The organism is Vulcaniibacterium thermophilum (genome assembly GCF_007923255.1).
GTDB lineage: Bacteria > Pseudomonadota > Gammaproteobacteria > Xanthomonadales > Xanthomonadaceae > Lysobacter_F > Lysobacter_F thermophilum.
In genome coordinates, this window is the sequence record NZ_VOHJ01000017.1 from 1 (window position 1) to 55,225 (window position 55,225).

Sequence of the window (55,225 nt, forward strand, 5' to 3'; positions counted from 1 at the left end):
CGCGGCGCCCGCGGTGGCGCCGCGACCGCGCGCGGCGGTGCCGGCTGCCGTCCCGGCCTCGCCCGCTTCGCGGGCACGCAGGCGGCGCAGCGCGCCGTTGCGGTCCGCCATCTTCTGGGCGGGCGTGCGCGGCGGCGCGGCCGTGCGGGTCGCGGCCTTCTTCGCGGCCGTCTTCTTCACGGCGCTCTTCTTCACCGCGCTCTTCTTCACCGCGGTCTTCTTCGTCGCCGTCTTCGCGGCTGCGCTCTTGCGGGCCGGCGCGGCCTTCCTGGCGGCCTTGCGCGCGGTGCCGGCGCCGCGGGTCGCGCTGGTCTTCTTGGCCGCGCTGCGGGCAGCGGTCGATTTGCGCGCGGCGGTCGAACGGGTGGCGGTCTTCTTCGCCGCCGCGCCGCCGCGGGCGGTGCCGGCGGACTTCCGGGCGGCGCCGCGGCCGGCGCCGGTCGAGGCGGTGCCGGCACGCTTCCGCGCCGTCGTGCTGGCGGATTTGCTTGCCGACTTGGCGGCGGTCTTGCCGGCGCGGCCGGCGGTCTTGCGCGCACGCGTGGTGGCCATGGACTCGGTTCTCCCATCGAGACGGATGCGAGCGCGATGCGCCTCGCATCGCGGCGGTTCGCCGCGACGCCGTCCTCGATACCACCGGGGGTATCTATACCAGGTGAGCGCACGCCGGCATCGACGCGCGCCGGCCTCCGCGCCGCCCGGCTAGAACCGCGGCGAGAGCAGCGCCTCCAGGAACAGCCCGGCCACCCTCGGCTCCATGGTCAGCATGAACAGCACGCCGTAGATCGCGCCCGACAGATGCGCGCTGTGGTTGATGTTGTCCCCGCCGCGGCGGTCCATGTAGAACGAGTACGCCACGTAGGCCACCGCGTACAGGATCGCCGGGACCGGCACGAAGAACACGAAGATCAGCGTCCAGGGTTGCAGCAGGATGTAGGCGAACAGCACCGCCGACACCGCGCCCGAGGCGCCGAGACTCCGGTAGCGCGGATCGTGACGGTGGCGGAGGTAGCTGGGCAGCATCGCCACCACGATCGCCGACAGGTAGAACAGCACGAACCCGAGCGGCCCGATCAGCCGCGACATCACCTGCTCGATGACACGGCCGAAGAAATACAGCGTGATCATGTTGAACAGCAGGTGCATCCAGTCGGCATGCACGAAGCCGTGCGTGACCAGCCGGTCCCACTGCCGCTGGCGGTCGATCGCCGGCGGCCACAGCAGCAGGCGGTCCAGCAGCCGCGGGCGCTCGAAGGCCAGCCACGACACCAGCACGGTGACGGCGATGATGGCGAACGTCAGCATCGGTCACGCGCTCCGGTAGTGGTCCTGCATCGGATAGCGCCGCGCGTAGGCGGCGAACGCGGCCGCGCACAGCAGCGCGAAGGCGGCGAAGAAGAACATCAGGAAGGCGTTCTCGCTGAGCCCGGTCTGCGCGATCTGGCGCATCACCGCCTCGTTGCGCACGGCCGCGTTGGTCAGCAACACCCACAGATTGCCGAACGTCACCGACAGGTACCACAGCGCCATGATCACGCCCTTCATCGCCAGCGTGGCCTGGCTGTAGGCGAACTCCAGCGCGGTCGCCGACACCAGCACCTCGCCGAAGGTGAGCAGCAGGTACGGCAGCGTCTGCCAGGCCAGCGAGGTCGATGCGCCGCTGTCGATCTGCAACTGGATCAGCCCGGCCACCACCCAGGCCAGGCCGGCGAAAGCGATGCCCCACCCCATCCGCTGCAGCGCGGTGACCGCGAAGCCCATCCGTCGCAGCACCGGATACAGCACGAGGTTGTTGAAGGGGATGATCAGCATCACCAGCAGCGGGTTGAGCGCCTGCATCTGCGCCGGCTCGGTCACCAGCCAGCTCGGCCACCACCAGGCCTCGTGCGGCACGCGCATGGCGTTGCCCTGCAGCACCCAGGTGGACGCCTTCTGGTCGAACAGCGACCAGAACGGCGTGATCAATCCGAACACGATCAGGATGCGCAGCACCGCGCGCGCGCTGTCCACCGCGGCGTCGGAATGCCGCCCGCGCGCGCGGTCGAGCTGCATCCAGATGCCGATCCCGCCGAACACGATCAGCAGCAGCAGCGCCACGCAGGCGCTCTTCACGAAATCGAAGGATTCCGGCCACCAGGGCGCCTCGCCGCCCGTCGCCCGCACCACCGCCTGCGCGGTCCACGCCAGCAGGATGAGCGCGAACAGCGCCGCGCCCAGCATCGCCACCCACCAGCCGGGGCGGCCACGCCCCGGCGCGGACGCGGTCAGCGCGGTGCGCGCGACGTTGCCGAACGTGTCCGGATCGCGCCCGTGCGTCGGCGGCACGCGCACGTAACGGCCGCGTCCCATCCAGAAGATCAGCGTGGCGAGGAACATCAGCGCGCCCGGCACGCCGAAGGCGACCGCCGGCCCCAGCTCGCGCAGCAGCCGCGGCGCCAGCAGCGAGGCGAAGAAGCTGCCGAAGTTGATCGTCCAGTAGAACGCGTCGAAGACGACCTTCGCCTTGTCCTTGTTGGTCTTGTCGAACTGGTCGCCGACGAAGGACACCACCAGCGGCTTGATGCCGCCGGAGCCGAGCGCGATCAGGAACAGGCCGGTGTAGAAACCGGCGCGGTTGTCCTCGAACAGCGCCAGGCACGCGTGGCCGGCGCAGTAGATCAGCGAGAACCAGAGGATGGTGTCGTACTTGCCGAAGAAGCGGTCCGACAGCCAGCCGCCCAGCAGCGGGAAGAAGTACACGCCGATGACGAAGCTGTGGAAGACGTCCTTCGCCATCCCCTCGCGCTCGGCTTCCGGCAGGTATCCGAGCAGCACGCTGCTGACCAGGAACGGCACCAGGATGTTGCGCATCCCGTAGAAGCTGAAGCGCTCGCAGGCTTCGTTGCCGATGATGTACGGGATCTGCCGCGGCATGCGGCCCGCGGCGGGGGCGGTCGTGGTGACGGTGCTCATTCGCAGTGGCGTCGATACGGCGGAAACCGGCAAGCCTACCGGACGGGGCCGGGTTTGGCGCGTGCGCCGCCGCGCCCGGCGGCCCCCGCCCCGGCGGTCGGCCGAGAGCAGGCACGCGTTCCGCCCGCTGTCGCGGGCGGCGGCTTCCTATGCGGCGCTCACGCCCACTCGGTCAGTCCCTCGCGTTCGTAGAGGACGGCGAACGACGGGCGCGCCTTCATGCGCCGCGCCAGTTCGCCCAGATGCGGCCAGCGGTCGCCCGGGCGCGGCATGTTGCGCGACCAACGCAGCAGCATCGTCAGATAGAAATCGGCCGCGCTGAGCCGCGGGCCGAGCAGGAACGGGCCGTGCGCGGCCAGGTGCGCGTCCAGCCGGTCCCAGGCCGCTTCGATGCGCGGGACGACGTGCTCGCGGACGCGCCCGGCGTGGTCGGCGCCGGCCGGCTCGTGCGGGTACCACCAGATGCGGAACAGCGGCTGCACCGCGTTGGCGAGGTGGAACATCCACTGGTGGTAATCGGCGCGCGCGGGCTCCCCGGGCGCGGGCGCGAGGTCCGGCATGCGATGGCGGTCGGCCAGCGTCATCGCCAGCGCCGCCGCTTCGAAATGCGGCCGGCCGTCGATCAGCAGCGTCGGCACCACGCCGTTGGGATTGAGCGCCAGGTATTCGGGACGCTTCTGCTCGCCGGCCTGGGTGTCGACCCGGCGCAACTCGCAGGGCTGGTCGAACTCGATCAGCAGCCAGTGCACCAGCAGGCTTGCCGCACCGGGCGCGTAGTAGAGCGTGTACATCGACGAACTCCGCGGAGGACGGGCGGCGATCATCGCACGCGGACGGAACGCACCGGCCCGCGCCGGACGGACCTGCGGCAGGCGAACCGGCGCCGCGCGCCGGCTACCATCGGCCCCTTCCGGACCGTGAACCTTCTGCCCATGCGTCGAGCGCTCTGCCTTTCCGTCCTGCTGGCCTGCATCGCGCCGGCGACTGCCGATGATTCCCTGGTCACCGTCGCCGAGCGCAGCGGGTTCGTGCGCACCGGCCGCTACGAGGAGGTGATCGCGCTGTGCGAGGCGTTCGCACGGCGGTATCCGGACGCCGTCCGTTGCGACACCTTCGGCACCACGCCCGAGGGCCGGCCGATGAAGCTGCTGGTGGTCACGCGCACCGGCGCCTTCACCCCGCAGGCCGCGCGCGAACGCGGCCTGCCGGTGACGCTGGTGCAGGGCGGCATCCACGCCGGCGAGATCGACGGCAAGGACGCCGGCTTCCTCGCGCTGCGCGAAGCGCTGGAGGGCAGCGCCGCGCGCGGCGCGCTCGAGCGCCAGGTGCTGCTGTTCGTGCCGGTGTTCAACGTCGACGGCCACGAACGCTTCAAGGCCTGGAACCGCCCCAACCAGCGCGGTCCGGAGGAGATGGGCTGGCGCGTCACCGCGCAGAACTACAACCTCAACCGCGACTACGCCAAGGCCGACGCGCCGGAGATGCAGGCGATGCTGGCGCTGGTGAACGCGTGGGATCCGCTGGTGACGGTGGATCTGCACGCGACCGACGGCGCCCAGTTCGAACACGACGTGTCGATCCAGGTCGAACCCGCCTACAGCGGCGATGAGGCGCTGCGCAAGGCGGGCATCGCGCTGCGGCAGCGGACGATCGACGCGCTGCGCCGGCAGGGCTCGCTGCCGTTGCCGTTCTATCCCTCGTTCGTGCGCGCCGACGATCCCGCCTCCGGCTTCGAGGACGGCGTGGCGCCGCCGCGCTTCTCGACCGGCTATTTCCCGCTGCGCAACCGGCTGGCGATGCTGGTGGAGACCCATTCCTGGAAGCCCTACCCGGTGCGCGTGCGGATCACCCGCAACACGGTGCTGGCGGTGCTGGAGCAGGTCGCGCGCGAGGGCGGACGCTGGCGCGAGCTCGCGCACGCCGCCGACGGGCGCGCCGCGCGTCTTGCCGGCACGCAGGTGCCGCTGGAATACCGCGCCGGCGAACGCGTGCGCACCCTCGAGTTCCGCGGCTACGCGTACACGCGCACGCCCTCGGACGTGTCCGGCGCGCCGATGACGCGCTACGACGAGAACACGCCGCAGATCTGGCGCGTGCCGATGCGCGACGACGTGCAGCCCGCCCGGCTCGTCGCCGCACCGCGCGCCGGCTACCTGGTCCCGGCGGCGCACGCCGCGCGGGTGGCGGCCAAGCTGGACCAGCACGGCATCGCCTGGCGCCGGATCGACCGCGCGCTTCAGGACCATCCGGTCGAAGCGTTCCGTGCCGCGAGCGTGCAGTTCTCGCCGCAGCCGGTCGAAGGCCATCAACGCGCGCAGTTCGAGGGCGAGTGGCGCAGCGAACGCATGGCCGTCGGCGCCGGCGCGCTGTTCGTGCCGATCGACCAGCCGAAGGCGCGGCTGGCGATGGCGCTGCTGGAGCCGCAGGCGCCCGACTCGCTGGCGGCGTGGGGCTGGTTCAACGCCCACTTCGAGCGCAAGGAGTACATGGAGGATTACGTCGCCGAGGATGTCGCCCGCGCGATGCTGGCGGAGAACCCGGCGCTGAAGGCCGAGTTCGAGCGGCGCCTGCGCGAGGACGAGGCGTTCGCGAAGGATCCGGCGGCGCGGCTGGAGTTCTTCTACCGCCGGCATCCGTCGTGGGACGACCGCCACAACCTGTACCCGGTGCTGCGGCTCGACCGCGCGCCCTGAGCCGTGCGCGCACCGGCGCCGGCGCGGTGCGCCGGTGCGACGTTTCGGGTCTATGCTGCATCGCTGGTAGCCCCGACTCGTGCCGCACGGCGTGGACACCCCGGTATTTCCCCTGACCAAGATCCGGCCGCCGAAGGCGCGCGCCGGGCTGATCGCACGCACGCGGCTGGAGCGCCGCCTCGGCGAGGCCCTCGCCGGACGCCGCCTGACGTTGCTGAGCGCGCCCGCCGGGTTCGGCAAGACCGCCGCGCTGGCGCGGCAGCTCGAGCTGCTGCCGCAAGGCACGGCCGTGGCCTGGATCGCCGGCGACGACGACGACGATCTGCACCGCTTCATCTCCTGTCTGTTCGCCGCGCTGGAGCCGTTCGACCTTCCCTGGCGGCAGCAACCCGATGCGCTGGTCGCGGCCGCCGCCGACCCCGCCGAGGGCGCGCTGCGTCGCGTCGCCGGCGAGCTGCTGAACGCGCTGGCCGCCTGCGAGGTGGCGCGCGGCCTGATCGTGCTCGACGACGCCGACCGCATCCGCGATACGCGCGTGTTCGGCTTCATCGACATGCTGCTGGAACGGCTGCCCGAGCAGTGGGGCTGCGTGGTCTGCAGCCGGGTCGATCCGCCGCTCGCGCTCGCCCGCCTGCGCGCGCAGGACGAGCTGACGGAACTGCGCCAGACCGATCTGGCCTTCGTGCCGGACGAGGTGCGCGAGCTCATCGCCGAAGCCGGCAGCGCCGCCGACGGCGAGCAGTTGATGGCGCGCACGGCCGGCTGGCCCGCCGGCGTGCGCATGCTGCTGCGCGCGGGCAGCCTTCCGCCGCAGGCCGGGCGTCTGATGGACCGGCACCTGTTCGACTTCCTGGCCAGCGAGGTGCTCGACCACATGCCGGTCGAGCTGCGCGAATTCCTGCTGCACTGCGCGGTGCTGCCCGAGCTCACCGCCGCCCGCTGCGCGCACGTCGCGGGCAATCCGCGCGCGGAGCGGCTGCTCGAGGAGATCGAGCGCCGGGGGCTGTTCGTCACCGTGCTGGACGCGCCGGAGCTGACGCTGCGCCTGCACGATCTGCTGCGCGACTTCCTCGAGGACCGGCTGCGGCGCGAGCGCCCGGAAATGCTCGCGCCGCTGCTCCGGCGCGCGGCCGAAACCGAGTCCGACCCGATCCGGCGGCTGTCGCTGCTGATGCGTGCGTTCGCCTGGCAGGAGGCGGAGGAGCTGCTGGAGGGCGTCGCCGAAGACCTGCTGGCCGCCGGCGCCGCCGACAGCGTGGCGCGTCTCGTCGAGCAGTTCCCGCCCGAGCGGCAGCGCGCCTCGCCGGTGCTGGCGCTGGTCCGCGGGCGGGTCGCCTGGGCGCGCTGGAACTGGCCGCTGATGACCGCCGAGCTCCAGCGCGCCGGCGCGGGCTTCGCCGCGGCCGGCGACGAGCGCCGCCGGCAACGGGCGCAGGCGCTGGAAGCGATGGCCTACTGCGGCCGCGGCATGCTCGAGCCGTGCCAGGACCGCCTGCTGCCGCTGATGGAGTGCGACGTCGAACCGGAGACGCGCGTGCTGCTGCTGGCGCTGCACGCCTGGCTGGCGCTGGACACCGGCGAGTTCCGCGCCGCGGCGCCGCGCTACGCACGGGTGCTCGATGCGCTCGAGCGGACCGAAGGGCTGCGCCTGTGGCACCAGTGCTTCCAGCGCACGCTGTACGTCTGGCTGCCGGGGATGAGCGCGCCGCTGTCCCGCTTCGTCGAGGGCGTGATGCGCCAGACCGGCGACACGCCCTCGCAGATGCGCGCGATCGCGCATTCCGCGGCCGCCTGGCTGGCGTTCTGGCGCGGCGAGCTGGAGCGGGCGCTGGACCACCTCGACCAAGCCGCCGACGACGCCCACTGGCTGGGCTGGCCGGCGAACCTGCGCATGTTCATCCATGCGCCGCGCGCGGCCGTCCATGCCGTGCGCGGAGACGCGGCGCAGACGTACGCCTCCATCGGCGTGCTGGTCGACTACTTCCGCACGCCGGGCGCGCATGCCGAAGGGCAGGAATCGATGCTGGGGCACTACCTGCTGTACGGCGCCCGCCTCGCGGACACGCTGGGCGATGGCGCCGGCGTGCGCGCGTTCGCCGACCGGATGCCACCGCCCGCGGCGATCACCAACGCCCGCATGCTGGCGCCGTCGCTGGCCACCCTGCCGCCCCGTCTGGCCGGGTACGCCGGCCGCCACGAGGAGGCCTGCGCGCTGTGGGCCGCCGCGCTGGCGGACGAGTCGAAGATCGACGTGCTGGGCCTGGCGCAGGAAGCGCGGCTGCGGTACGCGCATGCGCTGCTGGCCTGCGGCCGGCGCGCGGACGCCGCGGACGCGCTGCGGCCCGTGCTCGCCGCGGTCGCCCGCGACGGCCAGCTCGGCAGCGTCCTGCTGGCCGGCCCGCACGTGCTGGCGCGGCTGGCCGCCGAGCCCTGGGCCGACGAGCTCGACGGCAGCGAGCGGGCGATGCTGTGCAACTGGGCCGCCCGCTTCGCGCGCCAGGCGCCGCCGGCGGAAACGGCCGGACCCGGGCCGCTGAGCGCACGCGAGCTGGAGGTGCTGGCGCGGATGGCCGAGGGCGACAGCAACAAGCTGATCGCCCGCGCGCTCGACCTGTCTCCGCATACGGTCAAGCGTCACGTCGCCAACATCCTGGACAAGCTCGGCGTCGCCTCGCGCGGACAGGCCGCGCAGTGGTACCGCGCGCGGATGGCCGCCGAGCTGCCCGCGGCGGCGCGCTGAGGCCCCCGGTCGGGCCAGGCATGGCCCGCGCCGATGGCCCGCCGCGCCGGCGCGAATGGCCCGCCAAGGGCGATGCACGTCACGGTTCCGTGCCGCACGCTGGGCCGTCGATGAAAGCCCTCCATGCCCTCGCGTTCCTGGCGGCCGGCGCCGCGCTTGCGCTCGCCCTCGCCGCGGCGGATGCGGCGTCGCCGCCCGATCCGCCGCCCCTGCCCGAACTGCTGAGCGGGACGGGCCTGTTCGTGCCCGGATCGGTCGAGCGCGTGCAGGCCGACGTCATCGAGTTCTCGCCGCAATACCCGCTGTGGTCCGACGCGACCGAAAAGCGTCGGTGGCTCCGGCTTCCGCCCGGCGCCTTCGTCGACGCCTCCGACCCGGACGCCTGGGTGTTTCCGCCCGGCACCCGGCTGTGGAAGCAGTTCGCGCTCGGCGGCCGCCGGCTGGAAACGCGCCTGATCGAGCGCCTCGCGGACGGCAGTTGGCGGTACGCCACCTACGTCTGGGACGCCGACGGCCGCGACGCGCGGCTGGCGCCGGCCACGGGCGCGGCGGCGCTGACGGTGGCCGGCCGCGACGCGCCCTATCCCATCCCGAGCGAAACCGACTGCCGCGCCTGCCACGAGGGCGCGCCGGTGCCGGTGCTGGGATTTTCCGCGCTGCAGTTGTCCCCCGACCGCGATCCGCTGGCGCCGCACGCCGGCCCCGCCGTGCCGGAGGCCGATCTGCGGGCGCTGGTCGCGCGCGGCGTGGTCCGCAACCTGCCGCCGTCGCTGCTCGAATCGCCGCCGCGCATCGCCGCCCGCTCGCCGGTCGAGCGCGCCGCGCTCGGCTACCTGCACGGCAACTGCGGCCAGTGCCACAGCCGCCCGGACGCGGCCGGCGCCGGGGTGCCGGTCGACGTCCGACTGGCGCAGTCGGTCGTCGATCCCGCCAGCGCGCGCCAGGTGCTGGACTCGCTGGTGCGTGCCCCCAGCCGGTTCCGCCCGCACGGAACCGACGCCGCCCGGGTGGTGCAACCCGGCCATCCCGACGCCAGCGTGCTGGCGCTGCGCATGCGTTCGCGCGATCCGCGCACGCAGATGCCGCCGCTGGGCAGCACGCTGACCGATGCCGAAGGTCTGGCGCTGATCGAGCGCTGGATCGCCCACGATCTCCCACGAAACGAGAGCCTCACGCCATGAAACCGCGCTTCGCCAGCCCCTCGTCGCGGCTGTCGCTCACGCTCGCCATCGCCACCTTCGCCGTCGCCGTGATCGCGGCGCCGGCCGAACCGGCCAAGCCGGCCGAGCCCGCCCGCGCGGCGGCCGACGCCGATGCGGCCAAGGTCGAGCGCGGCCGCTATCTGGTCACCATCGCCGGCTGCAACGATTGCCACACGCCGTGGAGGCTGGGGCCGAACGGCCCCGAGCCGGACATGAGCCGGATGCTGTCCGGCCATCCCGAATCGATGACGATGCCGCCGCCGCCCGCGCTTCCGGCCGGTCCGTGGGTCGGCTCGCTGTCCGCCACCAACACCGCCTGGGCCGGACCCTGGGGCGTGAGCTACACCGCCAATCTCACGCCCGACCCGGACACGGGCCTGGGCAAATGGACCGTGCGCAACTTCATCGACACCATCCGCAGCGGCCGTCATCTCGGACGCGGCCGGCCGATCCTGCCGCCGATGCCGATCCAGATGTACCGGCACATGACGGACCAGGACCTGGAGGCGATCTACACCTACCTGCGCACCATCCCGCCGATCCGCAACGCCGTGCCCGAGCCGCAGCCGCCGGCGTCCGCGCCCGCGCCCGCGCCGTGACCCGACCGCCCCCAGGAGCCCGCGCCATGACCGACCGCCCCCTCATCGCCATCCTCGGCGCCACCGGCGCCCAGGGCGGCGGCCTCGCCCGGGCGATCCTCGCCGACCCGTGGCGGACCTTCGCGGTGCGCGCGCTCACGCGCGATCCGGGCTCGCCCGCCGCGCTCGCGCTGGCCGCGCTCGGCGCCGAGGTGGTGCGCGCCGACCTCGACGATCCGTCGAGCCTGCCGCCGGCGTTCGCCGGCGCCTGGGGCGTGTTCGCGGTCACCAACTTCTGGGAGCACTTCTCGCCCGAACGCGAACTGCAGCAGGCGGCCAACGTCGCCGCCGCGCTGCGGCAATCCGAGGTGCGGCACGTGGTGTGGTCCACGCTGGAGGACACACGCCAGCGCGTGCCGCTGTCGGACGCCCGCATGCCGACCCTGCTCGGCCGCTACAAGGTTCCGCACTTCGACGCCAAGGGCGAGGCGGACGCGCTCTTCTGGGGTCTGCCGGTGACCTGTCTGCGGACCTCGTTCTACTGGGACAACCTGATCCACTTCGGCATGGGCCCGCGGCGGGGCGCCGACGGCGTGCTGGAGCTCTTGCTGCCGACCGGCGAGCGCCGCATGGCGGGCATCGCCGCCGCCGACATCGGGCCCTGCGCGCTCGGCATCTTCAGGCGCACCGAGAAGTTCGCCGGCCGCACGGTCGGCATCGCCGGCGGACACCTCACCGGCGCGGAGATGGCGACGGCGCTCTCGCAGGCGCTGGGCGAGCCGGTGCGGCATCTGTCGATGCCATTCGCCGACTACGCGGCGCTGGGTTTTCCGGGCGCCGCCGATCTGGCCAACATGTTCCACTACTACCACGACTTCAGCGACGCACTGTGCGCCGCGCGCCCGATCGAGACCACGCGCGAACTGCATCCTCCGCTGATGGACTTCCGCCAGTGGCTGGCGCGGTACGCGATGGACATTCCGGTGCCGCGCGTCGCCGAGGTCTGAGCCTTCGCCCGCGAACGCGGCTGCCTTACGCGCGCTGCAGTTCGTTCTGAAGCCACTGCCGCAGCGCGGCGATCATCGGCAGCTTGCGCGAGCCCTTCGGCCACACCAGCCAGTACGCGCGCCCGTCTTGCACGGCGACGTCGAACAGCCGCACCAGCCGGCCGGCGGCGAGGTCGTCGCGCGCCAGCAGTTCGCGGGTGAGCGCGATGCCCTGCCCGCTCACCGCGGCTTCCAGCAGCAGCGCGGCATCGCCGATCACCAGTCGCGGGTGCGGCTCGGGCCAGTCGAGCCCGGCGGCCCGCAGCCACGGCGTCCACGGTTCGAACGGATTGCCGATCAGATCGTCGGGGCGCAGCTCGCGCAGGTTGCGCGGCAGCCGGCCCTGATGGAGGCGCGGGCTGGCGACCGCGAACAGCGTCTCGCGCGCGAGCAGCGCGCTCTCGGCGCCGTCCCAGTGCCCTTTGCCGTAGCGCACCGCGACGTCGACGCCGTCGTGACGGAAGTCGGCCAGCTCCAGCGTGGCGCGGATGTCCAGCGCGATCTCGGGATAGCGCGCATGGAACTGCCCGAGCCGCGGCACCAGCCACTTGAACGCGAACGACGGCAGCAGGCTCAGGTGCAGCGTGCCGGGACTGCGGCGCTGCGGCGCGCGCTCGACCGCGCTTTCGAGCATGTGCAGCCCCTCGCGGATGCGCGTGGCCATCGCCCGCGCTTGGGCGGTCGGCACCATGCGCCGGCCAACGCGGCGGAACAGGGTTTCGCCGAGCAGGGCTTCGAGCTCGCGCAACTGGTGCGAGACCGCGCTCTGGGTCAGCGCCAGCTCCTCGGCCGCCAGCGTGTAGGACTCGTGCCGCACGGCCGCCTCCAGCGCGCGCAGCGCCTGCAGCGGCGGGGGACGGCGGGGCCCGCTTCCATGAGATGCGCTCATGGCAGCGAGTATCGCAATTCGCCGCGCTCAGGGCGGGGGCGATCTAGGCTGACCACCGCCTGTCCCCGCTGCCTCCGCCATGTCCCTGACCCTGTTCCATTCGCCCGGTGCCTGCTCGATGGCGCCCCATGTCTGCCTCGAGGAAGCCGGCGCCGAGTTCGAGGCGGTGCGCGTGCCGATCCGCGAAGGCGCCCACCTGCGCCCGGAGTACCTGGCGATCAATCCGCGCGGGCGCGTGCCGGCGCTGAGGATCGGCGAGCGGGTGCTGACCGAGAACCCGGCCGTGCTGACCTGGATCGCGTTCAACCACCCCGGGGCGGAGCTGCTGCCGGCGACCGACAGCGTCGAGTTCGGCCAGGCGCTGGAATGGATGGCCTGGCTGTCCAGCAGCCTGCACGTCGCCTATGCGCAGCTATGGCGCACCGCGCGCTTCGTCGGCGAAGGCGCGCCGCCGGCGGTGCTGGCGCCGCTGCAGGCCCAGGGACGCACGCTGATCGAACGCCATCACGCGGAGATCGACGCCCGCCTGGAGAACCGCGCGTTCGCGGTCGGCGACCGCTTCGGCGTGGTCGATGCGAACCTGCTGCCGTTCTACCGCTGGGGCGGCCTGATCGGCCTGGACATGCGCGCCGCCTGCCCGGCCTGGACCGCGCATGCCGAGCGCATGCTGGACCGGCCCGCGGTGCGCCGCGTGCTCGAACGCGAGGAGGTGTCGCTGTGGCCCTGAGTTCCCCTCTGCCGACGACCATGCGCGCCATGCGCATCGCCGGGTTCGGCGATCCGCACGAGGTGTTCCAGCCCGTCGAGCTGCCGGTACCGGCGCCCGGCGCGGGCGAAGTGCTGATCCGCGTCGTCGCCACCAGCGTCAATCCCGCCGACACCAAGATCCGCCGCCACGGCGGCGCGCTGGCGCCGGTCTCGGGCGTGCTCGGCATGGACGTGGCCGGCATCGTGGCCGCCATCGGCGAGGGCGTGCGCGACTACCGCGTCGGCGATCGCGTGTTCGGCTGCGCCGGCGGTCTCGGTGCGCTGCAGGGCGCGCTCGCCGAGTTCATGACCGCGGATGTGCGGCTGATCGCGCCGGCCCCGAAGGCGCTGCCGCTGCGCGAGGCGGCGGCGCTGCCGCTGGTGTCGATCACCGCCTACGAAGGCCTCCTCGACCGCGCCCGCCTGCAGCAGGACGACCACGTGCTGGTGGCCGCCGCGGTCGGCGGCGTCGGTCACGTCGCGGTGCAGCTCGCGGCCCGCCACGGCGCGCACGTCACCGCGGTGGTATCGAGCACGGAGCGCGCCGCCCTGGCGCGCAGGCTCGGCGCGCAGGACGTCTCGCTGCGCGGCGAGGAAACCCTCGAGCAGGCCAGCGCCCGCGTCACCGGCGGGCGCGGCTTCGATCTGGTGTTCGACGCCAGCGGCCTGGACAACTTCGCCGCCGCGTTCGCCGCCGTGCGCCCGCAAGGGCAGGTGGTGACGCTGGTGACGCGCCACACCGTCGATCTCGCGCCGATGCACGTCAAGGGCCTCAGCCTGCATGCGGTGTTCATGCTGGTGCCGATGATCCACGGCATCGGCCGCGAACGGCACGGCGAAATCCTGCGCGAGATCGCGCGCGCGGTCGACGCCGGTGAGCTGCGTCCGGTCGTCGACGCCCACCGCTACCGCCTGCAGGACGTGGCCGCGGCGCACGCGCGTCTCGAGGCCGGACAGGCCCACGGCAAGCTCGTGATCGAGGTCGCCGATGGATAGGCCCGCCGCCCGCTCCCGTCCCGCGCGCCATCGCGCGGCCCCCGCCCACGACACCGGGATTCCCGCGATGCCCCACCCGCCGCTTCCGCATGCCGACGACTACGCGCCGCTGCTCGAACGCGCGCGGGCGATCGCGCTTGCCTATCTGACGTCGCTGCGCGAGCGCCCCGCCGCGATCGCCGCGCCGGCGCGCGCGCCCTCGCTGCCCGAGGGCATCGGCATCGACGCCGCGCTCGCGCAGTTCCTCGAGACCATCGAACCGCACCTGTCCGCCTCGCCCGGCCCGCGCTACTTCGGCTTCGTCACCGGCGGCGCCAACCCGGCCGGGCTCGCCGGCGACTGGCTCGCCAGCGCATACGACCAGAACGTCTCCAACGAGGTCGGCTCGATCGCCGCGGACGTCGAACAGCAGACGGTGGCCGCGTTCGCGCGGATGTTCGGCCTCGCGCCGGACATGCGCGGCTACTTCGTGTCCGGCGCCACCCAGTCGAACACGGTGGCGATGGCCACCGCGCGCCAGTGGGCCTACCAGAAGCTCGGCCGCGACGTCGCCGAGGACGGCCTGGCCGGCGCGCCGCCGATCGCGGTCCTGGGCGGCGCGCCGCATTCCAGCCTCGGCAAGGCGCTGTCGGTGCTCGGCATCGGTCGCGGCAGCATCGAGAAGGTGCCCTGCCTGCCCGGCCGCACCGCGGTCGACCCCGACGCGATGGCGCGCCGGCTGGCGCAGCGCGACGGCCGCCCGAAGATCGTGCTGGCGAGCGCCGGCGAAGTGAACACCGGCGACTTCGACGACATCGCCGCGCTCGCCGACCTGTGCCGCGCGCACGACGCCTGGCTGCACGTCGACGGCGCGTTCGGCCTGTTCGCCGCGCTCGATCCGGCGCGCCAGCACCTGCTCGCCGGCATCGACCGCGCCGACTCGGTGACGGCCGACCTGCACAAGTGGCTCAACGTGCCCTACGACAGCGCGCTGATCTACACCCGCCATCCGGCGTTGCAGCGGCAGGTGTTCCGCGCCGCCTCGGCCTACCTCGGCGATTCGCCCGATCCGCTGCACCATGTGCCGGAGAACTCGCGCCGCTTCCGCGCGCTGCCGGCGTGGCTCACGCTCGCCGCCTACGGGCGCGCCGGCATCGCCGACTGGGTGGTGCGCAACTGCGCGATCGCCGGCCGGATCGGCGAAGGCCTGAAGGCGATGCCGGGCGTCGAGCTGCTCGACGAGGTACGCCTGAACATCGTCTGCTTCGCGCTGCGCGACGGCGACATCGCGCGCCGCGACGAATTCCTCGACCGCATCACCGCCGACGGCCGCGCCTTCATGAGCCCCACGGTGCTGTTCGACCGGCCGGGCGTGCGTATCGCGGTATCGAACTGGATGACGGACGCCCACGACGCCGGGATCGCGCTGGCGGCGGTGCGCGACGCGCTGGCGGCGGTGCGCGACGCGCTGGCGGCGATGGCCTGACGCTCTGCCGGCCCGGGCGCCGGCTCAGCGACGTTCGTATTTCCAGTGGCGCGACTTGCCCTGCGCGAGCTGGCCGATCGCCTGCGCAATCCGCCTCGCGCGGGTGTCCGCCCGCTTCGCTTCAAGGATCCATTCCAGGTATTCGCGCCGGTGGCTCGGCGCGAACGTCTCGAACGCGGTCCTTGCAGCCGGGTTGGCGTCGAGCGCCGCGGCGAAGTCGTCCGGCACCGGAAGCGGCGTTCGCGGGCGCGGCGTCCGCGCGCGCGGCGCGCCCTGCTCGATCGCCGCCATCGCTTCGCGTATCCGGCGTGCGAGCTCACGCTTGGTGGGCAGATCGCCGACCCGCGTGAGCCGGCCGAACTGTCCCATCGCATCGTCCGAAGCCCGGGAACCGGCAACGTCGCGGTTCCAGAAACCGAATGCGGCGTGCCGTTTGAACGCCGCCATCGAGCACATCAGCTTGCCGCGAAAAAGGAAGGCCGGCGCGCCCCATTTGATCGCCTCCTCGACGTCCGGACAGGCCTCGTGCACCACCGCGCGCAGATGGCGCAGGATCGGCTGCGCGAACGCCGCCGCCTGCTCGATGTAGGCGTCGATGCGTGGATCGGACGGGGTCATCGCGGTCATCGCAGCGGCCAGCTCTCCAGCAGATCGTATGCCGGGCCTCCGCCGCCGTGACGGCTATCGATCAGCACGACGCGGTCCACCGGCCACTCGATCGGCGCCAGCGCGACCGGCGGCAGCGGGCGGCGCATGTCGCGCAGAACGGTCAGATGCGGCACGAAACGGGCGTGTCCGCGCGTGCGTACGCCTGCGCCGCGCAGGGCGGCGTCGAGCGCGCGCCACAGCGCGTCGAGCGGTTCCGGCGTGCGCTCGGGGCCGAGCCAGCCGACGGTGCCGAAACGTCCCGCGCGCTCCAGCGGCAGCACGAAGCGCGGCATCCCGAGCGCCGCCAGCGCGCGGCGCACGTCGGCCAGCAGCGCGTCCGGCCGGCGGTCGAAATCGCCGAAGTACTGCAGCGTGACGTGGTAGCGCGCGGGGTTGACCGCGCGTCCGCCGGGCGCGTGTTCCCGCTGCAGGCGTTCGACCGCGGCGCGGACCGCGCGGCGCACCGGCGCATCGGGCCACAACGCGAGGAACAGGCGATGGATTTCGCCGGCGCCGCCGAGCAGATCGCCCTGCATGCTCAGCGCGCGCGTTGCCGCAGGTGCTCGACCAGCCCCGCGAGCTGCTGCGCCTGCACGCGATCGACCACCGGCGCCAGCTTCGACAGATCGTCCGGCGAATAGCCGCCGGCGCGGTAGCGCATCGTGATCCTGGTGCCGCCGTCGGCGGGCGCGAGCTGGAACTCCAGCGCGCCGTGCAGCCCCATCCCCTGCAGCGGACCGAGACCGCCGACCATCCGCAGCATCCTGCCCGGTTCGACGTGCGTGACCTGCAGGTGCTGCGCCTGCCGCGCGCCGTCGCGCGCGATCTCGCAGAAGCAGCCGCCGGCGCGCGGCTCGATGTTGAGCGTGGACGCGGTGCCCCACCAACTGTGATCCTTCGGCCACCAGCGGTCGACGTCCTCGACCAGCGCGCGCCAGGCGGTGTCGGCATCCACCACCACGGTCCGCACGTTTTCGACCGTGAAGCCGCTGGCGCCCGAATCCTTGACTTCGGCGCCCGCGCTGGCGGTGGCGAGCAGGAGCGAAACGGCGAGCGGACGCAGAGATCGACGGGCCATGACGGGGCTCCAGCGGCGAGGTCGCGCAAGCGTAGCGGGTTCGCGGCGATCGTGGCCGCCGGAAGGCTACGGCGCCGTCGGCGTTACGAGCCCTGCGACTCCAGCTCCATCCAGCGCGCGTAGGCCGCTTCCAGCTCGGCCTGCGCGCGCGCGAGTTGCGCGCCGTGCGCCTGCACCGCGTCGCCGCCGCGCTGGTAGAAGTCGGGATCGCTCATCTGTTCGGTCAGCGCCGCCACCTCCGCTTCCAGCGCCTCGATCCGCGCCGGCAGTCGTTCCAGTTCGCGCGCGTCCTTGTAGCTGAGTTTGCGGCGCGGGCTCGCGGCCGGTTTCGGCGCCGGCTCGCGAGGCGCGGACTCGCGTGCGGCGGACGACGCGCCGTATGCGGCGGGCGCGGCCTGCCGCAGCCAGTCGCTGTAGCCGCCGACGTACTCGCCGACGCGCCCCTCGCCCTCCATCACCAGCGTCGAGGTCACCACGCGGTCGAGGAAGTCGCGGTCGTGGCTGACCAGCAGCAGCGTGCCCGGGTAGTCGGCCAGCAGGTCCTCCAGCAGTTCGAGCGTCTCGACGTCGAGATCGTTGGTCGGCTCGTCCATCACCAGCAGGTTGGACGGCTGCGCGAACAGCTTGGCCAGCAGCAGGCGGTTGCGTTCGCCGCCGGACAGCCGGGTGATCGGCGCCCGCGCGCGCTCCGGCGTGAACAGGAAGTCCTGCAGGTAACCGATCGCATGCTTCTGCCTGCCGCCGACCTCGACGAAATCGCGGCCCTCGGCAACGTTCTCCAGCGCGTTCCAGTCCTCGCGCAGGGTGGCGCGGAGCTGGTCGAAATAGGCGATCTGCAGTTGCGTGCCGCGGCGCACTTCGCCGGAGGTGGGCGCGAGCTCGCCGAGCAGCAGGCGCAGCAGCGTGGTCTTGCCGCTGCCGTTGGCGCCGATCAGGCCGACGCGGTCGCCGCGCATGACGACGGTGGAGAAGTCGCGCACGACCTGCGGCTGCCCCGGGTACGCGAAGCCCACCGCGCGCGCTTCAATCACCTTGCGCCCGCTCTGCTCCGCATCCGCGAACGCCATCCGCACGTTGCCGACCTGCTCGCGGCGCGCGGCGCGTTCGGCGCGCATCGCCTTCAGCCGCCGCACCCGGCCCTCGTCGCGGGTGCGGCGCGCCTTGATGCCCTGGCGGATCCACACCTCTTCCTGCGCGAGCAGCCTGTCGAAGCGCGCGTTCTCCTGCGCCTCGGCATGCAGGCGCTCCTCGCGCCGGCGCAGGTAGTTGTCCCAGTCGCCCGGCCACGAGCTGAGCGCGCCACGGTCGATCTCGACGATGCGGGTCGCGAGCGCACGCAGGAAGCGGCGGTCGTGGGTGACGAACACCAGCGCGGTCGCACCGCCCGGCGCGGCCCAGCGCTTCAGGAACCCTTCCAGCCACTCGATCGACGGGACGTCGAGGTGGTTGGTCGGCTCGTCCAGCAGCAGGACGTCGGGCCGCGACACCAGCGCGCGCGCCAGCAGCACGCGCCGCTTCATGCCGCCGGACAGGCCGGCGAACGCGGCTTCGCCGTCGAGCTCCAGCCGCGTCAGCGTTTCCTCGACCCAGCGCTGCGCGTCCCAGCCGTTCGCCTGGTCGATCCGCGCATGCACTGCGGCGAGCGCGGCTTCGTCGAGCGGCTGTGCGTGGCTGAGCCGATGGTGCTCGGCCAGCCACGCGCCGAGTTCGCCGAGGCCGCCCGCCACCACGTCGAACACCTGCCCGTGCGCCTGCTGCGGCACTTCCTGCTCCAGCCGCGCCACGCGCACGCCGCCCTCGCGACGCACTTCGCCGTCGTCGGGCTGCAGCTCGCCCGCGATCAGCTTGAGCAGGGTGGATTTGCCGGCGCCGTTGCGGCCGATCAGCGCGATGCGCTCGCCGGCTTCGATGGAGAGCTGCGCGTCGTCGAGCAGCAGCGGGCCGCCGACGCCGTAGTCGACGTTCTGCAGGGTGATCAGGGGCATGCGGCATTGTAGCCGCCGTCAGTGCTCGCCCCGGGGCCGCACGCGGAACGCGCAGCTGATGCGCGGGCCGACCGGCTCGTCGGTCTTGGGAATGCCGTGCTCGTAGACGAACTGCGAAGCATGGCTCATCACGAACAGGCTGCCGGGTTCGAGATCGACGAAATCCACCCGCGCGCCGCGCTCCATCCTGCGCAGCGTCATGCGGCGCGGCGATCCCAGCGACAGCACCGCGATCGGCTGCCCGGGCACCAGCATGTGCAGCTTGTCGCGATGCGGCGCCACGCTGTCGCGGCCGTCGCGGTAGAAGTTGAGCCCGACCGCGTTGAACGGCGCGCCGACCGCCGCCCGCACCGCCGTCGCCGCTTCGGCCAGCGCGTCCGGCAACTTCGGATCGTCGAGCCAGAAGCTCGCGGTCAGCCGCGGCACGTCCACCACGCGGTCGTACATCGGCCGGCGCTGGGCCTGCCAGCGCACGGCCTCGCGCAGCGTCTGGAACCACCGCCGCTGCGTGACTTCGTCGACCACGGCGGGCCGGTACACCACCCCGCCCTCGGCATCCTCGGCCAGCACGCGCGGCGCCGGCGCGAACAGGGCGGTCTGCAGCAGGGACGGCGCGCGGCGCATGCGGCGATGATGCGCGCGCCGCGTCTGAGGCGGCGAGACCGGTCACAGGCCCGGCTGCGAATGCGAAGGCGGTGGCCGCGTCTGGCCCTGCTGCAGATCGATCAGCTCGTTGCGGTTCATGAAGTGCGGGTCGTGGGTGACGCGCGCACCGATGAGGTACAGGGCCTTGCCGATCCAACTGCCCGGGCCGTCCCAGTACTCGGCGGTTTCCACTTCCACGCACAGCAGACGCAGGCGCGGGTCGTCCTTGCCCTCGGGAAAGAACGCCTTCATCGCCGGATTCCAGATGCGCTCCAGGCGCGCGCGGTCGTCCACCAGCCGCGCCTGGCCGCTGATCGAGACGAACACGTTGCGCAGGTGCGAGCTGCAGGACACGTTGACGCGCGGGTTGCGCTCGATGTCGTGCAGCTTGGGGCTGTCGGCGTGGGTCAAAAACCACAGCCGGCCGTCGAAGTCTTGGTGGTGCATCGCCAGCGGACGGCTGGCCAGGCGGCCGTCCTCGGCCACCGTGGTGAGCATGCCGACGCGGATGTCGCCCAGCAGTTCGCCGAGCTTGCGCAACTGGCTCTCGCGGTCTTCCATGCGCGTTCTCCGGTGAGCGGCTTCGCCGCGACCGGATCATGTAAGCGCCGCGCGCGGAAAGGCACGGTGAAGCGCGATCAGGCGCGCCGGCTGCGGGCCGCGGGCTCGGGCGCCTCGCGCTGATGCGCCAGCCGGTCCAGGCGCGCGCGGTCGACCACGGCGACGCGCCGCCCCGTCACCTCGATGATCCCCTGCTCCTGCAGGCGGCCGAAGGTGCGGCTCACGGTCTCGATCGCAAGACCCAGGTAATTGGCGATGTCCTCGCGGCTCATCGGCAGCTTGAACACGTCGCGCGGCTGGCCGATGTGCGCGTAGCGCTCGCCGAGGCTGTGCAGGAACAGCGCCACGCGGCCGTCCGCATCGCGCCGCACCAGCATGCCGAGGTGGTCGTGGTCGCGCCCCACGCTCTGGCCGATCACGCGCATGAGCTGCTGCTGCAGGCCGGGCACGCGCGCGGCCACGTCCGAGAGTTGGTCGAACGGCACCTCGCAGACGTTGGCCGTGGTCAGCGCGACCGCCTCGCAGCGATGGCGCTCCGCGCCGAGCGCGTCCAGACCGATCAGCTCGCCCGGCAGGTGGAAGCCGAGGATCTGCTCCTCGCCCTCCTCGGTGGTGCTCACCGACTTGAACGCGCCGTCGCGCGCGACGTAGACCGCCTCCAGCGGATCGCCGGCGCGGAACAGGCGGCCGCCGCGCTCCACCGGCCGCTTGCGGCGCACGATCGAATCGAGCTGCTCCAGTTCGTGGCCGTCGATGCCGCCCGGCAGGCACAGCTGGTGGAGCGAGCAGTGACCGCAACCGCGGCGGAGCTGGGTGATGTCGAGCGGAGGCGTGGCGGTCATCGAGGCCTCGAAGCGGACGGCGTGCCGGTCGGTGCGGACGATCGCGGCGCGCCCATGCTAGCAATCCCGGCGCGACCTCACACGCGCGGTCCCGACCGCGCGACGGTACGCTTCAGCCGCGCCGCCCGTCGCCGCTCAGCGCGCGGGCGCCGCCTGCGCGCTGCCCGCCCGGTAGGGATAGCGGGCGAAGACCGCGGCGATCGCGCGGTCCGCCGCCGCGGCGCGCTCCTGCGGCGTGCGCTGGGTCACGCGGCCGATCGCCGCACCGGTCCACACCAGATGGTTGCGGCGCGCATCCACCAGATCGACGGTGAGCGTGCCTTCGGTGTACTGCCGCACCTGCGCCTCGTCGTACCAGAACGGCACGCCGAAATAGGCGCGATGCCGGTAGCTGTAGAAGTAGCCCACGTCCATCCGCGGCACGCTGTAGACGTCGGTGCGCTCGCGCACCACGCCCTGGAAGTTCACGCGCAGATCGGGCGCGGCCTCGTCGTAGACGTAGCCGCGCGCCTCCATCTCGCGCCGCACGCTGCGGCGGATCTGCTCGGTCAGATAGCTGGTATAGCCCGACTGTTCCATTGCCAGCGGCTGGTAGAACGCCCAGCTCCGGTAGCGCGCGAAGTCGGCGTCGGGATCGTGGTCGGTGCGCACGCGCGGGCCCATCGCGCAGGCCGACAGCAGTGCGAGAAGGACGAGGTAGGACACTCGGAACGCAGCGGAACGCATGGCTCACCTCCGCGGATGTACCTGCGCACCATAGCCCGCGCGCGGAACAGGGAACGTGAACCGGCAGGCGCGCGTTCAACTTCCGGCCATACGTGCCGTTATGGATCGGAGCGTCCCCCCATCGCGTCCTTTCATGCTGATCGTCGCCGGCTTCGTCATCGTCATCCTCAGCGTCCTCGGAGGGTTCGTCCTTTCGCACGGCAAACTGGCCGCCCTCTGGCAGCCGTACGAGCTGCTCATCATCGGCGGCGCCGCGTTCGGTGCCTTCCTCGCGGCCAATCCGACCAAGGTGGTGAAGGCGGCGCTGGCCGGCATCCCGCAACTGCTGAAGGGCGCGCGCTACAAGCGCCAGGACTACGTGGACATCCTGTCGATGGTGTACGACGTGCTGGTGAAGGCGCGCCGGGAAGGCCTGATGGCGGTGGAGCGCGACGTCGAAGCGCCGCAGGAAAGTCCGTTGTTCGGCAAGTATCCGAAGCTGCTGGCGGACCATCACCTGATGGAATTCACCACCGACTGCCTGCGGCTGATGGTGAGCGGCAGCATGGAGCCGCACGAGCTGGAGGCGCTGCTGGAGATCGAACTGGAAACGCACCACAAGGAGGCGCACGAGCCGGCGCATGCGCTGCAGGTGCTGGCCGACTCGCTGCCCGGCTTCGGCATCGTCGCCGCGGTGCTGGGCATCGTGATCACGATGGCCTCCATCGGCGGCGAGGTCACCGAGATCGGCCAGCACGTCGCCGCCGCGCTGGTCGGCACCTTCCTCGGCATCCTGCTGGGCTACGGCTTCGTCGGCCCGCTCGCCTCCGCGCTGGCGGCCCGCGCGCACGAGGAGAGCAAGGCGTTCGAGATCATCAAGATGGCACTGGTGTGCAGCGTGCGCGGCTACGCGCCGCAGGTGGCGGTCGAGTTCGCGCGCAAGCTGCTGTTCTCCGACGTGCGCCCGGCCTTCGCCGACCTCGAAACCCACCTGCGGGGCAACCGCTGATGGACAAGGCGGCGCCGGTCATCGTCAAGCGCGTGCGCAAGGTGGCCGCCGGCCATCACGGCGGCGCGTGGAAGGTCGCCTACGCCGACTTCGTGACCGCGATGATGGCGTTCTTCCTGGTGCTGTGGCTGGTCGGTGTGGCCAGCAAGAAGGAGAAGGCGGCGATCTCGGAGTACTTCAAGAACCCGAGCGCGGTGGTCGGCCGCTCCGCCACGCCCAGCGCGAGCACCGCCGGCCCCGGCGGCGCGGCCGACAAGATGCTGCCGACCACCGATCCGATCCTGGTGCCGCGCGGCGTGGGCGCCGCCAGCGGCACCGCGGTCAGCCGCGACCCGGACGCCGATCAGCTCGAGCGTCGCGAGCGGCGCGCGCTGGAAGCGCTCAAGCGCGACATCGAGCGCGCGATCGAAACCAGCCCCGCGCTGGCGAAGTTCAAGAACCAGTTGCTGCTGGACATCATCACCGAGGGTCTGCGGATCCAGATCGTGGACGACAGGAACCGGCCGATGTTCGATCTGGGCGAGGTGTCGCTCAAGCCGTACACGCTGGATGCGCTGCGTCAGCTCGGGCTGATGCTGCAGTCGCGCAGCAACCGCGTGGCGATCAGCGGCCACACCGACGAAGCGCCGTTCCAGGCGCCCCACGGCTACGGCAACTGGGAGCTGTCGGCCGAGCGCGCCAACGCCGCGCGGCGGGCGCTGGTGGATGGGGGGTTGGCCGAAGCCAAGATCGCGCGCGTGGTGGGGCTGGCCGCATCGGTGCCGTTCGACCGCGACGATCCGCTGGCGCCGGTCAACCGCCGCATCAGCATCGTGGTGCTCAACCGCGCGAGCGACGCCGTGGCCGGCACCGCGCGCGCGATCCCGCCGGGCGGACTCTCGACGGCCGGGCGCGTGCTCGCCGGACGCTGAGCGGTCACGCCCCTTCGACCCGCGCACGCCGACACTGAAGGCCCCGACGCAGGAGGTCCCATGAGCGACGACCGCGCACGGCACGACATCGGCAAGAACAAGGGCCAGGGGCTGGCCAACGTCAACGACACCCAGCGGCGCGACCTCGCCGGCAGCGGCGATCGCGCGCCGACCCGGGACCAGGCCGGACGTCCGACTTCGGGCGAACGCGGCGCGCACGAAGGCGCGGAGCGCGACGGCGACCGCGACGCGCGATGAACCCGCGCACGCGGCGTGGCGCGGCGCACGGTCGGGCCTGAACGGACGCGGATGCGCACCGCGCCGGCGGGCGCGCGAGAGCGGACAATGCATGCGGGCGGCTCCCGCTCCAGGCGCGTCCGCGCGATGAACCCCAAAAGCTCCGACCACCGGGTCGCATGGGAGGCGCCCGCCTTCGCCAACGACATCCTGGCGTTCTGGCGCCCGCGCGGGACGTTGTCCCGCGCCGAGCGCGAGGAACTGCTGCGCGCGCAGGTCGCGGCGACGCGTCCGGTGATCAGCGGCGTGCTGTGCGGCGGCGCCGTGCTGCTGGCGCTGGTGGGCGCGCTGGAGGCGCTGGGCTGGGTTCCGGGCATCGGCTATCCGGGATGGGCGGTGCTGCTGGCCGCGCTCGCGACGGGCGCCGGCGCGCTGCTGATGGGGCGACTGCGGGACTGGCGCGCGCGCCTGCCGCTCATGCTGGCGTGCATCGCCGTGCTGGGCGTGTTCCTGTCGTTGCCGCCGCCGGGGGCTTCGGCCCCGCTGACGCTGCGCGCCGGCCTGTTCCACCTCTTGCCGATCGCGCTGCTGGCGCTGATGGCGCGGCGCACGGCACTGGCCTGCACGGTGGCGCTGGTGCTCGCGCTGGCGCTGCTGCGCGCGCACTGGCACGGCGCGCCGGGCGGCGGGCCGGCGCTGTACTGGCTCTACGTGCTGACCACGCTCGCGTTCGGCCTGCTGCTGGGCGGCTACCGGGTCGCGTTCGCGGTGCAGATGTACCGCGCGCGGTTGCGGCTCCGCGAGCAGGCGATCACCGATGCGCTCACCGGGCTGCTCAATCGCGCCGGCTGGAACCGCGAGGCGCCGGCACGCCACGCCGAGGCGGTCCGCGACGGGCGCGGGCTCAGCGTCGCGTTCCTCGACGTCGACCGTTTCAAGTCGATCAACGACCGTCACGGACACGAAGCCGGCGACCGGGTTCTGCAGACGCTCGGCACCCTGCTGCGCGGACGCGAGATCCTGCCCGGCACCTGTGCGCGTCTGGGCGGCGAGGAGTTCGTGCTGCTGGCGATCGACACGCCGCCTGTCGAGTTCGAAGCCGGAATCGAGCGCCTGCGGGCGCGATTCCGCGATGCGATGCTGCCGCTGCAGGCGACGCTCAGCGCGGGCATCGCCCACCATCGTCCCGGCGAGACGCTCGCCGCGCAGCTACGCCGCGCCGATGCCGCGCTCTATCGCGCCAAGGCCGCCGGCCGCGACCGTGCGCTGGTGTCGGACTGAGGGACGGGACGCGGTGAACGTTCGGGGTCGCGGCTGAAGCTGCTCCTGCAGGAGACGGCGTGGGGCGCGCGCGAAAGCGCGGGTGTGATCAGCGCGCGGCGGGCGCGACGGCGGGCGCCGCGCCCGCTTCGGCGCGGGTGTCGTGCCAGCCCATGAACAGCACGCCCAAGCCGACCAGCACCAGTCCGAGCACCAGACGCAGGATCATCGACCACAGCGGAACGCGGCCGTGCCGGCGCCGGGTCGCCTCGCGCACGACCTCGGCCGCGCGTGCGGCGCCATCGCCCGGCACGATGCCCGGGCTGCTCTCGATACCGGTGCGGATGCCTCGCATGCCTGTCCCCCTGTGCGGCACCCACGGACTCAGCCGGGGTGCGATGTTCATCTTGCCCCCGTCGGAGCGGCCACGAACCCGACCGCGCCCACGGTTCCTCGTGACGCAATGCAGCAACCGCGTCCTGCATCGCCCGCCCGGCCCGGCCCGGCGGCACGCTTTCCAAGGCCATGCAAGTTCCGTTCCAGGCCGGCAGCGGTCCGCTCGAGGCGGCGGCTGCCGTGCGGCGCCGAAGTATGGCTTTTTGCCACGGATTTACACCGATGAGCACGGACAGAAGGCGACTCGGGAAAGGCCTTATCCGCGTTCATCCGCGTTGAGCCGTGGCGCAAGGCATCGCGTCCCGGGCGCGATCGATTCGGCGGCAGCGCGCAGCGCGGATGCAAATTCGACCGCAAGCGCAGCTCCTTCACCCGCTGTGTGGCGCCCCGCGCCCGCGCTTTCAATCGGCGTGCGCCGCAACGGTCACTTGCCGTACAGCGGCGGAAGTGGCCCCGCCCGGGGAAGCGGCGCGCGTCAGCGGCAATGGCCGCGATGGCCGCTTGCGGGCGACGATGGGGTCGCCGAGCATGCGGCGAGGAGGTGCGTCCGGATGCGAGGAACGACGCCGCTCAGCGCGGGAATCCTGCTCTATCGCCGCGATGGCGATGGCCCGCGCGTGCTGCTCGCGCATCCCGGCGGCCCGTTCTGGCGCACGCGCGATGCCGGCGCATGGTGCGTCCCCAAGGGTGCCGTCGAGCCCGGCGAGAGCGTCGAACAGGCGGCGCGCCGCGAGTTCGAGGAGGAACTCGGCGCACCCGCGCCTGCGCGCCTGACGCCGCTGGGCCGCATCCGCCAGCGCGGCGGCAAATGGGTCGAGGCGTTCGCCGCCGAGGGCGCGTTCGACCCGCGCGCGCTGCGAAGCCTGGAGTTCGAGATGGAATGGCCGCCGCGCAGCGGCCGGCTGGCGCGCTTCCCGGAAGTGGACCGGGTGGCGTGGTTCACGTTCGCGCAGGCGCGCGAGCGCATCCTGCCCAGCCAGTTGCCGCTGCTGGACCGCCTGCAGGCGCTGCTCCAGGGCTGACGTGCGCGGAAGCGGTGCCTGCGGGCGGGTCGGGATGGCCCGCTCAGCGTCCGGCGCGCAGCGCCTTCCAGGAGCGCCAGGCGCCGACCGCGATCGCGCCGATCAGCAGCGGCAGCGGCTGGAAGTTGCCGACCGACTGGAAGGTGAGCGCGCCGACGATCATGGCGAGCACGAGAACGATGAGAAGGTCGAGACGAGGCACCGGGGTGTGTCCTGTTCGCAAGGCTGGAAACGCGCCGCGGCGGAAGTCGCCCCGGCGTGCCATCGGAAGGCGATCGGTGTGCGACCGCTCCGCACACGTCAGCGGCCGCCTTCACGCGATCTGAAGGTTTCCCGGACGAACGGCGGCGCGCCTCGCGGCGCGCCGGGCGGTGCCCGGGCCGAGGGTATTCTGCATCAGCGCATGGGCGCGTCGAGCCGCGCGTGGAGCCGGCGTGAAGCGCGAATCCCCCGGCGTTCAGGCTGGGCTGCGAAGCCGCGCACGAGGCGACTGGACAGGCCGCGGACGACCTGCCTCGGGCACCCGTTCCGATCGCGCGCGGCGCCGCGCGAGGGCCTGTCAGCGCGCGTCCGCCCCGGCGGCGTGCGGCTGGCGCACCGGCAGCACCACGCGGAACGTCGTGCCCTTGCCCGGCGCGCTGTCGACCTCGATGCGGCCGTGGTGCTTGGCGACGATGCCGTAGGAAATCGACAGCCCCAGACCGCTGCCACGCCCCACCGGCTTGGTGGTGAAGAACGGATCGAAGATGCGCGGCAGCACCGCATCGGGAATGCCCTCGCCGTCGTCGCGGATCGACACCCACACGTCCTCGCCCTCGTGCCCGGTGGCGATCTCGATGTGGCCGCGCTCGGCGATCGCCTGCCCGGCGTTGACCAGGATGTTCATGAACACCTGGTTGAGTTCGGACGGCAGGCATTCGACCAGCGGCAACTGGCCGTAGTGCTTCTCCAGCCGCACCTTGTACTTGAGCTCGTTCCAGACGATGTTGAGCGTGCTGTCCAGGCCCTTGTGCAGATCGGCCATCACCCACGATTCGCCGCGGCCGGCGTGGGAGAAGTCCTTCAGGTCCTGCACGATCTTGGTCACGCGCTCGATGCCTTCGCGCGATTCGGCCACCAGTTCGGGCAGGTCGCGCAGCATGAAGTCGAGGTCGAAACGCGCGCGCAGGTCGGCGATCTCGGTCGCCGCCTCGGCCTCGCTGCCCGGCGGCAGCACGCGCTCGTAGGCGTGCAGCAGGGTCAGCAGGTTGCGCAGGTACTCCTGCAGGGTGGCGAGATTGGAGTTGACGTAGCCGATCGGGTTGTTGATCTCGTGCGCGACGCCGGCGGCGAGTTGGCCGATCGAGGCCATCTTCTCCGACTGCAACAGTTGCTCCTGCGCGCCGGCCAGCCGCAGGTAGGCCTGCTGCAGTTCGGCGTGGCGGCGCTGCAGTTCCTCCTCGCGCTGCTGCATCACGGTGACGTCGCGCAGCAGCAGGCAGCGCGAGCGGCCGCCGTCCTCGCCCTCGCCGAGCGGGATCTCGGTGACCTGCAGCGTGCAGCGCTCGCCGGCGGCGGAGGTGAGGGTCACGGTGGCGTGGCGGTTGCTCGGCTCGCCGTTGTCCAGCCGCAACGGCAGCAGCGCCATCAGGCGCTCGCCGCAGCGTTCGTCGGGCGGCTGCCCTTCCAGCAGTTCGAGCAGGCGGTGCGCGGCCGGGTTGGCGTAGGTCGGGGCCGGCGGCTGCAGCACGATCAGCGCATCGTCCAGACGCTGGGCGAGCGCGTAGAGGTCGCGGCCCAGACGGGACCGGGCGGGATTGCGGCGTTCGGTGAGGACCACGATGGGCGAGACGGTGCCGGTGCTCATCGCATCGTACACGTCATCCGTAGCCGAGGACGCGCGAACGCGGCTGGACGGCCATGCGGCCGCGGACGTCGTAGCCGGTCTCGGCTTCGACGCGGCCCAGGTGACGCAGCGCCCAGCGCACCTCGCGCTGGCGGCGGGCCAGCAGCGCGCCGTTGGCGCGGTTGAGCTCGGCCAGTTCGGCGATGCGCTCGCGCGCCTCGACCGGCGGGTCGGCCTCCAGCGCGGCGAGCGCCTCGACCTTGGCGCGGTTGGCATCGATCAGCGCGGCCGCGTCGCGCGCGATCAGCGCCTCGCGCTCGGCCTTCAGGGCCGCCGCGAGGGCATCGAGCCAGGCCGCGCCGTCGCTCATCCGCCGAGCTCCTGTTCGAGCTGGATCATGCGCGAAGCGATCGCCTGCGGATCGATGCGGTAGGCGCCCGACTCGATGGCGCTGCGCACCGCGTCGACCTTGGCCAGGTCCATCGCCGGGTTCTGCGCCAGCTCCTGCTGCAACTGGGCCAACTCGGCGGCCTCGCCGGTGAAGCGGGCGCTGTCGGCGGCGACGGGGCCTGCGACCGGCGCGCCGCCGCTGGCGGGCGCGCGGGTGCCGGCGGGCTCGGTGGCGAGCCGGGCCGGCGGGGCGACGCCTGCGCCGACGCCGTCGATCTTGTGAGCCATGACAGGGTGCTCCTGTGAAGGGTTCGGTCCGGATAGCGGCCTGCGGTGCGGGAACTTGAGCGCCCCTGCCTCCGTCTGCCTTGACGCCCGTTATCGGCGTCCCCGTTGACGAACTTTAACGCGCGAAGGCGGATGGCCTTCAGCGCGCGGTCACTTCCGCCTCCCCTGCCCCCCGCGCGCGCGCCTGGACGATGCGGCGGGTGGCGAGATTCTCGACGTTGACCCGGTCGCCGGGCGCCGCGTCGCCGAGCGCGCGGCCTTCGGCGCGGACCTCGATGCCGCCGGCGCGCGCGATCAGCGCCACGGCGTCGCCGCGGCGGATCACCGGCGCGGCGGCGAGGTCGCGCGCGGTCAGCACGGTGCCCGGCACCAGCAGGCGCCGCGCAAGCTGGCCGACCGCCTGCGCCGGATCGCTCAGCCCCGGGCTGGCGAGGCCGGCGACTTCGCGCGTTTCGACCGCCAGCGCCTCGGCCGGCACCGGCGCGCCGGGCGCGACCGGCTGGCGCACCACCAGCACCGGCACGCTGCGCCGCACCCGCACCGGCACGTAGAGCCGCCAGGCGGGCGCGGCGCAGCGCACCTCGACCGTGCCCGGACGCGCCGGCGCCGCCTGCAGCGCCTGCGGACAGGCGGGCAGGCGCAGACGGTCGTCGACGAGGGCTTCGACCGTCGTGCCGGGGGCGCCGGCGTCGGGCACGGCCGCCACCACGGCGGCGCGGATGGCCGCCACCGGGTGATGGCCCGCGCCCTGCTGGGCGCCGACGTCCAGCGGCGTCGTCGGCGCGAGGAGCGCAAGCAGCAGCAGAGCGAGGACGCGGGCCATGCGGGCGGGTCTGCAAGGGGTGTGCCGGGTTGGGGGGCGGGAATCGGGAATCGGGAATCGGGAATCGGGAATCGGGAATCGGGAATCGGGAATCGGGAATGGGGAATGGGGAATGGGGAATGGGGAACGGGAAGCGGGAGGTGGAACGGGGAGCGGGGCGGGGTGAGGGAAAAGCTCACCGGCTTTCACTCCCTCTCCCCCACCCGTGGGGGAGAGGGTGGGGTGAGGGGGGAACGAAGCGACGCATCGCCACACGCGCGCATCGCCCGGTAGCCCGGGGCATCCTTCCCCGCCTCCCGCCTCCCGCCTCCCGACTCCCGACTCCCGACTCCCGATTCCCGATTCCCGATTCCCGACTCCCGATCCCCGCTCAAGACTCCCGGCGCGCGGCCGATCACGCCGTCATGCCGCTCGATCTTCTCGAACGTATCGACCAGCGCACGCGTCTGGCCGGCCACAACCGGCTCGCGCTGCTGCTGTTCCGTCTGGGCGGACGCCAGCTTTTTGGCGTCAACGTGTTCAAGGTGCAGGAAGTGCTGCGCAAGCCGCGGCTGTTCCCGATGCCGCACAGTCCGGCGCAGGTGCTCGGCGCCGCCGATCTGCGCGGCCGCAGCGTGCCGGTGATCGACCTGGCGCAGGCGGTCGGCTTTCCCGAGCCCGATCCGAACCCCGACTACCTGATCGTCACCGAGTTCAACCGCAGCGTGCAGGGGTTCCTGGTCAGCGCGGTGGACCGCATCGTCGACATCGACGTGGTCAACGTGCAGCCGCCGCCGGGGCACGAGGGCGAGTCCAGCCACCTCACCGCGGTCACCCGCCATCACGGCGAGCTGATCCAGATCGTCGACGTGGAGCGCGTGCTGGCCGAGGTGGCCGGACCCGCGGGGCCGCCGGCGCTGGCGCTGGAGCTGCCGGCGGTGGCGCCCGGCTGCCGCGGCCGGGTGCTGGTGGTGGACGACTCGCGGGTGGCGCGCGGGCAAATCCAGCGCGTGCTGGAGCAGCTCGGGCTGGAGGCGGTGCTGCTGGCCGATGGCCGGCAGGCGCTGGAGCATCTGCAGTCGCTCGCGGCGCAGGGCGAGGACGTCTGCGCGCGCTATCGGATGGTGATCTCCGACATCGAGATGCCGGCGATGGACGGCTACTCGCTGACGACGGAAATCCGGCGCGACCCGCGCCTGGCGGGCCTGTACGTGCTGCTGCACACCTCGCTGTCGGGCATCTTCAACAACGCGATGGTCGAGCGCGTGGGCGCCAACTGCTTCGTCGCCAAGTACAGCCCGGACGAGCTGGCCCAGCGGGTGATGGCGCGATTGGAGGCGTTGGGGGTGCAGTAGCTCGGGGGAATCGGGAATCGGGAATCGGCAAAGGATGCCCGGTTACCGGGCGGTGCGCGCGCGTAGCGGCGCGTCGCTTCGTTGCCCCCTCACCCCAACCCTCTCCCCCGCGAGCGGGGGAGAGGGAGCGAAAGGCGGACTCGCCCTGCTGCCGCGCTCCAGGACGGGCTGAGTTCTCGACGGGCAGGCCGTCGGAGCCGCGTCGCTTCGTTGCCCCCTCACCCCAACCCTCTCCCCCGCGAGCGGGGGAGAGGGAGCGAAAGGCGGACTCGCCTGCTGCCGCGCTCCAGGACCGGACTGAGTTCTCGACGGGCAGGCCGTCGGAGCCGCGTCGCTTCGTTGGCCCCCTCACCCCAACCCTCTCCCCCGCGAGCGGGGGAGAGGGAGCGAAAGGCCGGCTCCCGCGTTCCCCCGCTCCCCGCTCCCCGTTCCCCGCTCCCCGTTCCCCGCTCCCCGTTCCCCGTTCCCCGTTCCCCGTTCCCCGCTCCCCTCCCCCGCCCCCACCCCCACCCCTCAGGCACGCATCTTGCCTCCCGCTCCGCAGGCATCCCGCCTCCGGAGCTCCCATGAGCGACGCCACCGACCTGTTCGGCCTGCACGCCGCGGCGCTGCCGCTGCGCGAGCAACGGCTGAAGCTGCTGGCCGCGAACCTCGCCAACGCCGACACGCCGCACTACAAGGCGGTCGACATCGACTTCGCCACCGCACTGCGCCGCGCCGCCGCCGGCGGGGCCGAGGCCGCCCTGCCCGCGCCCGTGGTCTGGCGCGTGCCGACCCAGCCCAGCCTGGACGGCAACACCGTCGAAACCGACGTCGAGCAGGCCGCGTTCGGCCGCGCGGCGCTCGAGTACCGGGTCTCGCTGAGCCTGCTGGAAGGCCGCATCCGCAGTCTGCTGACCGCCATCACCGGGCAATAAGCCATGGCCAATCTCCCGATCTTCGACATCGCCGGCTCGGCGCTGTTCGCGCAGTCCACGCGCATCAACTCGCTCGCCAGCAACCTCGCCAACGCGCAGAACGTCAGCGGCGATCCGAATGCGGTCTACCGGCCGATCGAGCCGGTGTTCGCCGCGCAGCCGGTCGCGGGCAACCCGACCCTGCAGGGCGTGCGCGTGCTGGACGTGGTGCAGTCGCAGGCCGCGCCGGTCAAGCGCTACGAGCCCGGTCATCCGCAGGCCGACGCGCAGGGCTACGTGTACGCGCCGGACATCGACCCGGTCGCGCAGATGGTCAACCTGATCTCCGCCTCGCGCAGCTACCAGGCCAGCGTCGAGGTGCTCAACACCGCCAAGGATCTCGCCCTGGCGACCATCAACATCAACCGCTGAGGCCACGCCGGATGAGCGTCAACGCCACCTCGCTGTTCGGTTCGGCCGCCACGACGGGCACCGACAACCGCAAGAACAAGGACCTCGGACAGGCGGACTTCCTGCGCCTGATGACCGAGCAGCTCAAGAACCAGGATCCGCTGAAGCCGCTGGCGAGCAACGAGTTCCTCGGCCAGCTCGCGCAGTTCTCCACCGTGCAGGGCATCCAGTCGCTCAACGGCGCGTTCTCGGCGCTGGCGGCGGCGGTCGAGGGCGACCAGGCGCTGAAGGCGGCCGCGCTGGTGGGCCAGCAGGTGCAGGTGGAGAGCGACCGCTTCCAGCTCGGCGCGGAGGGCGGGCTCGCCGCCGCGATCGACGTGCCCGGCGCCGGCAAGGTGACCGTCGAGATCCTCGACGCCTCCGGCGCCGTGGTCCATCGCAGCGAAACGCTGGCCAACGGCGCCGGCACGCTGGACATCGAATGGGACGGCACGCTGGCCGACGGCAGCCGCGCGCCGGCCGGCGAATACCGCATCGCCGCGCGCGTGTCCGCGGGCGCCAGCACCGTCGCCCTCGCGCCGCTGCTGGAAGCGCGCGTGGACAGCGTCTCGCTCTCGCCCAGCGGCCTTCAACTCAATCTCGCGGGAGTCGGCGCGGTGCCGCTCTCCGCGGTCCATCGCATCGGCGCAAGCCCCCGCACCTGACCGGAGTACGCCATGAGCTTCCGTACCGCACTGAGCGGCCTGAACGCCGCCTCCACCGACCTCAACGTCGTCTCGCACAACATCGCCAACGTCAACACCGCCGGCTTCAAGAAGTCGCGCGCCGAGTTCGCCGACGTGTTCTCGGTGTCGCCCTATGGCCTTGCGCGCGTGCAGGTCGGCTCGGGCGCCAAGGTCGCCACCGTCGCGCAGCAGTTCGCGCAGGGCAACATCGACTTCACCGACAACAACCTGGACGTGGCGATCTCCGGCCAGGGGTTCTTCACCCTGTCCGACGCCGGTTCGCTGGTCTACTCGCGCGCCGGCAACTTCTCGCGCGACCGCGACGGCTACGTGGTGAACCCGGCCGGCCAGCGCCTGCAGGTATTCCCGCCCGGTCCGAACGGCACGTTCGACACCGGCCGCCTCGCCGATCTGCAGCTTTCCGCCGGCGAGAACCCGCCGGTCGCCACCACCACGATGGAAATCGCCACCACGCTGCCGGCCGGCGCCAACGCGCCCGCCACCTCGCCGTTCGACGCCAACGATCCGACCTCGTACAACCACACCACCTCGATGACGGTGTACGACTCGCTGGGCGTCGCGCACGTCGCCTCGCTGTATTACGTCAAGACCGCCAATCCGAACGAATGGCAGGTCTACACGCAGATCGACGGCAATGCGGTGGGCGGCGCGCAGACGCTGCAGTACTCCGACAGCGGCGCGCTCACCTCGCCGGCCACCGGGCAGTTCACGCTGCCGGCGTGGGATCCGGGCAACGGCGCCGCGCCGCTCAACATCACCGCCGACGTCGGCGATTCGACCCAGTACGGCGAGCGCTTCGTCGTCAGCGGCCTGAGCCAGAACGGCAACACCACCGGCCGCCTGACCGGCATCGAGATCAGCGCCGAAGGCGTGGTGTTCGCGCGCTACACCAACGGCCAGTCCACGCCGTTGGGCCAGCTCGCGCTGAGCAACTTCTCCAACCCGCAGGGACTGCAGAAGCTGGGCGACAACGCCTGGGGCGAGACGTTCGAGTCGGGCCAGCCGATCCGCGGGCAGGCCGGCACCTCGGCGTTCGGCCTGGTGCAGTCGGGCGCGCTGGAAGCTTCGAACGTCGATCTGACCGAGCAGCTGGTGAACATGATCACCGCGCAGCGCAACTTCCAGGCGAACGCGCAGATGATCACCACCCAGGACCAGGTCACCCAGACCGTCATCAACATCCGCTGACCGCCGCCGCGCCGCCGCGCGCGGCGTGAGCGGCTTCGGCGGCGCCGGAGGTCCGCATGGACAAAGCGCTCTACACCGTCATGACCGGCGCCAGCGCCACGCTGCGCGCGCAGGGCACGGTCGCCCACAACCTGGCCAACGCCAGCACGGTCGGCTTCAAGGCCGGCTTCGTCGCCACCGACACCTTCAAGGTGCCCGGCACCGGGCTGCCCACGCGCATCGACGCGGTGCCGCGCGCGGACGGCTTCGACGCCGCGCCGGGCTCGATCCTCAACACCGGCGGCGCGCTCGACGTCGCCCTGCACGACGGCGTGTGGATGGCGGTGCAGGCGCCCGACGGCAGCGAGGCCTACACCCGCGCCGGCGAGCTGCGCATCTCCGCCGAAGGCATGCTGACCACCGCCTCCGGCGCGCTGGTGCTGGGCGACGGCGGGCCGATCTCGCTGCCGCCGTACGAGCAGGTGCAGATCGGCGGCGACGGCACGCTGTCGATCCAGCCGCTGGGCCAGGGGCCGCAGACGCTGGCGATCGTCGGCCGGCTGAAGCTGGTGCAGGTCGAATCGCCGGCGCAACTGAGCCGCGGCGAGGACGGCCTGATGCGCGCCAACGCCGAGCTGCCGCCCGCCACCGGCACCGCGCTCACCGCCGGCGCGTTGGAGAACAGCAACGTCGATCCGGCCGGCGCGCTGGTGCAGATGATCGAGCTGTCGCGCCAGTTCGAGCTGCAGGTGAAGGTGATGAAGGACGTCGAGGACAACGCCCGCTCCGCCAACAGCCTGCTGCGCCTGGCCTGAGGCCGCGCTGGCACGCCGCTTGCAGCGTGAGTTCCACGTAGACCGGAGTTCCCTTCCATGATCAAGGCCCTGTGGATCGCCAAGACCGGCCTGGATGCGCAGCAGACGCGCATGTCGGTCACCGCCAACAACCTGGCCAACGTCAACACCACCGGGTTCAAGCGCAGCCGCGCCAGCTTCGAGGACCTGCTGTACCAGCACGAGCGCGCTCCCGGCGGCGCCACCTCGCAGCAGACGCAGTTGCCGTCGGGCGTGTCGGTCGGCACCGGCGTGCGCGTGGTCGCCACCGAGAAGACCTTCCAGCAGGGCAACCTGCTGCAGACCGGCAACGCGCTCGACGTGGCGATCAACGGCCGCGGCTTCTTCGAGGTGCAGTTGCCGGACGGCACGCCCGCCTACACCCGCGACGGCAGCTTCCAGATCAACGCGCAGGGCGAGCTGGTCACCAACGCCGGCTACCGCGTGCAGCCGGGCATCCAGATTCCGGAAGGCGCGCAGAGCGTCTCGATCGGCAGCGACGGCACCATCAGCGTGCAGGTCGCAGGCCAGGCCGCGCCGGTGCAGATCGGCTCGCTGACGCTGGCCGACTTCGTCAATCCGGCCGGCCTGCAGGCCAAGGGCGAGAACCTGTTCCTCGAAACCGGCGCCAGCGGCCCGGCGCAGACCGGAACGCCGGGGCTGTCGGGCCTGGGCACGCTCGCGCAGGGCTCGCTGGAGAGCTCCAACGTCAATGTGGTCGAGGAGCTGGTGAACATGATCGAGACCCAGCGCGCCTACGAGATGAACGCCAAGGCGATCTCGACCACCGATCAGATGCTCGCCTTCCTCAACAACAACGTGTGACCGTCATGCGCGCGCCGTTCGCTGCCCTGCTCGTCCTCGCCCTCGCCGGCTGCGCGAGCGCATCGCGTCGCGACGCCGACTGGACGCCGACCCAGCCGCTCGCCGCGGCGACGCCCGCGCCCGCGCCCACCGCCGGGGCGATCTACGGCGGCCAGGGCGGCCTGCGGCTGTTCCAGGACAAGCGCGCGCGCGAGGCGGGCGATCTGGTCACCGTCGTGCTGGTCGAGCGCACCGTCGCGCAGAGCCGCGCCAGCACGCAGATCAGCAAGGACTCGGAAACCAGCATCGCCGCGCCCAGCCTGTTCGGCGCGCCGGTGACCTACGGCGGGCGCAACATCCTCGACGCCGAGGTCAGCGGCTCGCGCACGTTCAAGGGCGACGGCGACACCTCGCAGAGCAACCGGCTGGACGGCGAGATCACCGCCACCGTGGTGCAGCGCCTGCCCAACGGCAATCTGGTGATCGTCGGCGAGAAGCGCGTGCGGCTGAACCAGGGCGACGAGCTGATCCGCATTCAAGGCGTGGTCCGCCCGGCCGATATCGGTCCCGACAACCGGATCGCGTCCAGCCGCGTGGCCGATGCCCGCATCGTCTACGGCGGCCGCGGTCCGGTCTCGAAATCCAACGCGATGGGCTGGCTGAGCCGCTTCTTCAATTCCGTGCTGATGCCGCTATGAGCCGCCTTCTCGTCCTGCTCGCCGCCGCCCTGCTCGCCCTCGCCGGCCCGGCGCGCGCCGAGCGCATCAAGGATCTCGCCTCGGTCGAAGGCGTGCGCGACAACCCGCTGATCGGCTACGGCCTGGTGGTCGGGCTGGACGGCTCGGGCGACCAGACCTCGCAGGCGCCGTTCACCGTGCAGAGCCTGAAGGCGATGCTGGACGAGCTCGGCGTGTCGATTCCGCCGGGCGTGAATCCGCAGTTGAAGAACGTCGCCGCGGTGGCGGTGCACGCGCAGTTGCCGCCGTTCGCCAAGCCCGGACAGGCGATCGACGTCACCGTGTCGTCGATCGGCAACGCGCGCAGCCTGCGCGGCGGCAGCCTGCTGATGACGCCGCTGCGCGGCGTCGACGGCCAGGTGTACGCGATCGCGCAGGGCAATCTGGTGGTCGGCGGCTTCGGCGCCTCCGGCCGCGACGGCTCGCGGATCTCGGTCAACATCCCCAGCGCCGGCCGCATCCCCAACGGCGCGATCGTCGAGCGCACGGTCAGCGAAGGCTTCGGCGGCGCCGGCAGCGGCGAGCTGCGGCTGAACCTGCACCGCGCCGACTTCACCACCGCATCGCGCATGGTCGAGGCGCTGAACGCCGCGTTCGGCCCCGGCACCGCGCGCGCCATCGACGCGGTGACGGTGAGCGTGCGCGCGCCGGAGGAGATGAGCGAGCGCATCGGCTTCATGGCGCGGGTGGAGTCGCTGGAGCTCGATCCCGGCGCGGCGGCGGCGAAGGTCATCATCAACGCGCGCACCGGCACCGTGGTGATGGGCGGCAACGTGCGCGTGGGTCCGGCGGCGGTGTCGCACGGCTCGCTGGTGGTGACCGTGTCCGAGAGCGCCACCATCAGCCAGCCCAACCCGCTCGGCAACGGCGCCACCGTGGTGGTGCCGCAGTCGCAGGTCGAAGCGCGCCAGGACGGCGGGCGCATGTTCCTGTTCCCCGGCGGCGTGTCGCTGGAGGAGATCGTGCGCGCGGTGAACGCGGTCGGCGCGGCGCCGGGCGACCTGGTCGCCATCCTCGAGGCGCTCAAGCAGGCCGGCGCGCTGCGCGCCGAGCTCGAGGTGATCTGACATGCAACTGCGCCCGACCGCCCTGCCCCTCGCTTCGTCCGCTCCGCAGGACGCGAAGTCGATCGACAAGGCCGCGCGCGCGCTGGAAGGCGAGTTCGCCCGCATGATGATCCGCGCCATGCGCCAGACCGGCCTCGGCGAGGACGCCAGCTTCCCCGGCGCGGCCGCGCAGTACCGCGATCTGTACGACGGCCAGCTCGCCGAGATGATCACGCGCGGTCGCGGCCTCGGCCTTGCGGAGACGATCCGCCGCCAGCTCGGCGCGCAGAGCGCGTCGTCGGCGCCGCCGTCCGCCCCCCTCCCGCTCGGCCGCGCGGCCGCGGCGCCGATGCCGCTGTACACCGGCGTGACGCCGCCCGCGCTGCCGATCGCGCCGCGCGCGCCGACCGTGCCCGGCGCCAGCCCGTCGTGGCCGCGCGCGGACGACTGGCAGGCCACGCCGCGCCAGGTCGCCGAGGCGGCGCGTCCCGCGCGCGAGGGCGCCAGCCGCGCCGAACGCTTCGTGGCCGAGATCTGGCCGCTGGCGAAGCAGGCCGCGCAGCAGCTCGGCGTCGATCCGAAGACGCTGGTCGCGCAGGCCGCGCTCGAAACCGGCTGGGGCCGGCGCCAGATCCGCACAGGCGACGGCGCCAGCGCCAACAACCTGTTCGGCATCAAGGCCACCGGCTGGAGCGGCGAGCGCGCGCGCAATCTCACCACCGAGTACGTCGGCGGCGAGCCGCGCCGCGAGAGCGCGCAGTTCCGCGTCTACGGCAGCATGGCCGAGAGCTTCGCCGACTACGTGCGCCTGCTGTCCGGCAACCCGCGCTACGCCGAGGCGCTGCGCGCGGGCGGCGACGGCCGCCGGTTCGCGCAGGCGCTGCAGAAGGCCGGCTACGCGACCGATCCCCACTACGCCGACAAGCTGATCGCGATCGCCGAGGGCCCCACCCTCAAGCGCGCGCTGGCGGGACTCTGAGGGAGGGCCTGAATGAGCATCCTCGGCACCGGAAGCTCCGCCCTGCTAGCGTTCCAGCGCGCGCTGGCGACCATCAGCCACAACGTCGCCAACGCCAACACCGACGGCTACAGCCGCCAGCGCGTGGAACTGGCCGCGCGGCCGGGCAACCCCTACGGCTACGGCTTCGTCGGCGCGGGCGTGGAGACCAGCGCGGTCACCCGTCTGGCCGACGGTTTCCACTTCTCGCGCGCGCTCGACAGCGCCGCGGAGCTGGGCCGGCTGGGCACCCTCGCCGGCCTCGCCGAACGCTTGGACACCGCGATCTCCGACGACGCGACCGGCCTGGCCGCGCCGTGGTCGGCGTTCTTCGACGCCATGCAGGGCGTCGCCTCGCAGCCGGCGTCGGGCGCCTCGCGGCAGGCGCTGCTGGATCGCGCCAACGCCATGGCCACCCGCGTGCGTTCGCTCGACGCGCAGTTCAAGTCGATCGACGTCGAGGTCAACGCCAAGATCGAAGGCAACGTGCGCGAGGTCAACCGCCTCAGCGGCGAGATCGCGCGCCTGAACGAGGAGATCGTGCGCCAGCGCGGCCTGGCCGGCGGCCAGCAGCCCAACGATCTGCTCGACCAGCGCGAGCGCCTGATCCAGGAGCTCTCCGCCAAGGCCGGCGTCGTCACCGCGATGCAGGAGGACGGCGCGATCAACGTGTTCACCGGTGGCGGGCAATCGCTGGTGGTGGGCACCAAGGCCCAGGCGCTGACCACGGTAGCCGACCCGTTCCGCCCCGAGCGGCGCGAGCTGGCGCTGCAATCGCCGAGCGGCCCGGTGCCGCTCGGGCCCGGCACGCTCGGCGGCGAGCTCGGCGGCCTGCTGGAGTTCCGCAGCCAGGTGCTCGATCCGGCGGCTTCGCAGCTCGGCCGCATCGCCGCCACCGTCGCCTACACCGTCAACGCGCAGCACCGTCAGGGCATGGACCTGTACGGGCAGATGGGCGGCGACTTCTTCCGTCCCATCACCGCCAACGTCAGTCCGCACGCGCTCAACACCGGCGGCGCCAGCCTGAGCGGCGCGCTGGCCGACCCGGCCGCGTTCGACGGCATCGATGCGGTGCTCACGTTCGACGGCGCGAGCTGGAGCGCGGTGCGGCGCGACAACGGCCAGCCGGTGACGCTGACCGGCACCGGCACCGCCGCCGACCCGCTGCGCGTGGGCGGCATGGCACTGGTGGTGAGCGGCAGCGCCGCCGCCGGCGACCGCTTCCTGCTGCGCCCGGCCAGCGGTGCCGCCGGCCAGTTGCAGGTGGCGATCACCGATCCCGGCCGCATCGCGGCCGCCTCGCCGCTGAAGGCGTCGGCGGACCTCGGCAACGATTCCGACGCCACCCCGGGCGCGCTCGCGATCGCCGACGCTACCGCGCCGGGCGTGGTCGCCAACCACACCGTCGTCTTCCTCGACGACACCACCTACAGCGTCGACGGCGGCCCGCCGGCGACCTACGACCCGGCCACCGGCATCGTCGGCGGCGGCTGGACGCTGAAACTCGAAGGCACGCCGCGCGCCGGCGACCGCTTCGACCTCGCCCCGCGCGGACCGGGTTCGAGCGACAACGGCAACATGCGCGCGCTGGCCGCGCTCGACGATCTCGGCCGCCTCGAAGGCGGCCAACTGTCGATGAACGGCGCGCTGCAGCAGCTCACCGTCGCCACCGCCTCGGCCGCGCGCCAGGCCGGCGACGCGCGCGACGCGCAGGGCATCATCGACCAGCAGGTGCGCGCCGATCGCGAGGCGCTGTCGGGCGTCAACCTCGACGAAGAGGCCGCCAACCTCCTGCGCTTCCAGCAGGCCTACCAGGCCGCGGCGCAGGTCATCGCGGCGGCCGACACCGTGTTCCAGAGCCTGTTGTCGGCGGTGCGGCGATGAGCGGACGGATCTCCACCCTGGGCATGCATCTGCTGGCGGTCTCGCAGATGCAGGCGCGCCAGGTCGAACTCTCGAAGACCCAGCAGCAACTGGCGACCATGCGCCGCGTGCTGGTCGGCCGCGACGACCCGATCGCGGCCGGCGTGGCCACCGCGCTCGAGCGCGCGCGCGCCGAGCACGAGCGCTACGGCACCAACGCCGACTTGGCCGAAACCCGCCTGCAGCTCGAGGAAACCGCGCTGGTCTCGCTCGGCGACCGGCTGGTGCGGATGCGCGAGATCGCGATCCAGGCCAACAACGCCACGCACACCGCCGACTCGCGCCGCGCGCTGCTGGCCGAACTGCGCGAACACCGCCGCGCGCTGGTGGCGCTGGGCAACGCCAGCGACGGCCAGGGCCGATTCCTGTTCGCCGGCACCGCCGACGGCAGCGCGCCGTTCGTGGAAACCGGCGGCGCGGTGAGCTACGTCGGCGATCAGACCCGCCGCCAGGTGGAGGTCGCGCCCGAAGTGACCGTGGTCGACAGCGATCCGGGCAGCGAGATCTTCATGCGCGTGCGCACCGGCGATGGCCAGGTGGCCGCGCGTGCCGCCGCCGCCAACACGGGCACCGCCGTGCTGCGTTCCACCGGCTTCGTCGATGCCTCGCAGTGGGACGGCGGCCAGTACCGCATCGAATTCGCGGGCGGCAACTATCAGGTGCTCGATGCGGCCAATACCCTCGTCGCCTCCGGCGCCTATGCCTCGGGGCAGGCGATCGTCGTGCGCGGGTACCAGGTCACGCTGGAAGGCGCGCCCGCGGACGGCGACCGCATCGACGTGGGGCCGGCTCCCGCGCGCAGCCTGTTCGAAACCGTCGATGCCCTGATCGCCGCGGTGCAGATGGCCGATACCCCGGCGTCCACCCAGGCCGCGCAGCAGAACGCCTTCTACGCCGCCATCCAGGATCTGGACACCGCGTCCGACCACGTCGTCGACCTGCGTTCCTCGGTCGGCGCGCGGCTGGCCACGCTGGAGGCCAGCGAGGAAGAACGCAACGCGCAGATCGTCTCGCTCAAGGCCACGCTCTCGGAGCTGCGCGATCTCGACTATGCCGAAGCCACCAGCCGCCTGGCCCGCGAATCGGCGGCACTGGAAGCGGCGCGCCTGAGCTACATGCGTATCCAGTCGCTGTCGCTGTTCTCGATGCTGCGCTGAGACTGCGCGAGCAAGGGGAGGAGTCGAAGCCCTCCCCTTCAAGGGGAGGGTTGGGTGGCGATGGGGTCGGAAGCCGCTGAACCTCGGATTCGGCGCAACCCCCTCCCAGCCTCCCCCTGCATCCGCAGGGGGAGGAGTGAGCCCTCCCCTGTTCACAGGGGAGGGTTGGGTGGGGTTGCGTCGGCGCCCCGCAGTGCGTCGGCCGCCGGGCAACCCCTGTGGATCGGGCGCCGGCCGGCGTCGGAGGTCACATCCGCGCCAGGCGCGGCGCCTCCTGCGTTGCATGCGTGTGCGCCAGCGCATGCTCGGGCAAACGCACAGGTTCGCGCTCGAAAGCTTGGAGTCGCTGCACGGACTGCTCCACCGGCGTGGCGACCGCCACCTCGGTGCGAACCCCCGCGCGCAGCGCCGCCGGATTCGCTGGATTCCCCTGCACCGCGAACGCATACTCCCCCGCGCCCGCCGTCGCGGTCGGGCGACTGAGCACGACCTGGTCGATCCGGCTCAGGCCCTGCTCGCGCGCCGCGACCGCCAGCGCGCCGGCGAGTCGCTCGCTGACCGCGTCGTAGGCGCGACCGAGCGATTCGTCCAGCGCACGTACCCGTTCGCGCGCCTGCTCCAGCAGCGGATGCGCCTGCCGCTCGCCCTCGAACGGCGGCGGCACGCGCACCGGCCGCTGCTGCAGTTCTCCGCCGCCGCGTGTGGAGGTGAGGACGTACTGCCACGTCGTCTGGCGGGGGTTGCCCCGGACGGCGTCCATAAAGTCTTTGTAATCACGCGTGTGGATCGTCTGACAGCCCGCGGAATCGGTGCTGTCGCGTGATCCACGGTGGATCTTCAAAGTGTTGTTGAGGTCCCGAATCCCGTCCACGTCGCCGGCGGTAAAGCGGCCATCGCCGTTGGTGTCGCGCTCGACCTGCCCGGCGCCGTTTTCCACGGCTGCCGCGGTCGGTCGCAACGCGCGATCGTGCGGATTCCCGCGCACCGGATGGGTCGCCGCTTGCATCTCGTAGACGCCCTCGCGCAGGCGACCGAGGTCCAGCACGCCATCGTGGTTCGCATCCTCGCCCTGGATGCGACGCGGCTCGACGCTCTCGAAGCCCGGCGCCGCTGCACGCCGCCCGCGGCCCGCCCGCTGGTCGTACTGCGCCGTCGGCTCGGTATTGGCCCACTCGGCGGTGAACACATCCCGCCGCCCCTGCACGTCGGTCCACAGCACCACGATGCGGTCGTCGTACACGCCCGTACCGCGCGAGGATTCGTCGAACGGCGTGCGCGGATCGTCCGCCTGCCGCCGGTCCGGTTCCCTTCTGGTGGCGGAAGCGCGGGTGTCGGTTTCCTGCCGCAAGCCGAGGATCACCCGCTCCTCCGCACGATCGAGCGCGCGCGCCGAAGCCTCGTTGCCGCGCACGCGGACGATGCTGGCGTAGATGTCGTACTGCTGCGCCTTGCCCAGGTGCGCCACTTCGGCGGCATGGTCCGGCAGACGCGGCGCCCCGCGCGCGGCGTCGAGGCGGTCGAGCGCGGGGCCAAGGCCCACGCGCCGGGCCGCCTGCCCCTCGGCCGCGATGCGCTCGCCTGCGAACGCCACCACGTACCGGTCCAGCGCCTCCTGGATCGCCGGCGGCTGCGCCGCCCGGCGCTGCTCCAGCAGCCGCAGCGCCTCGATCGCCTGCCCCTGCCGCGCCAGCCTGGCCACCTCGTCCGCGTTGGCCCGGATGTCGAATTCCCTTTCGCGGCTCATGCCTCAGTCGTCCCTTCTGCTTTCGGTGTCGTTTTCGATCCAGGGCGATTTTGGCGGTACGTCGTCCGATGCGTAGCACCGTCCGAGGTAGCTGAGTGCACATGGCCAGAGCGCGCGCGGCACTCGCTCGCGCAGCTCGAACCGCTCACCGTTCCACGTCACGAAGCCGAAATGGCCGAGGCCGTCGTCTGGCGAGAAGCGTCGATAGCGCCGGGGCGGCGGGTTTTCCGGATCGTACTCGGCAACCCAGCGTGTGGTGGGCACATCGCCCAGTTTCGAGATCTCCTCACCAGGCCCGCTGCCGGTGTGCTCCTCGAGCATCCGCAGATCGAGCGCATCGGGCTTGGGCGCCGGCGGCATGACCTCGGCGGTGACGTCGCGCGCCTGCCCGCCGGCATCGAGCCGGAACACACGGCGCCCGTAGGCCGCTTCGGGGCAATCCGTCTGCGAGTACTCGCAGAAGTGGGTCCACACCGCGTAGACGGTGTCCCCGGGCCGCCGGCCCTCGAACGAGCGCAGAACCAGATACTCCTGCGTCGCGCCAAGGTCGACGACCACGTCCGCACGCGCCCCGAAGCCGGGAACGACGCGGTAGATCACCCTTGCGAACCGACCATCGCCGGGCACCGGCGGCGCCCACGGCAGCAGCGGCGCGATCGCCCGCCACGCCCGCGCCATGTGCCGGGGCATGGGCCCCTTGCACTGCTCGCGTAGCAGCACCCGCGATCCGATGCTGGTCCGCTCGCCCGGACCGGTACAGTCCGCCCCCATCGCCCGCTCCAGCTCGAACGGCGCCGGTCTTGCGACCGCGGGCATCTCGGGCAGGGCTTCGAGGGGATCGTCCGGGACGGGCGCGGCGTCCGTCGGCCGGGCAGCGGCGCAGCCGAGGACCAGAAGCGCAGACAGGACGAGGACAGAGGAACGGCGCAGGAGCGGCATCGCGAATCCCTTCGGCGGATGGTGACGTGAGCGGGCCGGCGGTCGCGGCCGGCGTGACGCGGCATATCGCACTGGAATGGCGCCGAAGTTGCAAGACCGGCTGCGCGCCCTTGCCGTCTTGGCCGCGCCCGATGTCCTCGGGAGCCGGCTCCGCGTCGAGGCACGCACCAGCCCACGACGCCCAGGATGCTGCGACGGTCGCCTGGGCGGCCGACGGAATTCCGGAGCGCGGCCGCCGACGGAAAGCCGGCGGCACGGGTCTTGCCTCTGGCAGGCACCCCTGGCCTGCCGGACCGCCATGCTCGCCACTCCGATCGAGACGCCCGCCGCTTCGGACGAGACCCTCCGCCCCGCCGAGCTGGGCGGACTGCTGGAACGCTTCCCGCGGCTGAAGCTGCTCTCGCTGGACTGCTTCGACACCATCCTGTGGCGGCACGTCGCGCATCCGATCGACGTGTTCTACGACCTGCAGTCGCATCCCCGCTTCGCCGATTCCGGGCTCGACGGCCGCAACCGCCGTCGCGCCGAGCAACTGGCGCGCGAAATCGCGCAGGTCCGGCGGGGACAGTCGGAGGTCACGCTGGCGGAGATCTACCGCGCCGCCCTGCCCTCGCTGGCGGACGAGGCGTGCGCGGCGATGCAGGAGGCCGAGCTGGAGGCGGAGATTCGCGCCTGCTACGCGCATCCGCAGGCCGTGCGGCTGCTGCGCGATGCGCAGGCACGCGGCATCCCGGTGATGATCGTCAGCGACACCTACCTCGGCGAGGACCAATTGCGGCGCCTGCTCGCCGCGCGGCTGCCGGCGGACGCGTTCGCCGCGATCCGCCGCATCGTGGTGTCGTCGGCCCACGGCATGTCCAAGGCCGGTGGCCTGTTCCCGCGCCTGCGCCAGCGCTACGACCTCCCGGTGCGGCAGATGCTGCACGTGGGCGACAACCCGGTCGCCGACCTGCGCGCGCCGCGCGAGGCCGGCATCCCGGCGCTGCATCTGCAGCACGTGCCGGACGCGGTGGTGCGCCAACGCAACTACCAGACCGCCGCGATGCAACTGCTCGCGCCCGACGTGCGCAACCGCCGTCCGCTGTTCGCGCCCTATCACGGCGTCCAGGCCGCGACGGTAGGCGACGCCGATATCGCGCGCACGCTCGGACATACCAGTCTCGGCCCGATGCTGCACGCGTTCGCCGACTGGCTGCTCGCGCACAAGCGGCGCGTCGAGGCGGAAGGCCGGCCGGTGAAGCTGGCCTTCCTGCTGCGCGACGGCTTCCTGCCCTGGCGCGCATGCGAAACGCTGGCCGGCCACGCCGTCGGCAAGCCGGTGTACCTGTCGCGATTCGCGGCCTTCGCCGCCTCGTTCCGCAGCGTCGAGGACATCGACCGCTACCTGGCGCTGTTCCTCGGCTCGCGGCGGTTTCCGGCGATGCTGCGCCAACTGCAGCTCGACGGCGAGCTGGGCGAGCGCATCCTCGACAAGGTGCGATCCGCGCCGCAACCGGTGCAGGAATTCGCGCGCCAGTTGCATCGCCCGGAGATCGTGCGCCGCATCGTCGAGCGTTCCGCGGCCTACCGCGCCCGCCTGCGCCGCTACCTGGAACGCCAGCTCGGGTTGGCCGAGGGCGACACGCTGGCGTTCGTCGACCTGGGCTACGTGGGCACCGCCCAACGCGTGCTGGGGCCGGTCATGCGCGAGGAGTGGAACGTCGACCTGCACGGCTGGTACTTCATGTGCACGCCGGAGGCCGGCGGCGACGGCCGGCGGCTGGGCATGATCGACGCCACGCGCTACGACGCCGGCGCGATCGACGCCCTGCTGCCGTTCGTGTCCCTGCTGGAGAACCTCTGCACCGCACCGGGCGGCTCGGTCGAGGACTACACCGAAAGCGGCGAGCCGCTGTTCGCGGAAAGCCGCATCGACGCGGCCCAGAACGCGCGCGTGGAGGCGATCCAGCGCCACGCGCTCGCATTCGTGGAAGCCGCGCGCACCCACTTCGACGCACTGGACAACCCGCCGCACACCGACATGCTCCGCGACGCCGCGCTCGCCGAGTTCGGTCGCATGGCGTATTTCCCGAGCCCGGACGAGCTGACGCATTACGGGACGTTCGCGCTCGAGCTGAACCTCGGCACCGACCGCACTCTGCGCCTGCAGGATGCCGGCCGCAGTCTTGCCGACCTGCGCCGCCACGGCATCTTCTACACCATGCAGCACGGCGGCGACGAGCGGATCAACACGCCGCACGAACTGCGCGCCGCCGGGCTCGAACTGGGTCTGGCGATGTTCTCCACCTACCGCTTCGGCCTCGGCTTCGTGCGGGGGGACTGGAGCCTGCGGGAGCAGCCGTTCACCGTGTTGATGCTGCACGGCGAGCGCGCCACGCGGCGGCGCATCGCCGCGCGCTATACCTACGACGGCTGCTACCGGCTGGTCGTGCCGCTGGGCGACGGCCGCTTCGACGTCGGCCTGATGCCCGCCGACGAGCAGCGGATGCTGCAGATCGTCGACGCGCGCGTGGTCGAGGTGGCTGGCCTCGGCGACGGCGAGCGGTCCGCGGAGGCCGTCGACGTCAGCGGCCACCTCGTGCTGGACGGCCTGGAACATCTCGGCGACGGCGTCCTGCGCCGAAGCGCGCCGACCTCGCTGATCCTGCTTCCCGGCGGCACCGTCAGCGGCAGCGCCCGGCTTGCACTCGATCTGGTCGTGCGGCCGCTGGATCTCGGCGAGGGTTGAGCGTGGGCGCTCCGTCCTTCTCGCGCGTGGTGGTGACCGGCGATCTGCTGCGGCCGTTCTTCGTCGGCGCCCGCGTCGAGAGCGCGACGTGGAAGAACGTCCGCTGGCTGCACGGCATGTTGGAAGCTCCGCTGCGCGCGAGCGGGCTGACCGCGCGGATGCTGGCGTGGGACGAGCGCGGCGCGCCGGAGACGACCGCCTTCTTCGATACGCCGTCGCTGTACGACGCGCTCGGGCTGGATCTCGATCTCGCCTCGTGGGCGGCGCTGTGCGCCGACGGCCGCACCCCGCAGGCGCTGGTCGAGATGCTGGCGCCGCAGGTCGAGGATGCGCTGGTGATCGGCTACGAGCTGCCGCCGCCGCTGATCGCCGCGCTCGAACGGCTGGGTCGGCCGGTCGTGGACCTCATCCTGCACCCCGTGCGGTTCATGCCGGATCTGATCTTCGCGCTGCGCACCAATGTGCCCGCGTGGGACGCGTGGCTGCGGGCGCGGCGGCTCGACGAGGCGGCGATCGCGGAACGCGCCGGACATATCCGCGCGAAGGCCGCGTGGATGGCGGCCCCCATGCCGTTGCCGCCAGGCACCGCGCTGGTGCTGGGCCAGGTCGCCAGCGACCGCGCGATGATCCAGGCCGACGGCGGCTTCGCATCGCTCGAGCGCCACTGCGCCTTCCTGCACGAGCTGTGCTGCCGGCATCCGCGCGTGCTGTTCCGCCCCCACCCTTATGCCGCGCCGGACGATCCCTGCGAACGCGCGATCGCGCGTCTTCCCGCCATCCGCCGCACCGACGCCAACTTCTACCATCTGCTGGCGCAGCCGGAGCTGACGACGGTGGTCGCGCTGAACTCCAGCGGACTGATCGAAGCGCGCCACTTCGGCCGCGAGTCGATCAACCTGATGCCGTGGCTGTACGACTTCGATGCCTGCGCGCCCGCCGCCGACGGGCGCACCGGCACGCCGGTGCCGCTGTCCTCGGCGTGGGCGACCGCGGCGTTCTGGCGCGGCCTGCTGCAGGACGACGCGCAGGCCTCGCCCGCGCCCCTGCCCGACCACACCCTGCGCCGGGCGATGAACGCCGACTGGGGCTACGGCTTCATCGAGAGGATCTGCGCATGAACCTGCACACCCGAACGCCGGGGCCGGACCCGGTCGAATGCGCGCTCGCGGCGATGAGCCAGGGCGACACCGAGCGCGCCGCCGCGATCGTGCGCGCGGCGTTGGACGACGATCCGCTGGACACGCGGCTGCATGTGGTGCATGCCACCCTCGCCGCGTACTCCGGCGACGGCCGCGCCGCCCTCGAGCATCTCTGGCGCGGGCTCGCCGCCGAGCCCGGCCATGCATTCTGCCGGCAGGAGTTCGGCGAACTGCTGGTTCCGGTGCGGACCGATCCGGGCACGGTGGCGAAGAACTTCGAGTTCGACAGCGGCGAGCGCCAGACCGCGGCCGAGGTGGAGGCGATCCGCGCCGATCACCGCGAGCGCTACGCCTTCGCCGCGCGCTGGCTGCGCGCGCATCTCGGCGAGCTGCGGGTGCGCACCGGCATCGACGCCTTCGCCGGCAACGGGTACGGCAGCCGCATGCTGGCCGATCTGTGCGGCGCGCGCATGGTCGGGATCGACGGTTCCGCAGGCGCGGTCGAGCATGCGGAGCGCTGCTTCGGCGACCATCGCGTGGTATTCGTGCATGCGGTGTATCCGTTCGCGCTTCGCGCCGGCATGTTCGACTTCGCCGTGTGCTTCGAATCGATCGAACACGTCGACGATCCGCTCGGCCTGCTGGAGCAGCTGCGCGGCGCCGCCAGCGGACCGATCGTGGTGTCGGTGCCGAACGAACGCGCATTGCCGTTCGCTACGTTCGGCGCGCGCTTCGAGCATCACGTGCGGCATTTCCGCATGACGCAACTGCAGGCGCTGATGTCGGCCGCCGGCTGGCCGCGGATGCGCGCCGCGTACGGCCAGGACGTGTACGCGATCGAGCACGGAGACATCGCCGGCCTGCTTCCCGAACACCGGATGCGTCTGCATGCCGTGCGGGAGGACAGCCAGTTCCTCGTGTGCGCCTTCGACACCGCCTGAACGGGGCGGGCACTCCCTCGCGATGGAGCCTGCGGGCGGCCGGCGGCCGCCCGCCTCCTATCACAACCCTAAAGGTCGGGCCAGCCGTTCCGATAACGGGGTCAGCAGCGGCACGGCCTGGTGCCGGCGCTGCGGAACCAGGCCACCTACGGCTACCTGACCGAACTCGCAAGGGGAGTACCCGACAATGCAAGTCATCAACACCAACGTGATGTCGCTGAACGCCCAGCGCAACCTGGCGTCCAACAACGTCAACCTGGCCACCTCGATCCAGCGCCTGTCCTCGGGCCTGCGCGTGAACAGCGCCAAGGACGACGCCGCCGGTCTGGCCATCGCCGAGCGCATGAACGCCCAGGTCCGCGGCATGAACGTCGCGATCCGCAACGCCAACGACGCCATCTCGCTGGCGCAGACCGCCGAAGGCGCGCTGGGCAAGATCGGCGACGCCCTGCAGCGCATGCGCGAGCTGGCGGTGCAGTCGGCCAACGCCACCAACAGCTCGAGCGACCGCACCAGCCTGGACGCCGAGTTCGCCCAGTTGCAGAGCGAAATCACCCGTCTGGTGGACGGCACCACGTTCAACGGCACCGCGCTGTTCACCGGGTCGAGCGCTTTCTCGTTCCAGGTCGGCGCCGGCACCACCAGCAACGATACCGTCAGCGTCACGCGCAACCAGCTCTCCGGCGGCACGGCGGCGGCCAGCGGAAGCCTGACCGCCTCCAGCGCCACCGACGTCGTGATCGCGACGGTGACCTCGAACTCCGACATCGCCGCCAGTGCCACCGCCGCGCAGAACGCGATCGAGGACATCGATATCGCCCTCGACAAGATCAACAGCGAGCGCGCGAACTACGGTGCGGCGCAGAACCGCTTCCAGTCGATCATCAGCAACCTGCAGATCTCGGCCGAGAACGTCACCGCCGCCCGCAGCCGCATCATGGACGCCGACTTCGCGAAGGAGACCGCCGAGCTGACCCGCACGCAGATCCTGGCCCAGGCCGGTACCGCGATGCTGGCGCAGGCCAACCAGGTGCCGCAGAGCGTGCTCGGCCTGCTGCGCTAAGCAGCGCCCGACCGTCTCGGCGACAAGCTGGCGCAACCCCGGGAGGGCCGCTCGCGCGGCCCTCCCTGGCCCATGAGGGCCCCGCGCCATGACCGTCCTGCCGCCTCTCGTCCCTTCCGTCCACGCTCCATCCGCACCGTCGCCCGCGGCTTCGCCGGCCGCGCCCCGACAGACGCCGGCCGCGCCCGCCGCCCGGGCGGAGCCCCCGTCGCACGCCCCCGCGCAACTGCAGGCCGAGCTGGACCGCTTCCTGCAGGACAGCCGCACCAGTCTGCGATTCCGCATCGATCGCGACACCGACCGCGTGGTCGTCACCGTGCTCGATGCCCACGGCCAGCCGATCCTGCAGATCCCCAGCGAAACCGCGCTCCGCATCGCGCGTTCGCTCGCGGCCACCGGCCGCGGGCTGCTCGACGACGAGGCCTGACGTCAGCCGCACCGGCCCCGCCGGCTCAAGTCGGCACCGCTGCCGGCCGATAACCCGGGCAACCCGTCCGCCGCAGGCAGGATCGGCGACTCTCCGGAGGACACATGGCTCTCACCCTGTCCGGTGCCGGTTCCGGCATCGACATCAACGGCCTGGTGCAGCAGCTCGTCGCCGCCGAGCGGATGCCGGCCGACCAGCGCCTGAAGCGCATCGAGAACGAAACCCGCGCGCAGATCTCGGCGATCGGTTCGCTGCGCTCGGCGCTCGGCGGCCTCGAGTCGGCGCTGAAGAGGCTGGACGGCACCGGCATGGCGCTGGGCCGCAAGGCCAGCGTCGCCGAGGGCGCCGGGTTCGGCGCCACCGCCAGCGGCAGCGCGGCGCTCGGCAGCTACCAGATCGAGGTCGAACGCCTCGCCAGCACGCAGAAGTGGCAGTCGGCGGCGGTCGCACTCAACGGCGACGGCAGCCGGCCGCAGGTCGGCTACGGCACCCTCACCATCACGCTCGGCGATGCCGATCCGGTGGCGGTGACGATCGACAGCGGCGCCGGCACGCTGGCGGACATCCGCGACGCGATCAACGACCAGGCCGGCGATCTCGGCGTGAGCGCCACGCTGGTGCGCGGCGACAGCGGCGAGGTGCTGGTGCTGAGCTCCAACCGCGTCGGCGCCGACAGCGCGATCGCCGTCAGTGCGAGCGGCGGCGACGGCGGGCTGGCGATGTTCGACACCGCCACCGGCACGATGACCGAGAAGACGCCCGCGCAGGACGGCATCGTCCGCGTCGACGGCATCACGCGCACCGTCGCAGGCAACACCGTCGCCGACCTCATCGACGGCGTGACGCTGCAACTTTCGCAAGCCAAGCCGGGCGAGACGTTCCGGCTGGACGTCGCCAGCGACCCGGCCAGTCTGCGCGGCGTGGTGGACGAGTTCGTCAAGGCCTACAACGCCGCCATCACCCAGTTGCGCACGCAGACCGCGCCCGGCACCGAGAGCAGCAGCGCCGGCGCGCTGCGTGGCGACAGCGCGGCGCGCGGCATCATGCAGGCGCTGCGCACGGCGGTGGGCACCCACTACGCCGCGGCCAGCGCGCTGGGGCTCAAGACCGCGACCGACGGCACGCTCACCGTGGACGGCAGCGCGTTCGATGCCGCCGTGCAGGCCGACCCTTCCGCGGTCTCGCGCCTGCTCGCCGATGCGGACGGATTGGGCGCGGCGATCCTCGGCCAGCTCAAGACCTACATCGGCACCGACGGTCTGTTCGAGGACCGCACGGAGAACCTCAACGAACGGCTCGAACGTCTCGGCAAGGACCGCGAGGCGCTCGACCGCCGCATGGGTTCGCTCGAAGCGCGCCTGCGCGCGCAGTACACCGCGATGGACACCTTCATCGCCCAGCTCAACGCCACCAGCCAGTTCCTGGTGCAGCGCCTCTCGCAGTAACGGATCCCACCCATGTACGGCAAACGCGGCATCCTCGCGCAGTACCGCCAGACCCACTCGGCCGCGGCCGACGACGATCCGCACCGCCTGATCGCGCTGCTGCTCGCCGGCGTGATCGAGCAGGTGCGCGGCGCCGGCGCATGCATCGCGCAGGGCGATGTGCCCGGCAAGCTCGCGGCCATCCGGCGCGCGCTCGACATCCTCGACGGCCTGCGGCTGTCGCTGGACCACCAGGCCGGCGGCGAGATCGCGCGCGGCCTCGACTCGCTCTACGAGTACGCCAGCCTGCGCCTGGTCGAGGCCAACCTGAACGACGACACCGCCAGGCTGCAGGAAGTCGAGAGCCTGCTGGCCGAGATCGAATCCGCCTGGCTCGCCATTCCCCAACAGTTGCAGACGGCGGGAGGTTCCCATGGCTGACTGGAGCACCGGCAGCGCCGAACTGGACGAAGTGGCGCACGCCTGCGCCGACCAGGACTGGCCGCGCGCCCAGGCGCTGCTCGGCGCCTACTGCGCGCGGGCGCAGGATCTGGCCGCGCGCGGCGCGGTCGACGACGACACCCTGCGCGCGATGCTGGAAGCCCAGCAGCGCCTCGCCGCCTGCCTGTACGCCGGCCGCGACGAGGCCGCGCGCGCCCTCGCCCGCCTGCGTCGCAACGACCGCGCGATCGGCGCCTACCGCCAGGACACGGAATGACGCCGGACGCCGCCCGCGCGGAAGTCGAACTGTTCGACGAGGCGATGAGCTGCCGCGACGCGCTGCCGGCGGCATTCGTCTTCGCCGCGCTCGACGAGCGCCGCATCGTGCAGTCGTGCGAGCGCGCCGAGGCGCTGCTGCGCACCATCGCCCAGATCGAGGACGGCACCGGCGAGGACGACGACCGTGCGCACGACCCGGTGATCCAGCGCCTGGAGGCGAAGGTCAACGTGCTGCTGGAGCTGGTCGGCGGCCTGATCGCGCGCGACCTGGCGATGCCGCCGGTGCGCGAGGTGCGCTGGTCGCGCAAAGGCATCGTGCTCGCCCAGGCGGAGGGCGGATCGCTTGGCGAACACGGCCTGCTGCGTCTGCAGCCGGCCGCCTGGCTGCCGCAACTGCTCGAATTGCCGGCGCGCGTGATCGCGGTCGAGCCCGGCGCCGAACGCCGCCTGTGGCTGCGCGTGGAGCCCCTGCCCGACCCGCTCGAAGCCGCCCTCGAGCGCCACCTGTTCCGCGTGCACCGGCGCGCCATCGCCCGCCGCAACCAGCAGAAGGCGCGCGGGTAACCACGCTTTTCCGTGGACCAGCCGCATCCGCCGCGCGCCAGTCCCGCCGACAAGCCGCTCCGCCCGCCTACCTTCAAGCCGGCCGGCGCACCGGCGCGCCGAACGCAGACGCCTCCTGCCGCATGTCCGGCCCGCGCATGTCCTGTGCCTTCCATACCGTATCGAGCAGCGCGACCTGCCGGACTGTCTCATCAAGCGGTCGGGCCAGCGCCTCATCGGTTCCGAAGCGGGCGCGATGGTGCGCGGGATCGCGCGGATCACCCTGCACAGCGAAGGCGAACACGCCCGCGCGAAGATCGGGCGTCGCCGCATTCAGCACCACATGGTCCACGCGCGAAAGTCCTTCGTGCCGTGCCGCAAGCCAGGCGCCGTAGGCCAGCTTGCGGCTCGACTCATCGAACGGTCGCCCCAGCGCGGCTTCCAGGCGTCGCGTCGCCTCCAACGACTGCCGCAGCAGCGGATCGTGCAGCCCCCAGCGCTGCAGCTCGCCTTCGCGTACGGCCTCCTCCAGCACGCGGATCAGGCGATCCATCTCGTGCTTCTCGCCGAGGTCCGCACCACGCGCCGCCTTCTCCAGCCTCTGCCCCCATTCCACCGAGCGCGCCGCAACTTCGGGCAGCGACTTCGCCGCACGCCCGAGCAATGGAATCCCATCCAGCGTCTCCCCAATGCCACCTCCAACGATCCCCGCCACGTACTTCGCATGATCGGCGAACCCCTGACGACCGCCCAAACCGGTGATACCGCGCGTCCGGCCCAGATGCGGGCCTGTCTCGTGCGACACCTCGCTGTTGTTCACCAGAAAGCTGACGAACGTATTCCCGTAGGTCTGCCAGCCCGCATCGAATACTGCCTCCGGGTCGAAACCGTGCCGCATCGCCCAAGTGCGATAGCCGCCCGACCGCGCGACGTTCTTCGCGCCCAGCGGATCGAACGCAGCCCCCGGCAGGGCGAACGTCGCCGACGCGAGTTGCGCCATCGACCCGCCGCTGCCGTGGCCGGTCACCTCGATGCGGTAGCCCAGCGGCTGGTACTTCTGAACGACGCGCCGGGTGTAATCGAGCGCCTGCTCGAACTGCACGTGCCAGTCCGGCAGGAACGCCTGCTGCAACTCCCCCAATTGTCGCTCCACGCGCTCGGTCTGAGCCGCAACCCCCAGCTCCTCGAGAATCGACCCGTCCGCCGACAGCGCCAGATTCGGTCCCGACCAGTCGTTCAGCGTGTCGCTGCCGCGGAAGGCGATGACGAGGTGGCGTTTCCTTTCGTCGACGAATGTCATCGCGACGAAACCGCTCGTGGCGTTCCGGTCAATTGCTCTATCGTCGGGGTCGTCCAGAAGTGACCAATCGGCAGGCAGCAACCGTCGTCGGTCACGATCGATGGCCTGCGGGCTTTCGTACGAAGCGCGGCTCAGAATCGCAAGACGCAGTTCATCGCGAAAGTCGTGTGGCCCACCCGCGAGCTGGCGAAGACCTTCCTCGTATGAAATCTCCCTCATGGCTCATCCTCCTCGACCCATGTCGGTGCGGTCGTTGATGTTCACTTCCACCAC

Annotated in this window: 57 protein-coding genes (1 of these 57 cut by a window edge); 34 read left to right on the plus strand and 23 right to left on the minus strand. The window is 72.2% G+C overall.

Annotated elements, in window-relative coordinates; all coding sequences use genetic code 11:
* From FQY64_RS08405 to FQY64_RS08420, 4 genes are all read right to left on the minus strand, one after another.
* Positions 1-552 (minus strand): hypothetical protein (locus FQY64_RS08405; protein WP_146473820.1); only part of this gene is annotated, 552 nt, incomplete at its 3' end.
* Positions 553-702: 150 nt separating this feature from the next.
* Entirely contained in the window at positions 703-1,305 is a 603-nt protein-coding gene (locus FQY64_RS08410; protein ID WP_146473821.1) for a rhomboid family intramembrane serine protease, read from the minus strand.
* A 3-nt stretch (positions 1,306-1,308) separates the two neighbouring features.
* A complete protein-coding gene (locus FQY64_RS08415) occupies positions 1,309-2,952 on the minus strand; it encodes a POT-type proton-dependent oligopeptide transporter (RefSeq protein WP_146473822.1) in 1,644 nt (547 codons plus the stop codon).
* Positions 2,953-3,110: 158 nt separating this feature from the next.
* On the minus strand, positions 3,111-3,743 hold the full coding sequence (locus FQY64_RS08420) for a glutathione S-transferase family protein (RefSeq protein WP_146473823.1): 633 nt from the start codon (positions 3,741-3,743) through the stop codon (positions 3,111-3,113).
* Between the two features lie 135 nt (positions 3,744-3,878).
* Between FQY64_RS08420 and FQY64_RS08425 the strand changes: the two genes are divergently transcribed.
* The 5 genes from FQY64_RS08425 to FQY64_RS08445 all read left to right on the plus strand — a co-directional run bounded on the left by FQY64_RS08425 (position 3,879) and on the right by FQY64_RS08445 (position 11,172).
* Complete coding sequence (locus FQY64_RS08425) at positions 3,879-5,645, plus strand: M14 family zinc carboxypeptidase (RefSeq protein ID WP_386112943.1); 1,767 nt, start codon at positions 3,879-3,881, stop codon at positions 5,643-5,645.
* A 91-nt stretch (positions 5,646-5,736) separates the two neighbouring features.
* Positions 5,737-8,385, plus strand: coding sequence for a winged helix-turn-helix domain-containing protein (locus FQY64_RS08430; RefSeq protein ID WP_186760898.1), 2,649 nt, complete (start codon positions 5,737-5,739; stop codon positions 8,383-8,385).
* 110 nt (positions 8,386-8,495) lie between these two features.
* Positions 8,496-9,566 (plus strand): hypothetical protein, encoded by a 1,071-nt coding sequence (locus FQY64_RS08435; protein ID WP_146473826.1) that lies wholly within the window; start codon positions 8,496-8,498, stop codon positions 9,564-9,566.
* Positions 9,563-10,186 (plus strand): c-type cytochrome, encoded by a 624-nt coding sequence (locus tag FQY64_RS08440; RefSeq protein ID WP_146473827.1) that lies wholly within the window; start codon positions 9,563-9,565, stop codon positions 10,184-10,186. The genes FQY64_RS08435 and FQY64_RS08440 overlap by 4 nt, the downstream gene beginning before the upstream one ends.
* A gap of 26 nt (positions 10,187-10,212) precedes the next feature.
* Positions 10,213-11,172 (plus strand): NmrA/HSCARG family protein, encoded by a 960-nt coding sequence (locus tag FQY64_RS08445; RefSeq protein WP_146473828.1) that lies wholly within the window; start codon positions 10,213-10,215, stop codon positions 11,170-11,172.
* Positions 11,173-11,197: 25 nt separating this feature from the next.
* Here the strand turns inward: FQY64_RS08445 and gcvA are convergent, their stop codons facing one another.
* Complete coding sequence (gene gcvA / locus FQY64_RS08450; protein ID WP_146473829.1) at positions 11,198-12,100, minus strand: transcriptional regulator GcvA; 903 nt, start codon at positions 12,098-12,100, stop codon at positions 11,198-11,200.
* Positions 12,101-12,179: 79 nt separating this feature from the next.
* On the opposite strand from gcvA, the gene FQY64_RS08455 reads away from it, so the two are divergent.
* The 3 genes from FQY64_RS08455 to FQY64_RS08465 all read left to right on the plus strand — a co-directional run bounded on the left by FQY64_RS08455 (position 12,180) and on the right by FQY64_RS08465 (position 15,308).
* Entirely contained in the window at positions 12,180-12,827 is a 648-nt protein-coding gene (locus FQY64_RS08455; protein ID WP_146473830.1) for a glutathione S-transferase family protein, read from the plus strand.
* Positions 12,818-13,843: a zinc-dependent alcohol dehydrogenase family protein gene (locus FQY64_RS08460; RefSeq protein WP_222431771.1), complete on the plus strand. Its 1,026-nt coding sequence runs from the start codon at positions 12,818-12,820 to the stop codon at positions 13,841-13,843. The genes FQY64_RS08455 and FQY64_RS08460 overlap by 10 nt, the downstream gene beginning before the upstream one ends.
* 67 nt (positions 13,844-13,910) lie before the next feature.
* Positions 13,911-15,308 carry a pyridoxal phosphate-dependent decarboxylase family protein gene (locus tag FQY64_RS08465; protein ID WP_146473831.1) on the plus strand — a complete coding sequence of 466 codons (1,398 nt, stop codon included), beginning with the start codon at positions 13,911-13,913 and terminating at the stop codon, positions 15,306-15,308.
* A gap of 24 nt (positions 15,309-15,332) precedes the next feature.
* Here the strand turns inward: FQY64_RS08465 and FQY64_RS08470 are convergent, their stop codons facing one another.
* From FQY64_RS08470 to FQY64_RS08505, 8 genes are all read right to left on the minus strand, one after another.
* Positions 15,333-15,926: a YdeI/OmpD-associated family protein gene (locus tag FQY64_RS08470; RefSeq protein WP_146473832.1), complete on the minus strand. Its 594-nt coding sequence runs from the start codon at positions 15,924-15,926 to the stop codon at positions 15,333-15,335.
* 5 nt (positions 15,927-15,931) lie between these two features.
* The gene (thpR, locus tag FQY64_RS08475) at positions 15,932-16,492 is read right to left on the minus strand and encodes an RNA 2',3'-cyclic phosphodiesterase (RefSeq protein ID WP_146473833.1); all 561 of its coding nucleotides are present in this window, start codon (positions 16,490-16,492) and stop codon (positions 15,932-15,934) included.
* Between the two features lie 2 nt (positions 16,493-16,494).
* Positions 16,495-17,034: an SRPBCC family protein gene (locus tag FQY64_RS08480; protein ID WP_146473834.1), complete on the minus strand. Its 540-nt coding sequence runs from the start codon at positions 17,032-17,034 to the stop codon at positions 16,495-16,497.
* A gap of 83 nt (positions 17,035-17,117) precedes the next feature.
* Positions 17,118-19,019 (minus strand): ATP-binding cassette domain-containing protein, encoded by a 1,902-nt coding sequence (locus tag FQY64_RS08485; protein ID WP_146473835.1) that lies wholly within the window; start codon positions 19,017-19,019, stop codon positions 17,118-17,120.
* A gap of 18 nt (positions 19,020-19,037) precedes the next feature.
* Positions 19,038-19,643, minus strand: coding sequence for an alpha-ketoglutarate-dependent dioxygenase AlkB (locus tag FQY64_RS08490; protein WP_146473836.1), 606 nt, complete (start codon positions 19,641-19,643; stop codon positions 19,038-19,040).
* A gap of 42 nt (positions 19,644-19,685) precedes the next feature.
* Positions 19,686-20,225, minus strand: coding sequence for a pyridoxamine 5'-phosphate oxidase family protein (locus tag FQY64_RS08495; protein ID WP_146473837.1), 540 nt, complete (start codon positions 20,223-20,225; stop codon positions 19,686-19,688).
* Between the two features lie 77 nt (positions 20,226-20,302).
* Positions 20,303-21,067 (minus strand): fumarate/nitrate reduction transcriptional regulator Fnr, encoded by a 765-nt coding sequence (fnr, locus tag FQY64_RS08500; RefSeq protein ID WP_146473838.1) that lies wholly within the window; start codon positions 21,065-21,067, stop codon positions 20,303-20,305.
* 135 nt (positions 21,068-21,202) lie between these two features.
* Complete coding sequence (locus tag FQY64_RS08505; RefSeq protein WP_146473839.1) at positions 21,203-21,793, minus strand: DUF4136 domain-containing protein; 591 nt, start codon at positions 21,791-21,793, stop codon at positions 21,203-21,205.
* A gap of 133 nt (positions 21,794-21,926) precedes the next feature.
* On the opposite strand from FQY64_RS08505, the gene motA reads away from it, so the two are divergent.
* The 4 genes from motA (at position 21,927) to FQY64_RS08525 (ending at position 25,210) form a co-directional block, all read left to right on the plus strand.
* A complete protein-coding gene (gene motA, locus FQY64_RS08510) occupies positions 21,927-22,781 on the plus strand; it encodes a flagellar motor stator protein MotA (protein ID WP_146473840.1) in 855 nt (284 codons plus the stop codon).
* Complete coding sequence (gene motB / locus FQY64_RS08515) at positions 22,781-23,692, plus strand: flagellar motor protein MotB (protein ID WP_146473841.1); 912 nt, start codon at positions 22,781-22,783, stop codon at positions 23,690-23,692. Before motA ends, motB begins: the two co-directional genes overlap by 1 nt.
* 60 nt (positions 23,693-23,752) lie before the next feature.
* A complete protein-coding gene (locus tag FQY64_RS08520) occupies positions 23,753-23,950 on the plus strand; it encodes a hypothetical protein (protein WP_146473842.1) in 198 nt (65 codons plus the stop codon).
* Positions 23,951-24,076: 126 nt separating this feature from the next.
* The gene (locus tag FQY64_RS08525; RefSeq protein ID WP_146473843.1) at positions 24,077-25,210 is read left to right on the plus strand and encodes a GGDEF domain-containing protein; all 1,134 of its coding nucleotides are present in this window, start codon (positions 24,077-24,079) and stop codon (positions 25,208-25,210) included.
* Positions 25,211-25,298: 88 nt separating this feature from the next.
* Here FQY64_RS08525 and FQY64_RS08530 read toward each other — a convergent pair whose 3' ends face one another.
* Positions 25,299-25,544, minus strand: coding sequence for a hypothetical protein (locus FQY64_RS08530; protein WP_146473844.1), 246 nt, complete (start codon positions 25,542-25,544; stop codon positions 25,299-25,301).
* A gap of 592 nt (positions 25,545-26,136) precedes the next feature.
* On the opposite strand from FQY64_RS08530, the gene FQY64_RS08535 reads away from it, so the two are divergent.
* A complete protein-coding gene (locus FQY64_RS08535; protein WP_146473845.1) occupies positions 26,137-26,607 on the plus strand; it encodes an NUDIX hydrolase in 471 nt (156 codons plus the stop codon).
* Between the two features lie 43 nt (positions 26,608-26,650).
* Here FQY64_RS08535 and FQY64_RS14750 read toward each other — a convergent pair whose 3' ends face one another.
* The 5 genes from FQY64_RS14750 to flgA all read right to left on the minus strand — a co-directional run bounded on the left by FQY64_RS14750 (position 26,651) and on the right by flgA (position 29,933).
* On the minus strand, positions 26,651-26,809 hold the full coding sequence (locus tag FQY64_RS14750) for a hypothetical protein (RefSeq protein WP_186760899.1): 159 nt from the start codon (positions 26,807-26,809) through the stop codon (positions 26,651-26,653).
* A 357-nt stretch (positions 26,810-27,166) separates the two neighbouring features.
* A complete protein-coding gene (locus FQY64_RS08540) occupies positions 27,167-28,453 on the minus strand; it encodes an ATP-binding protein (protein ID WP_146473846.1) in 1,287 nt (428 codons plus the stop codon).
* Between the two features lie 13 nt (positions 28,454-28,466).
* Complete coding sequence (locus tag FQY64_RS08545) at positions 28,467-28,802, minus strand: flagellar protein FlgN (RefSeq protein ID WP_146473847.1); 336 nt, start codon at positions 28,800-28,802, stop codon at positions 28,467-28,469.
* Positions 28,799-29,110: a flagellar biosynthesis anti-sigma factor FlgM gene (flgM, locus tag FQY64_RS08550; protein ID WP_146473848.1), complete on the minus strand. Its 312-nt coding sequence runs from the start codon at positions 29,108-29,110 to the stop codon at positions 28,799-28,801. Before flgM ends, FQY64_RS08545 begins: the two co-directional genes overlap by 4 nt.
* A 139-nt stretch (positions 29,111-29,249) precedes the next feature.
* Entirely contained in the window at positions 29,250-29,933 is a 684-nt protein-coding gene (gene flgA, locus FQY64_RS08555) for a flagellar basal body P-ring formation chaperone FlgA (RefSeq protein ID WP_146473849.1), read from the minus strand.
* A gap of 404 nt (positions 29,934-30,337) precedes the next feature.
* Here flgA and FQY64_RS08565 point away from each other — a divergent pair, with 404 nt between their 5' ends.
* From FQY64_RS08565 to flgL, 12 genes are all read left to right on the plus strand, one after another.
* The gene (locus FQY64_RS08565) at positions 30,338-31,267 is read left to right on the plus strand and encodes a chemotaxis protein CheV (protein ID WP_146473851.1); all 930 of its coding nucleotides are present in this window, start codon (positions 30,338-30,340) and stop codon (positions 31,265-31,267) included.
* A 566-nt stretch (positions 31,268-31,833) separates the two neighbouring features.
* Positions 31,834-32,184 carry a flagellar basal body protein gene (locus FQY64_RS08570; protein WP_146473852.1) on the plus strand — a complete coding sequence of 117 codons (351 nt, stop codon included), beginning with the start codon at positions 31,834-31,836 and terminating at the stop codon, positions 32,182-32,184.
* Positions 32,185-32,187: 3 nt separating this feature from the next.
* Entirely contained in the window at positions 32,188-32,595 is a 408-nt protein-coding gene (gene flgC, locus FQY64_RS08575; protein WP_146473853.1) for a flagellar basal body rod protein FlgC, read from the plus strand.
* Between the two features lie 11 nt (positions 32,596-32,606).
* Complete coding sequence (locus FQY64_RS08580) at positions 32,607-33,278, plus strand: flagellar hook assembly protein FlgD (RefSeq protein WP_146473854.1); 672 nt, start codon at positions 32,607-32,609, stop codon at positions 33,276-33,278.
* A 12-nt stretch (positions 33,279-33,290) separates the two neighbouring features.
* The gene (flgE, locus tag FQY64_RS08585) at positions 33,291-34,508 is read left to right on the plus strand and encodes a flagellar hook protein FlgE (RefSeq protein WP_146473855.1); all 1,218 of its coding nucleotides are present in this window, start codon (positions 33,291-33,293) and stop codon (positions 34,506-34,508) included.
* A 56-nt stretch (positions 34,509-34,564) separates the two neighbouring features.
* Positions 34,565-35,302, plus strand: coding sequence for a flagellar basal body rod protein FlgF (locus tag FQY64_RS08590; RefSeq protein ID WP_146473856.1), 738 nt, complete (start codon positions 34,565-34,567; stop codon positions 35,300-35,302).
* Between the two features lie 57 nt (positions 35,303-35,359).
* Positions 35,360-36,145 (plus strand): flagellar basal-body rod protein FlgG, encoded by a 786-nt coding sequence (gene flgG / locus FQY64_RS08595; protein WP_146473857.1) that lies wholly within the window; start codon positions 35,360-35,362, stop codon positions 36,143-36,145.
* Between the two features lie 5 nt (positions 36,146-36,150).
* Positions 36,151-36,822, plus strand: coding sequence for a flagellar basal body L-ring protein FlgH (gene flgH / locus FQY64_RS08600; RefSeq protein WP_146473858.1), 672 nt, complete (start codon positions 36,151-36,153; stop codon positions 36,820-36,822).
* Positions 36,819-37,928: a flagellar basal body P-ring protein FlgI gene (locus FQY64_RS08605; protein WP_146473859.1), complete on the plus strand. Its 1,110-nt coding sequence runs from the start codon at positions 36,819-36,821 to the stop codon at positions 37,926-37,928. The genes flgH and FQY64_RS08605 overlap by 4 nt, the downstream gene beginning before the upstream one ends.
* A 1-nt stretch (position 37,929) precedes the next feature.
* Entirely contained in the window at positions 37,930-38,886 is a 957-nt protein-coding gene (flgJ, locus tag FQY64_RS14755) for a flagellar assembly peptidoglycan hydrolase FlgJ (protein ID WP_186760900.1), read from the plus strand.
* A gap of 12 nt (positions 38,887-38,898) precedes the next feature.
* A complete protein-coding gene (gene flgK, locus FQY64_RS08610) occupies positions 38,899-40,788 on the plus strand; it encodes a flagellar hook-associated protein FlgK (RefSeq protein ID WP_186760901.1) in 1,890 nt (629 codons plus the stop codon).
* On the plus strand, positions 40,785-41,984 hold the full coding sequence (gene flgL / locus FQY64_RS08615; protein ID WP_146473860.1) for a flagellar hook-associated protein FlgL: 1,200 nt from the start codon (positions 40,785-40,787) through the stop codon (positions 41,982-41,984). Before flgK ends, flgL begins: the two co-directional genes overlap by 4 nt.
* Before the next feature lie 247 nt (positions 41,985-42,231).
* On the opposite strand, the gene FQY64_RS08620 is transcribed toward flgL, so the two are convergent.
* Both FQY64_RS08620 and FQY64_RS08625 read right to left on the minus strand, forming a co-directional pair.
* Positions 42,232-43,728, minus strand: coding sequence for an XVIPCD domain-containing protein (locus FQY64_RS08620; RefSeq protein ID WP_186760902.1), 1,497 nt, complete (start codon positions 43,726-43,728; stop codon positions 42,232-42,234).
* Positions 43,729-43,731: 3 nt separating this feature from the next.
* Positions 43,732-44,667, minus strand: coding sequence for a hypothetical protein (locus FQY64_RS08625; RefSeq protein ID WP_146473861.1), 936 nt, complete (start codon positions 44,665-44,667; stop codon positions 43,732-43,734).
* 298 nt (positions 44,668-44,965) lie between these two features.
* On the opposite strand from FQY64_RS08625, the gene FQY64_RS08630 reads away from it, so the two are divergent.
* From FQY64_RS08630 to FQY64_RS08670, 9 genes are all read left to right on the plus strand, one after another.
* A complete protein-coding gene (locus tag FQY64_RS08630) occupies positions 44,966-47,395 on the plus strand; it encodes an HAD family hydrolase (protein WP_146473862.1) in 2,430 nt (809 codons plus the stop codon).
* Between the two features lie 2 nt (positions 47,396-47,397).
* On the plus strand, positions 47,398-48,513 hold the full coding sequence (locus FQY64_RS08635) for a hypothetical protein (protein WP_146473863.1): 1,116 nt from the start codon (positions 47,398-47,400) through the stop codon (positions 48,511-48,513).
* The gene (locus tag FQY64_RS08640) at positions 48,510-49,475 is read left to right on the plus strand and encodes a methyltransferase domain-containing protein (RefSeq protein ID WP_146473864.1); all 966 of its coding nucleotides are present in this window, start codon (positions 48,510-48,512) and stop codon (positions 49,473-49,475) included. The genes FQY64_RS08635 and FQY64_RS08640 overlap by 4 nt, the downstream gene beginning before the upstream one ends.
* Positions 49,476-49,662: 187 nt before the next feature.
* Entirely contained in the window at positions 49,663-50,538 is an 876-nt protein-coding gene (locus FQY64_RS08645; RefSeq protein ID WP_146473865.1) for a flagellin N-terminal helical domain-containing protein, read from the plus strand.
* An 88-nt stretch (positions 50,539-50,626) separates the two neighbouring features.
* Positions 50,627-50,965, plus strand: coding sequence for a flagellar protein FlaG (locus FQY64_RS08650; protein ID WP_146473866.1), 339 nt, complete (start codon positions 50,627-50,629; stop codon positions 50,963-50,965).
* A 104-nt stretch (positions 50,966-51,069) separates the two neighbouring features.
* A complete protein-coding gene (fliD, locus tag FQY64_RS08655) occupies positions 51,070-52,410 on the plus strand; it encodes a flagellar filament capping protein FliD (protein WP_146473867.1) in 1,341 nt (446 codons plus the stop codon).
* Positions 52,411-52,422: 12 nt separating this feature from the next.
* Complete coding sequence (fliS, locus tag FQY64_RS08660) at positions 52,423-52,830, plus strand: flagellar export chaperone FliS (protein ID WP_146473868.1); 408 nt, start codon at positions 52,423-52,425, stop codon at positions 52,828-52,830.
* On the plus strand, positions 52,823-53,107 hold the full coding sequence (locus FQY64_RS08665) for a hypothetical protein (RefSeq protein WP_146473869.1): 285 nt from the start codon (positions 52,823-52,825) through the stop codon (positions 53,105-53,107). The genes fliS and FQY64_RS08665 overlap by 8 nt, the downstream gene beginning before the upstream one ends.
* Positions 53,104-53,673 (plus strand): PilZ domain-containing protein, encoded by a 570-nt coding sequence (locus FQY64_RS08670; protein WP_146473870.1) that lies wholly within the window; start codon positions 53,104-53,106, stop codon positions 53,671-53,673. The genes FQY64_RS08665 and FQY64_RS08670 overlap by 4 nt, the downstream gene beginning before the upstream one ends.
* A 73-nt stretch (positions 53,674-53,746) precedes the next feature.
* Here FQY64_RS08670 and FQY64_RS08675 read toward each other — a convergent pair whose 3' ends face one another.
* Positions 53,747-55,171, minus strand: a complete 1,425-nt coding sequence (locus FQY64_RS08675) for an XVIPCD domain-containing protein (protein ID WP_146473871.1) — start codon at positions 55,169-55,171, stop codon at positions 53,747-53,749.
* 3 nt (positions 55,172-55,174) lie between these two features.
* On the minus strand, positions 55,175-55,225 hold the 3' portion of the coding sequence (locus FQY64_RS08680; protein WP_146473872.1) for a hypothetical protein. The gene runs 633 nt beyond the window's last position; 51 of the gene's 684 nt are visible here — the last part of the coding sequence; its start codon lies off the right edge, out of view — the gene reads right to left on this strand; it ends in the stop codon at positions 55,175-55,177.

Bases quoted from the DNA above. Each gene is read 5' to 3' on its own strand.
- FQY64_RS08410 (WP_146473821.1), bottom strand. From the start codon at position 1,305: ATGCTGACGTTCGCCATCATCGCCGTCACCGTGCTGGTGTCGTGGCTG.
- FQY64_RS08415 (WP_146473822.1), bottom strand. From the start codon at position 2,952: ATGAGCACCGTCACCACGACCGCCCCCGCCGCGGGCCGCATGCCGCGG.
- FQY64_RS08420 (WP_146473823.1), bottom strand. From the start codon at position 3,743: ATGTACACGCTCTACTACGCGCCCGGTGCGGCAAGCCTGCTGGTGCAC.
- FQY64_RS08435 (WP_146473826.1), top strand. From the start codon at position 8,496: ATGAAAGCCCTCCATGCCCTCGCGTTCCTGGCGGCCGGCGCCGCGCTT.
- FQY64_RS08440 (WP_146473827.1), top strand. From the start codon at position 9,563: ATGAAACCGCGCTTCGCCAGCCCCTCGTCGCGGCTGTCGCTCACGCTC.
- FQY64_RS08445 (WP_146473828.1), top strand. From the start codon at position 10,213: ATGACCGACCGCCCCCTCATCGCCATCCTCGGCGCCACCGGCGCCCAG.
- gcvA (WP_146473829.1), bottom strand. From the start codon at position 12,100: ATGAGCGCATCTCATGGAAGCGGGCCCCGCCGTCCCCCGCCGCTGCAG.
- FQY64_RS08455 (WP_146473830.1), top strand. From the start codon at position 12,180: ATGTCCCTGACCCTGTTCCATTCGCCCGGTGCCTGCTCGATGGCGCCC.
- FQY64_RS08465 (WP_146473831.1), top strand. From the start codon at position 13,911: ATGCCCCACCCGCCGCTTCCGCATGCCGACGACTACGCGCCGCTGCTC.
- FQY64_RS08470 (WP_146473832.1), bottom strand. From the start codon at position 15,926: ATGACCCCGTCCGATCCACGCATCGACGCCTACATCGAGCAGGCGGCG.
- thpR (WP_146473833.1), bottom strand. From the start codon at position 16,492: ATGCAGGGCGATCTGCTCGGCGGCGCCGGCGAAATCCATCGCCTGTTC.
- FQY64_RS08480 (WP_146473834.1), bottom strand. From the start codon at position 17,034: ATGGCCCGTCGATCTCTGCGTCCGCTCGCCGTTTCGCTCCTGCTCGCC.
- FQY64_RS08485 (WP_146473835.1), bottom strand. From the start codon at position 19,019: ATGCCCCTGATCACCCTGCAGAACGTCGACTACGGCGTCGGCGGCCCG.
- FQY64_RS08490 (WP_146473836.1), bottom strand. From the start codon at position 19,643: ATGCGCCGCGCGCCGTCCCTGCTGCAGACCGCCCTGTTCGCGCCGGCG.
- FQY64_RS08495 (WP_146473837.1), bottom strand. From the start codon at position 20,225: ATGGAAGACCGCGAGAGCCAGTTGCGCAAGCTCGGCGAACTGCTGGGC.
- fnr (WP_146473838.1), bottom strand. From the start codon at position 21,067: ATGACCGCCACGCCTCCGCTCGACATCACCCAGCTCCGCCGCGGTTGC.
- FQY64_RS08505 (WP_146473839.1), bottom strand. From the start codon at position 21,793: ATGCGTTCCGCTGCGTTCCGAGTGTCCTACCTCGTCCTTCTCGCACTG.
- motA (WP_146473840.1), top strand. From the start codon at position 21,927: ATGCTGATCGTCGCCGGCTTCGTCATCGTCATCCTCAGCGTCCTCGGA.
- motB (WP_146473841.1), top strand. From the start codon at position 22,781: ATGGACAAGGCGGCGCCGGTCATCGTCAAGCGCGTGCGCAAGGTGGCC.
- FQY64_RS08520 (WP_146473842.1), top strand. From the start codon at position 23,753: ATGAGCGACGACCGCGCACGGCACGACATCGGCAAGAACAAGGGCCAG.
- FQY64_RS08525 (WP_146473843.1), top strand. From the start codon at position 24,077: ATGAACCCCAAAAGCTCCGACCACCGGGTCGCATGGGAGGCGCCCGCC.
- FQY64_RS08530 (WP_146473844.1), bottom strand. From the start codon at position 25,544: ATGCGAGGCATCCGCACCGGTATCGAGAGCAGCCCGGGCATCGTGCCG.
- FQY64_RS08535 (WP_146473845.1), top strand. From the start codon at position 26,137: ATGCGAGGAACGACGCCGCTCAGCGCGGGAATCCTGCTCTATCGCCGC.
- FQY64_RS08540 (WP_146473846.1), bottom strand. From the start codon at position 28,453: ATGAGCACCGGCACCGTCTCGCCCATCGTGGTCCTCACCGAACGCCGC.
- FQY64_RS08545 (WP_146473847.1), bottom strand. From the start codon at position 28,802: ATGAGCGACGGCGCGGCCTGGCTCGATGCCCTCGCGGCGGCCCTGAAG.
- flgM (WP_146473848.1), bottom strand. From the start codon at position 29,110: ATGGCTCACAAGATCGACGGCGTCGGCGCAGGCGTCGCCCCGCCGGCC.
- flgA (WP_146473849.1), bottom strand. From the start codon at position 29,933: ATGGCCCGCGTCCTCGCTCTGCTGCTGCTTGCGCTCCTCGCGCCGACG.
- FQY64_RS08565 (WP_146473851.1), top strand. From the start codon at position 30,338: ATGCCGCTCGATCTTCTCGAACGTATCGACCAGCGCACGCGTCTGGCC.
- FQY64_RS08570 (WP_146473852.1), top strand. From the start codon at position 31,834: ATGAGCGACGCCACCGACCTGTTCGGCCTGCACGCCGCGGCGCTGCCG.
- flgC (WP_146473853.1), top strand. From the start codon at position 32,188: ATGGCCAATCTCCCGATCTTCGACATCGCCGGCTCGGCGCTGTTCGCG.
- FQY64_RS08580 (WP_146473854.1), top strand. From the start codon at position 32,607: ATGAGCGTCAACGCCACCTCGCTGTTCGGTTCGGCCGCCACGACGGGC.
- flgE (WP_146473855.1), top strand. From the start codon at position 33,291: ATGAGCTTCCGTACCGCACTGAGCGGCCTGAACGCCGCCTCCACCGAC.
- FQY64_RS08590 (WP_146473856.1), top strand. From the start codon at position 34,565: ATGGACAAAGCGCTCTACACCGTCATGACCGGCGCCAGCGCCACGCTG.
- flgG (WP_146473857.1), top strand. From the start codon at position 35,360: ATGATCAAGGCCCTGTGGATCGCCAAGACCGGCCTGGATGCGCAGCAG.
- flgH (WP_146473858.1), top strand. From the start codon at position 36,151: ATGCGCGCGCCGTTCGCTGCCCTGCTCGTCCTCGCCCTCGCCGGCTGC.
- FQY64_RS08605 (WP_146473859.1), top strand. From the start codon at position 36,819: ATGAGCCGCCTTCTCGTCCTGCTCGCCGCCGCCCTGCTCGCCCTCGCC.
- flgJ (WP_186760900.1), top strand. From the start codon at position 37,930: ATGCAACTGCGCCCGACCGCCCTGCCCCTCGCTTCGTCCGCTCCGCAG.
- flgK (WP_186760901.1), top strand. From the start codon at position 38,899: ATGAGCATCCTCGGCACCGGAAGCTCCGCCCTGCTAGCGTTCCAGCGC.
- flgL (WP_146473860.1), top strand. From the start codon at position 40,785: ATGAGCGGACGGATCTCCACCCTGGGCATGCATCTGCTGGCGGTCTCG.
- FQY64_RS08620 (WP_186760902.1), bottom strand. From the start codon at position 43,728: ATGAGCCGCGAAAGGGAATTCGACATCCGGGCCAACGCGGACGAGGTG.
- FQY64_RS08625 (WP_146473861.1), bottom strand. From the start codon at position 44,667: ATGCCGCTCCTGCGCCGTTCCTCTGTCCTCGTCCTGTCTGCGCTTCTG.
- FQY64_RS08630 (WP_146473862.1), top strand. From the start codon at position 44,966: ATGCTCGCCACTCCGATCGAGACGCCCGCCGCTTCGGACGAGACCCTC.
- FQY64_RS08640 (WP_146473864.1), top strand. From the start codon at position 48,510: ATGAACCTGCACACCCGAACGCCGGGGCCGGACCCGGTCGAATGCGCG.
- FQY64_RS08645 (WP_146473865.1), top strand. From the start codon at position 49,663: ATGCAAGTCATCAACACCAACGTGATGTCGCTGAACGCCCAGCGCAAC.
- FQY64_RS08650 (WP_146473866.1), top strand. From the start codon at position 50,627: ATGACCGTCCTGCCGCCTCTCGTCCCTTCCGTCCACGCTCCATCCGCA.
- fliD (WP_146473867.1), top strand. From the start codon at position 51,070: ATGGCTCTCACCCTGTCCGGTGCCGGTTCCGGCATCGACATCAACGGC.
- fliS (WP_146473868.1), top strand. From the start codon at position 52,423: ATGTACGGCAAACGCGGCATCCTCGCGCAGTACCGCCAGACCCACTCG.
- FQY64_RS08665 (WP_146473869.1), top strand. From the start codon at position 52,823: ATGGCTGACTGGAGCACCGGCAGCGCCGAACTGGACGAAGTGGCGCAC.
- FQY64_RS08670 (WP_146473870.1), top strand. From the start codon at position 53,104: ATGACGCCGGACGCCGCCCGCGCGGAAGTCGAACTGTTCGACGAGGCG.
- FQY64_RS08675 (WP_146473871.1), bottom strand. From the start codon at position 55,171: ATGAGGGAGATTTCATACGAGGAAGGTCTTCGCCAGCTCGCGGGTGGG.